The sequence below is a fragment of the Brevibacillus fortis genome, assembly GCF_046196545.1.
In the GTDB taxonomy this organism is placed as follows: domain Bacteria; phylum Bacillota; class Bacilli; order Brevibacillales; family Brevibacillaceae; genus Brevibacillus; species Brevibacillus fortis_A.
Genome location: NZ_CP176370.1, coordinates 4327347 through 4382794, shown reverse-complemented (window position 1 = coordinate 4382794; position 55448 = coordinate 4327347). Strand labels below are relative to the sequence as shown.

At 40.9% G+C, this 55448-nt stretch carries 70 protein-coding genes and 2 pseudogenes (1 of these 72 only partly in view); 64 read left to right on the top strand and 8 right to left on the bottom strand.

What is annotated here, in order from left to right; genetic code table 11:
• Positions 1–1082: 1082 nt before the first annotated feature.
• The 10 genes from ACKKE8_RS21595 to ACKKE8_RS21550 all read left to right on the top strand — a co-directional run bounded on the left by ACKKE8_RS21595 (position 1083) and on the right by ACKKE8_RS21550 (position 9172).
• Positions 1083–1442 carry a hypothetical protein gene (locus ACKKE8_RS21595; protein ID WP_409174842.1) on the top strand — a complete coding sequence of 120 codons (360 nt, stop codon included), beginning with the start codon at positions 1083–1085 and terminating at the stop codon, positions 1440–1442.
• An 11-nt stretch (positions 1443–1453) separates the two neighbouring features.
• Complete coding sequence (locus ACKKE8_RS21590; protein WP_409174841.1) at positions 1454–2785, top strand: GLUG motif-containing protein; 1332 nt, start codon at positions 1454–1456, stop codon at positions 2783–2785.
• Positions 2785–3063 carry a hypothetical protein gene (locus ACKKE8_RS21585; protein WP_409174840.1) on the top strand — a complete coding sequence of 93 codons (279 nt, stop codon included), beginning with the start codon at positions 2785–2787 and terminating at the stop codon, positions 3061–3063. Before ACKKE8_RS21590 ends, ACKKE8_RS21585 begins: the two co-directional genes overlap by 1 nt.
• Before the next feature lie 13 nt (positions 3064–3076).
• On the top strand, positions 3077–3523 hold the full coding sequence (locus ACKKE8_RS21580) for a hypothetical protein (protein ID WP_409174839.1): 447 nt from the start codon (positions 3077–3079) through the stop codon (positions 3521–3523).
• Between the two features lie 22 nt (positions 3524–3545).
• Positions 3546–4436: a DUF5309 domain-containing protein gene (locus ACKKE8_RS21575; protein WP_409174838.1), complete on the top strand. Its 891-nt coding sequence runs from the start codon at positions 3546–3548 to the stop codon at positions 4434–4436.
• An 89-nt stretch (positions 4437–4525) separates the two neighbouring features.
• Positions 4526–4714 (top strand): helix-turn-helix domain-containing protein, encoded by a 189-nt coding sequence (locus ACKKE8_RS21570; RefSeq protein ID WP_409174837.1) that lies wholly within the window; start codon positions 4526–4528, stop codon positions 4712–4714.
• A 218-nt stretch (positions 4715–4932) separates the two neighbouring features.
• Positions 4933–5661, top strand: coding sequence for a hypothetical protein (locus tag ACKKE8_RS21565; protein WP_409174836.1), 729 nt, complete (start codon positions 4933–4935; stop codon positions 5659–5661).
• 359 nt (positions 5662–6020) lie between these two features.
• On the top strand, positions 6021–6971 hold the full coding sequence (locus ACKKE8_RS21560; RefSeq protein ID WP_409174835.1) for a hypothetical protein: 951 nt from the start codon (positions 6021–6023) through the stop codon (positions 6969–6971).
• Positions 6972–7176: 205 nt separating this feature from the next.
• Positions 7177–7575 carry a hypothetical protein gene (locus tag ACKKE8_RS21555; RefSeq protein WP_409174834.1) on the top strand — a complete coding sequence of 133 codons (399 nt, stop codon included), beginning with the start codon at positions 7177–7179 and terminating at the stop codon, positions 7573–7575.
• 28 nt (positions 7576–7603) lie between these two features.
• Positions 7604–9172, top strand: a complete 1569-nt coding sequence (locus ACKKE8_RS21550) for a terminase large subunit domain-containing protein (RefSeq protein WP_409174833.1) — start codon at positions 7604–7606, stop codon at positions 9170–9172.
• A 34-nt stretch (positions 9173–9206) separates the two neighbouring features.
• Here ACKKE8_RS21550 and ACKKE8_RS21545 read toward each other — a convergent pair whose 3' ends face one another.
• Entirely contained in the window at positions 9207–10112 is a 906-nt protein-coding gene (locus ACKKE8_RS21545; protein WP_409174832.1) for a hypothetical protein, read from the bottom strand.
• Positions 10113–10182: 70 nt separating this feature from the next.
• Here ACKKE8_RS21545 and ACKKE8_RS21540 point away from each other — a divergent pair, with 70 nt between their 5' ends.
• From ACKKE8_RS21540 to ACKKE8_RS21515, 6 genes are all read left to right on the top strand, one after another.
• Positions 10183–11508 (top strand): phage portal protein, encoded by a 1326-nt coding sequence (locus ACKKE8_RS21540; protein WP_409174831.1) that lies wholly within the window; start codon positions 10183–10185, stop codon positions 11506–11508.
• Between the two features lie 515 nt (positions 11509–12023).
• A complete protein-coding gene (locus ACKKE8_RS21535) occupies positions 12024–12695 on the top strand; it encodes a hypothetical protein (RefSeq protein ID WP_409174830.1) in 672 nt (223 codons plus the stop codon).
• Between the two features lie 16 nt (positions 12696–12711).
• Complete coding sequence (locus ACKKE8_RS21530) at positions 12712–13329, top strand: hypothetical protein (protein WP_409174829.1); 618 nt, start codon at positions 12712–12714, stop codon at positions 13327–13329.
• Positions 13330–13481: 152 nt separating this feature from the next.
• The gene (locus ACKKE8_RS21525) at positions 13482–14300 is read left to right on the top strand and encodes a hypothetical protein (protein ID WP_409174828.1); all 819 of its coding nucleotides are present in this window, start codon (positions 13482–13484) and stop codon (positions 14298–14300) included.
• A 67-nt stretch (positions 14301–14367) separates the two neighbouring features.
• Positions 14368–14706, top strand: a complete 339-nt coding sequence (locus ACKKE8_RS21520) for a hypothetical protein (protein ID WP_409174827.1) — start codon at positions 14368–14370, stop codon at positions 14704–14706.
• Positions 14707–14727: 21 nt separating this feature from the next.
• Positions 14728–15459, top strand: a complete 732-nt coding sequence (locus ACKKE8_RS21515; RefSeq protein ID WP_409174826.1) for a hypothetical protein — start codon at positions 14728–14730, stop codon at positions 15457–15459.
• A gap of 345 nt (positions 15460–15804) precedes the next feature.
• Here ACKKE8_RS21515 and ACKKE8_RS21510 read toward each other — a convergent pair whose 3' ends face one another.
• Entirely contained in the window at positions 15805–16929 is a 1125-nt protein-coding gene (locus tag ACKKE8_RS21510) for a tyrosine-type recombinase/integrase (RefSeq protein WP_409174825.1), read from the bottom strand.
• On the bottom strand, positions 16916–17137 hold the full coding sequence (locus tag ACKKE8_RS21505; RefSeq protein ID WP_409174824.1) for a helix-turn-helix domain-containing protein: 222 nt from the start codon (positions 17135–17137) through the stop codon (positions 16916–16918). Before ACKKE8_RS21505 ends, ACKKE8_RS21510 begins: the two co-directional genes overlap by 14 nt.
• A gap of 654 nt (positions 17138–17791) precedes the next feature.
• On the opposite strand from ACKKE8_RS21505, the gene ACKKE8_RS21500 reads away from it, so the two are divergent.
• The 38 genes from ACKKE8_RS21500 (at position 17792) to ACKKE8_RS21315 (ending at position 43659) form a co-directional block, all read left to right on the top strand.
• Entirely contained in the window at positions 17792–18559 is a 768-nt protein-coding gene (locus ACKKE8_RS21500) for a hypothetical protein (RefSeq protein WP_409174823.1), read from the top strand.
• A gap of 294 nt (positions 18560–18853) precedes the next feature.
• A complete protein-coding gene (locus ACKKE8_RS21495; RefSeq protein ID WP_409174822.1) occupies positions 18854–19144 on the top strand; it encodes a hypothetical protein in 291 nt (96 codons plus the stop codon).
• A 264-nt stretch (positions 19145–19408) separates the two neighbouring features.
• Positions 19409–19747 carry a hypothetical protein gene (locus ACKKE8_RS21490; protein WP_409174821.1) on the top strand — a complete coding sequence of 113 codons (339 nt, stop codon included), beginning with the start codon at positions 19409–19411 and terminating at the stop codon, positions 19745–19747.
• A complete protein-coding gene (locus tag ACKKE8_RS21485) occupies positions 19741–19908 on the top strand; it encodes a hypothetical protein (RefSeq protein WP_409174820.1) in 168 nt (55 codons plus the stop codon). Before ACKKE8_RS21490 ends, ACKKE8_RS21485 begins: the two co-directional genes overlap by 7 nt.
• Positions 19905–21803, top strand: coding sequence for a phage terminase large subunit family protein (locus ACKKE8_RS21480; protein WP_409174819.1), 1899 nt, complete (start codon positions 19905–19907; stop codon positions 21801–21803). The genes ACKKE8_RS21485 and ACKKE8_RS21480 overlap by 4 nt, the downstream gene beginning before the upstream one ends.
• Positions 21804–21819: 16 nt before the next feature.
• Positions 21820–22059, top strand: a complete 240-nt coding sequence (locus ACKKE8_RS21475) for a DUF6148 family protein (protein WP_409174818.1) — start codon at positions 21820–21822, stop codon at positions 22057–22059.
• A 2-nt stretch (positions 22060–22061) separates the two neighbouring features.
• On the top strand, positions 22062–23654 hold the full coding sequence (locus ACKKE8_RS21470) for a phage portal protein (RefSeq protein ID WP_409174817.1): 1593 nt from the start codon (positions 22062–22064) through the stop codon (positions 23652–23654).
• Entirely contained in the window at positions 23632–24804 is a 1173-nt protein-coding gene (locus tag ACKKE8_RS21465; protein ID WP_409174816.1) for a head maturation protease, ClpP-related, read from the top strand. Before ACKKE8_RS21470 ends, ACKKE8_RS21465 begins: the two co-directional genes overlap by 23 nt.
• Position 24805: 1 nt before the next feature.
• Entirely contained in the window at positions 24806–25198 is a 393-nt protein-coding gene (locus tag ACKKE8_RS21460) for a head decoration protein (RefSeq protein WP_409174815.1), read from the top strand.
• 14 nt (positions 25199–25212) lie between these two features.
• A complete protein-coding gene (locus ACKKE8_RS21455; RefSeq protein WP_409174814.1) occupies positions 25213–26247 on the top strand; it encodes a major capsid protein in 1035 nt (344 codons plus the stop codon).
• Between the two features lie 14 nt (positions 26248–26261).
• On the top strand, positions 26262–26438 hold the full coding sequence (locus ACKKE8_RS21450) for a hypothetical protein (RefSeq protein WP_409174813.1): 177 nt from the start codon (positions 26262–26264) through the stop codon (positions 26436–26438).
• A gap of 9 nt (positions 26439–26447) precedes the next feature.
• On the top strand, positions 26448–26780 hold the full coding sequence (locus ACKKE8_RS21445) for a hypothetical protein (protein WP_409174812.1): 333 nt from the start codon (positions 26448–26450) through the stop codon (positions 26778–26780).
• Positions 26777–27334, top strand: coding sequence for a phage tail protein (locus ACKKE8_RS21440; protein WP_409174811.1), 558 nt, complete (start codon positions 26777–26779; stop codon positions 27332–27334). The genes ACKKE8_RS21445 and ACKKE8_RS21440 overlap by 4 nt, the downstream gene beginning before the upstream one ends.
• Entirely contained in the window at positions 27331–27807 is a 477-nt protein-coding gene (locus tag ACKKE8_RS21435; RefSeq protein ID WP_409174810.1) for a hypothetical protein, read from the top strand. The genes ACKKE8_RS21440 and ACKKE8_RS21435 overlap by 4 nt, the downstream gene beginning before the upstream one ends.
• A 1-nt stretch (position 27808) precedes the next feature.
• A complete protein-coding gene (locus ACKKE8_RS21430) occupies positions 27809–28102 on the top strand; it encodes a hypothetical protein (protein WP_409174809.1) in 294 nt (97 codons plus the stop codon).
• The gene (locus ACKKE8_RS21425; protein ID WP_409174808.1) at positions 28102–29562 is read left to right on the top strand and encodes a phage tail sheath family protein; all 1461 of its coding nucleotides are present in this window, start codon (positions 28102–28104) and stop codon (positions 29560–29562) included. The genes ACKKE8_RS21430 and ACKKE8_RS21425 overlap by 1 nt, the downstream gene beginning before the upstream one ends.
• Positions 29563–29580: 18 nt before the next feature.
• Complete coding sequence (locus ACKKE8_RS21420) at positions 29581–30111, top strand: phage major tail tube protein (protein WP_409174807.1); 531 nt, start codon at positions 29581–29583, stop codon at positions 30109–30111.
• A 15-nt stretch (positions 30112–30126) separates the two neighbouring features.
• Entirely contained in the window at positions 30127–30453 is a 327-nt protein-coding gene (locus ACKKE8_RS21415; protein ID WP_409174806.1) for a phage tail assembly protein, read from the top strand.
• A gap of 116 nt (positions 30454–30569) precedes the next feature.
• A complete protein-coding gene (locus ACKKE8_RS21410; RefSeq protein ID WP_409174805.1) occupies positions 30570–32864 on the top strand; it encodes a phage tail tape measure protein in 2295 nt (764 codons plus the stop codon).
• Entirely contained in the window at positions 32854–33072 is a 219-nt protein-coding gene (locus tag ACKKE8_RS21405) for a tail protein X (protein ID WP_409174804.1), read from the top strand. The genes ACKKE8_RS21410 and ACKKE8_RS21405 overlap by 11 nt, the downstream gene beginning before the upstream one ends.
• Complete coding sequence (locus tag ACKKE8_RS21400; protein ID WP_409174803.1) at positions 33069–34085, top strand: phage late control D family protein; 1017 nt, start codon at positions 33069–33071, stop codon at positions 34083–34085. The genes ACKKE8_RS21405 and ACKKE8_RS21400 overlap by 4 nt, the downstream gene beginning before the upstream one ends.
• Positions 34085–34558: a phage baseplate assembly protein V gene (locus ACKKE8_RS21395; RefSeq protein ID WP_409174802.1), complete on the top strand. Its 474-nt coding sequence runs from the start codon at positions 34085–34087 to the stop codon at positions 34556–34558. Before ACKKE8_RS21400 ends, ACKKE8_RS21395 begins: the two co-directional genes overlap by 1 nt.
• Entirely contained in the window at positions 34528–34929 is a 402-nt protein-coding gene (locus ACKKE8_RS21390; protein ID WP_409174801.1) for a phage tail protein, read from the top strand. The genes ACKKE8_RS21395 and ACKKE8_RS21390 overlap by 31 nt, the downstream gene beginning before the upstream one ends.
• Positions 34930–34952: 23 nt before the next feature.
• Positions 34953–35249 carry a hypothetical protein gene (locus tag ACKKE8_RS21385; protein ID WP_409174800.1) on the top strand — a complete coding sequence of 99 codons (297 nt, stop codon included), beginning with the start codon at positions 34953–34955 and terminating at the stop codon, positions 35247–35249.
• Complete coding sequence (locus tag ACKKE8_RS21380; RefSeq protein WP_409174799.1) at positions 35236–36348, top strand: baseplate J/gp47 family protein; 1113 nt, start codon at positions 35236–35238, stop codon at positions 36346–36348. The genes ACKKE8_RS21385 and ACKKE8_RS21380 overlap by 14 nt, the downstream gene beginning before the upstream one ends.
• Positions 36341–36904, top strand: a complete 564-nt coding sequence (locus tag ACKKE8_RS21375; protein WP_409174798.1) for a phage tail protein I — start codon at positions 36341–36343, stop codon at positions 36902–36904. The genes ACKKE8_RS21380 and ACKKE8_RS21375 overlap by 8 nt, the downstream gene beginning before the upstream one ends.
• Positions 36905–37345: a hypothetical protein gene (locus tag ACKKE8_RS21370; protein ID WP_409174797.1), complete on the top strand. Its 441-nt coding sequence runs from the start codon at positions 36905–36907 to the stop codon at positions 37343–37345.
• Positions 37330–37908, top strand: coding sequence for a hypothetical protein (locus ACKKE8_RS21365; protein WP_409174796.1), 579 nt, complete (start codon positions 37330–37332; stop codon positions 37906–37908). Before ACKKE8_RS21370 ends, ACKKE8_RS21365 begins: the two co-directional genes overlap by 16 nt.
• The gene (locus ACKKE8_RS21360) at positions 37905–38972 is read left to right on the top strand and encodes a hypothetical protein (RefSeq protein ID WP_409174795.1); all 1068 of its coding nucleotides are present in this window, start codon (positions 37905–37907) and stop codon (positions 38970–38972) included. The genes ACKKE8_RS21365 and ACKKE8_RS21360 overlap by 4 nt, the downstream gene beginning before the upstream one ends.
• Positions 38973–38986: 14 nt before the next feature.
• Entirely contained in the window at positions 38987–39259 is a 273-nt protein-coding gene (locus tag ACKKE8_RS21355) for a hypothetical protein (RefSeq protein ID WP_409174794.1), read from the top strand.
• A 108-nt stretch (positions 39260–39367) separates the two neighbouring features.
• Positions 39368–39505, top strand: a complete 138-nt coding sequence (locus ACKKE8_RS21350; RefSeq protein WP_409174793.1) for a CD1375 family protein — start codon at positions 39368–39370, stop codon at positions 39503–39505.
• Positions 39506–39869: 364 nt separating this feature from the next.
• Positions 39870–40130, top strand: coding sequence for a hemolysin XhlA family protein (locus tag ACKKE8_RS21345; RefSeq protein WP_106836278.1), 261 nt, complete (start codon positions 39870–39872; stop codon positions 40128–40130).
• Positions 40127–40405 carry a hypothetical protein gene (locus ACKKE8_RS21340; protein ID WP_106836277.1) on the top strand — a complete coding sequence of 93 codons (279 nt, stop codon included), beginning with the start codon at positions 40127–40129 and terminating at the stop codon, positions 40403–40405. The genes ACKKE8_RS21345 and ACKKE8_RS21340 overlap by 4 nt, the downstream gene beginning before the upstream one ends.
• Positions 40392–41111: a M23 family metallopeptidase gene (locus ACKKE8_RS21335; protein WP_409174792.1), complete on the top strand. Its 720-nt coding sequence runs from the start codon at positions 40392–40394 to the stop codon at positions 41109–41111. The genes ACKKE8_RS21340 and ACKKE8_RS21335 overlap by 14 nt, the downstream gene beginning before the upstream one ends.
• The gene (locus ACKKE8_RS21330) at positions 41095–41334 is read left to right on the top strand and encodes a hypothetical protein (RefSeq protein ID WP_409174791.1); all 240 of its coding nucleotides are present in this window, start codon (positions 41095–41097) and stop codon (positions 41332–41334) included. The genes ACKKE8_RS21335 and ACKKE8_RS21330 overlap by 17 nt, the downstream gene beginning before the upstream one ends.
• Positions 41335–42025: 691 nt before the next feature.
• On the top strand, positions 42026–42769 hold the full coding sequence (locus tag ACKKE8_RS21325; protein WP_409174790.1) for a hypothetical protein: 744 nt from the start codon (positions 42026–42028) through the stop codon (positions 42767–42769).
• 156 nt (positions 42770–42925) lie between these two features.
• Complete coding sequence (locus tag ACKKE8_RS21320; RefSeq protein ID WP_409174789.1) at positions 42926–43483, top strand: hypothetical protein; 558 nt, start codon at positions 42926–42928, stop codon at positions 43481–43483.
• 38 nt (positions 43484–43521) lie between these two features.
• Positions 43522–43659, top strand: a complete 138-nt coding sequence (locus tag ACKKE8_RS21315) for a hypothetical protein (RefSeq protein ID WP_409174788.1) — start codon at positions 43522–43524, stop codon at positions 43657–43659.
• Between the two features lie 46 nt (positions 43660–43705).
• Here ACKKE8_RS21315 and ACKKE8_RS21310 read toward each other — a convergent pair whose 3' ends face one another.
• Together ACKKE8_RS21310 and ACKKE8_RS21305 are read right to left on the bottom strand one after the other, a co-directional pair.
• Positions 43706–44119, bottom strand: a complete 414-nt coding sequence (locus tag ACKKE8_RS21310) for a type II toxin-antitoxin system HicB family antitoxin (protein WP_409174787.1) — start codon at positions 44117–44119, stop codon at positions 43706–43708.
• A 117-nt stretch (positions 44120–44236) separates the two neighbouring features.
• Positions 44237–44431 (bottom strand): type II toxin-antitoxin system HicA family toxin, encoded by a 195-nt coding sequence (locus ACKKE8_RS21305; RefSeq protein ID WP_142497591.1) that lies wholly within the window; start codon positions 44429–44431, stop codon positions 44237–44239.
• A gap of 142 nt (positions 44432–44573) precedes the next feature.
• Between ACKKE8_RS21305 and ACKKE8_RS21300 the strand changes: the two genes are divergently transcribed.
• The gene (locus tag ACKKE8_RS21300) at positions 44574–44822 is read left to right on the top strand and encodes a hypothetical protein (protein WP_409174786.1); all 249 of its coding nucleotides are present in this window, start codon (positions 44574–44576) and stop codon (positions 44820–44822) included.
• 24 nt (positions 44823–44846) lie between these two features.
• On the opposite strand, the gene ACKKE8_RS21295 is transcribed toward ACKKE8_RS21300, so the two are convergent.
• Positions 44847–45815 (bottom strand): protoglobin domain-containing protein, encoded by a 969-nt coding sequence (locus tag ACKKE8_RS21295; RefSeq protein WP_409174785.1) that lies wholly within the window; start codon positions 45813–45815, stop codon positions 44847–44849.
• A 173-nt stretch (positions 45816–45988) separates the two neighbouring features.
• Between ACKKE8_RS21295 and ACKKE8_RS21290 the strand changes: the two genes are divergently transcribed.
• From ACKKE8_RS21290 to ACKKE8_RS21260, 7 genes and pseudogenes are all read left to right on the top strand, one after another.
• Entirely contained in the window at positions 45989–46288 is a 300-nt protein-coding gene (locus ACKKE8_RS21290; protein WP_409174784.1) for a YolD-like family protein, read from the top strand.
• Between the two features lie 508 nt (positions 46289–46796).
• Complete coding sequence (locus tag ACKKE8_RS21285; RefSeq protein WP_409174783.1) at positions 46797–47708, top strand: hypothetical protein; 912 nt, start codon at positions 46797–46799, stop codon at positions 47706–47708.
• A 54-nt stretch (positions 47709–47762) separates the two neighbouring features.
• Entirely contained in the window at positions 47763–48275 is a 513-nt protein-coding gene (locus ACKKE8_RS21280; RefSeq protein WP_409174782.1) for a hypothetical protein, read from the top strand.
• A 256-nt stretch (positions 48276–48531) separates the two neighbouring features.
• Positions 48532–48800, top strand: a pseudogene (locus tag ACKKE8_RS21275) (group-specific protein).
• A gap of 304 nt (positions 48801–49104) precedes the next feature.
• Positions 49105–50276 (top strand): IS3 family transposase gene (locus tag ACKKE8_RS21270; protein ID WP_409174781.1). Its coding sequence is split into 2 segments (ribosomal slippage): positions 49105–49378 and positions 49378–50276, totalling 1173 coding nucleotides; the frame shifts between segments, so codons are not numbered across the junction.
• Positions 50277–50492: 216 nt separating this feature from the next.
• Complete coding sequence (locus tag ACKKE8_RS21265) at positions 50493–51047, top strand: hypothetical protein (RefSeq protein WP_409174780.1); 555 nt, start codon at positions 50493–50495, stop codon at positions 51045–51047.
• Between the two features lie 785 nt (positions 51048–51832).
• Positions 51833–52888 carry a hypothetical protein gene (locus ACKKE8_RS21260; RefSeq protein WP_409174779.1) on the top strand — a complete coding sequence of 352 codons (1056 nt, stop codon included), beginning with the start codon at positions 51833–51835 and terminating at the stop codon, positions 52886–52888.
• Between the two features lie 154 nt (positions 52889–53042).
• On the opposite strand, the pseudogene ACKKE8_RS21255 reads toward ACKKE8_RS21260, so the two are convergent.
• Positions 53043–53244: pseudogene (locus ACKKE8_RS21255) on the bottom strand (hypothetical protein).
• Between the two features lie 279 nt (positions 53245–53523).
• On the opposite strand from ACKKE8_RS21255, the gene ACKKE8_RS21250 reads away from it, so the two are divergent.
• Entirely contained in the window at positions 53524–53793 is a 270-nt protein-coding gene (locus ACKKE8_RS21250; RefSeq protein ID WP_409174778.1) for a hypothetical protein, read from the top strand.
• A 39-nt stretch (positions 53794–53832) separates the two neighbouring features.
• On the top strand, positions 53833–54045 hold the full coding sequence (locus tag ACKKE8_RS21245) for a hypothetical protein (protein WP_409174777.1): 213 nt from the start codon (positions 53833–53835) through the stop codon (positions 54043–54045).
• Between the two features lie 1043 nt (positions 54046–55088).
• Here the strand turns inward: ACKKE8_RS21245 and ACKKE8_RS21240 are convergent.
• Positions 55089–55448: the end of a putative protein N(5)-glutamine methyltransferase gene (locus ACKKE8_RS21240; RefSeq protein ID WP_409174776.1), read on the bottom strand. Its footprint extends 438 nt past the window's final position; 360 of the gene's 798 nt are visible here — the last part of the coding sequence; its start codon lies beyond the right edge, outside the window — the gene reads right to left on this strand; it ends in the stop codon at positions 55089–55091.

The following is a 55448-nucleotide window of genomic DNA, read 5'->3' as shown; positions in this document are numbered from 1 at the left end:
AGTTCTGAAACGCTTGTGAAATTGTAACGCTTGCAAAATCAATCCAAAATTAAAAATGTATGGTATTTGGGGTACATATAATATGAGTGATTAACTATTACAAAGTTGAGTAGACATGTATACATACATATTATATGTACCTCGGATAGCGTATCTTATAGATTTTGGATTGAGATTGGGATAGAAAAACATTGTGTCAGAAAACTGATACAAAATACCCTCCACAGGGGCTATACAGTGAGGGCATTTTATTATTCATTCTTGAAAAGTCAAGAATTAATCATTACAGGAAAAAACTGATACAAAATGCTCTCCACAGGGGCTATATAGTGAGGAGTGTTTTAAAAAATATTCCACAAAAAACTACATGGAAAGACGGTACATCACTACTTAATAAGTGAGAGGTTTGGTAAACGCAACTCTGAGATTCTGAGCAAAATCATTACAGGAAAAAACTGCACAAGAAGACCATACATCATCACTTAATAAGTGAGCGGGTTATCCATGATGCCATCAATTTCAGCGTGACAGGAATTGGTTGTGAATAACCGCTCCATAGGGACTCTTAGTTGAGGAACCAAAAATGATAATTACTTTTCGTAAGTGAATCCAGTTTGAATATTAACATCAATTAAAAATAACGGGGACAAAAAAGGCACACTTTTTCTTCCACAGGGACTTAAACTTAATAGATGAGGGGAGTTAATCCGATCTGGAAAGTTCTAGGGACAAAAACTCTTATAAAAAGTCTCTCACAGGGACTTACTAGGTAGGGGTTACTTTGACTAGATAAGTTATGGGACAAGATCGGTTGACAAACCCCTTCTCACAGGAACATATACAGTGAGAGGGTCGAAATTTTATTCGACAAAAAACTGAATCAAATGCACCTCCACAGGGACTTACTAGGTAAGAGGACTGAACAATCCAACAGAAATAATTCCCATGTGCCAATTATTTCGTATTTACAGGTGTCTAAATCCTATTCTTACCAGTAGACACCTACTCCTTTTTTACTGTCTCTGATTAAATTTTTTGAATAAGCATTTGAATATGCTATCGCATTATAAGGAAGTGATACAATGGCTGAAATTACAGCAAATGGTTATCAAAGTTTAAGGGGCTTTATTCAATCAACATGGAAATACATTGAACTACGTGATGGCTCAGGTACTCCAATCATTCGTTTAAGCCCATCAGACCAAAGAGTTACTTGGACACACCAAGCAGGAAACCAAACCTTGGAACTAACAATTGTGGTGAAGGGTTCTGATGCTGATCTGGCAAGCGCTCTGCCAAAGACGTTTGCTCAGAGTGCCATTTTTGATGTTGCAAGCGGTGGAAGCCCATACAGTGTTGAAACCTACACAGCATTTACAATGGAAACAAGCATGGATGAGTTAACAGTTAAACATCAAATTCAAGTCCCACAGGTCGTATAGGGTGATTGTCGATGCTAGGTAGCGGAACACAAGCAAATCCTTATATCATTCAAACACCACAAGATTTACATGATGTACGAAATAATCTAACTGCCAACTATGAATTGGGCAACGACATTGACATGTCTGCTTGGGGTTTGTGGAATCCAATTTCTTATTATGACAACGTCACTTGGGTGAATGGATTCTCTGGTAACTTTGATGGTAAGGGTTATAAGATCAAGAATCTCACTATCTCAAAAAATGAGGGTGGGATTTATTTAGGTTTGTTTGGTCAATTCATTAATGGAACACTGCAAAATGTTGCCTTAGAGAATGTTCAAATCAACACTGGTGGAAGTGGAAACAATCGTTTAGTAGGTGCGCTAATTGGCTATGCCTACAATGCAACGATAATCAATTGCTATGCTACTGAGGGCAGCGTAAAAGCGCAAGAAGAATCAGGTGGACTGATTGGGAAAGTGTGGCAATGTAATATCAGTGATTGCTATACCAACAACAATGTCACCTTGGCAACTTCTTATTATGGCGGCGGCTTTGTTGGGTCAGTGGATAGCAATACTACCATAACGAATTGCTATTCAAGTGGTAAGGTAACATATAGTCAAACTTCACTTTGGAATGGTGTTAGTGGCTTTGCTGGATTTGTTCGCAACAAAACAGACATCATCTTTTCCAATTGTATTTGGGATAAAGATTCATCAGGTCAAGTCAATCCGCCTAAGATTGGAAGTCCACCTTCTACTGTCGTTAGCGGTGTAATAGGTAAAACAACATCAGAGATGAAGCAGCAGTCAACGTATCTAAATTGGGATTTCGTTACTGTTTGGAACATATTGCCGAATGAATATCCAAAGTTGAAAAGTTTCTTGTCTGCAATTGATAAGAAAGTAATAATCACACTGACATCTAAAGTTGCCAATCTCACTGATCTTAGCGTTAAGGGTAGCAAAAAGCACGTAAAATCTACCGCTTCAATGGATGATATAACTTCCAACATAATGCCTGCTAGAAAGAAAAGCGTTCAGCCACATTCATACGTTGGAGCGATTGCATCAACAGCCACACGATTTGCAAGAATTGTAAGGGCAGTGACTAATGTGGTTACTTCACACCTGAAACCAATCTCATCTGCTACGACAACTACTGGTAAGGTCATGAGAAAGCCATTATCACGCTTGAAGCGTATCATTACAGTTGCACAGGGTTTAATAAATCCATCATTATTACAGGTTGATGCATACGCCTATCATATTGAGAATCCATCCAATCATTCTCATGTAGAAAGCATGACTTCAAGTAGCGTTATGGAGAATCCTTCCTTTGTGGAGGTGATAGAATAATGGCATTTACAGGCGATACAGTAAGATTAATCGTCAAGTTTAGAAACTTTGATGGAAAAGCGATTGACCCTACAGATGTGAAGTTGAAGATTTTCTCTGAATCAGAGCAGACAATTGAAGAGTTTCAACTTAACGACACCAATCGATTAGAGATTGGCGTTTTTTATTTTGATTACATTGTTCCAGTTGGTGAGGGTAACTTGATTTATGAATTCTCAGGAATGGTTAATGGCAAGCCCATCATTACAAGGGGAACGATAGAGCGTAGATTTATTTAAGGGGGTGTATTCAATGGATACAGATAATCAACAAACTGATATGAAGACATATACAGAAGACGAAGTGAATGGACTCATTCAATCTGCAAAAGATGAATGGACAAATACAGAGTTGGAGCCACTTCAACAGCAGATCAAAGAGTTAGAGCAGTTCAAGCCAGTTCAAAAAACTGATGCTGAAATCGCCTTAGAACAGAAATCAAAGGAACTGTTTGAAAAGGAAAAAACATTGACGCTGAAAGAAGCAGGACTTCAAGAATTTGCAGAGTTCTTTGAAGTTGGCAATATTGATGATTTGCAGTCGAAGATTGAGCAATTCAATAAGATTTTGGCTAGCAAATCGCTTGATAACACATACAAGCCAGAGAGTCATAAGACATCTGATAAGTATTCCATTGCTGAGAAAAAAGGGGATACTGTCAGCATGATTGGTTCCAAAATGTCAAAGATTTTCAATTAATAAATAGGAGAGATTACGCTTTATGATTAAATCTACAGATTTCACAAATTTAGAGAACGTGGACTTATCCAAGGAAATTTCCTTGGTTTCGCCAATTGATACACCATTTTACACGTTGATGCTTGCTAATAATCGCGTGGAAAACGCAACCTCTAAGATCATCACTTGGAGAGAAAAAACGCTTGATAATACCTCTGACATTACGGTTGCAGAAGGTTCGGAAACAACTGTGTTTCAGGCATCAAGTCGCGCTGAACTGAACAACGTACAGGAAATTTTCAAGAAGGCAGTAAGTGTATCTGGTTCTGCACAAGCGTCTGACGTTATAGGAATTTCAAACTTGTTCGCTTCTGAGGTAAATGATCGCTTGATTGAGATGAAAGTCCAAGTTGAAAAGAAACTGTTGAATGGAGTAAAAGACCTGGGTTCTGTTGATGGCATTCGGAACATGGGCGGTTTGCTGAGTTTCGTTCCTTCAACAAACAAAGTAACTGGTGCTACCATTAACGCAATCACAGAAGATGAGGTAAAGGCAACAGTTCGTAAACTGTGGGAAGCAGGAGTTGCAACAAGTGAATTCTTTGCGCTGGTCAATGCAGATGTAAAGGAAATGATTGATGACTTGTACAAGGATAAATACTCCTACATTGCACAACAAAGCAAATTTGGCTTGATCGTTGACACAATCCGCACTAACTATGGTAATGTCAATTTCATTCTTGATCGTCATATGCCAACAGATAAAATCGTAATGTTCGACATCAACAACGTAGCAGTTTCCTATCTCCGTAAGCCATTCTTTGAGTTGCTTGGAAAAACTGGTGATAACGTCAAAGGACAAGTCATTACAGAAGCATCCTTGAAGGTACTTGCTCCTAAAGGTTTGGCTGAGTACACGCTGAAAACTTCATAATTCAATACTGGACAATTAGAGTAGGGCATATTTCTGCCCTGCTCTTTTTTCTTTTCCAATAACTAAACTTTTTGAAAGGGGTGAAAATCATGAATGAACGTGAAGCATATACGCTCAAGCGAAGGCAAAAGAAAATTCGCTTACATCATATAGCCAGAAACATTGGCTGTTCAACATCTCTTCTCTCCAGATTTGAAACGGGAGATTGTGAAATGTCTCAGGAGAAGAAGCGTAAGTACAAAGAATTTATAGATCAATTTGTAAAATATGAAAGGTAGGTGAATGCAGTGCAAGATTTTAAAACCTAATCTCCTTTGTCCACAGGGATAAAAGGAGATTAAAAGAGCGTTTTATTGTGATGTATTAGGGTTTAGGTAATTTTATGTGGTCAAGGCAGATGAAGGTATAATCTTCACTGTCTTAAATGCAAGAGGAAATTAAAACTCGTTTTCCCAAATGGGTAAATGATAATGCACATGGTAAGTATGTAATATGTATGAGTGATGATCTGGATTCTCTTTTGGGAGCAAAATTACTTGAACTAGTGAAGGGGTATGTAGTCAATTATTTCTACAACTTCAGAAAATTATATGTTGCTGATAAAGGAAACAAGAAGAAAGCAATAGGCGTTGATATTGCACTAATGGAAGGGAAGACGTGGGACAACCATATAACGTTAATGCAGCCAAGCAGAGATAGCATTAACGAGCAATCAGCGAACCTAAATTCGATATTTCAAATTGATAGTGAAAATTATACAGCGAAATATGCTGGTTCAACGTGTCTGCAAATCTGGTCTTATTACGATATTCCTCTTCCACCAACAGATGTTGGGAAAATGATACTTCTAGCAATAGACAGTACCTATTTGGGGCATTATATTCCAAGATTTCAACATACTCAAAACGAATATTTAGAAATGATGAGTATGACAGAACTGATTGATCTACTGAACAAGTATGATAAAAGGGATTTTGAAAAGATTAAAAAACAGTTCTGTACAAACCACAAAATATTTGTCAGGAACAATGGTTTTTTAAGAACTTCGATCAAACTAGATGAAATAGGGGATATATTGAACCTTGACTTGTCGCTCCCTGACAAGTCTTTTGTTTTGTTTAGGAACTTTAAAGATGATCAGTTCACCTTATCATCAGAATTAAAAGGGCAAGTATTCTCATTAGCATTAACAAATGCTAATGGTGGCAAGTACACGTATTTCTGAACCTCTTTTGTTTCATTAGGTTAGAAATCAATACGGAAGGAGAGATACAGAATGTTCAATGAGAAAGAATACTTCTTTTGCTACTCACCAACGTTATTTACGTTTTTAAAGATCAAGAAGAAGATAAATTACATTTGCAGTGCTTTGCACGAAAAGACATTTCAAAAGTTCTGGCTTTTTAATCGGTCAGATGAACTGCGTGAAGCCCTTACTGAATACAAGGAATTGTTTAAAGAAGAATAGTTTGTAGTGTTGACTTTTGTTTGGCTTAAATAATCGGTAATTCTCGCACCTGACATGTGATAGTGTCAGGTGTTTTTTGTTAATTCATGGATAATTTATAAGGAGCGTTGATTGTAATGTACTTTGAAGAATTGAAAAAGATTTTAGGCAGTAACGATAAGGACAAGGTGTTTATGCCAAATGAGATTTTTGTGGATTTAAAAATGCATCTGAAAGATTCTAGTCATATTGCCTTTGCTTACTCTTATTATTTCGTTATCACATATTTGTATCGTAATGCTAGATATCGAAATGTGATTGATAAAAGTGGAAAAGAAATTGAGATTAATCAATCTGAATTGAAGCAAATACTAGGGTATTCTAAAGACAATAAGACAACAAATTTTATTATTAAACAGAATGGAATATTAGACCAGATGGGCTATACTCAGACGGTATCTGATTTTCCAACATATATTGAAAGAAAGATTCTTTGCTTAGGTAAAGAAAAACTATCTGATGAATTGTATATTGAGATGTATTCGGATATGGATTTAGAGACAAAAAAATACTTAAAAGAAAATAGAAGGAATCATAAAATCAAATATCCTGTAAAAGCATTTTATCGAACTCCAGAAGATCAGAAAGATAGCCACCAAAACGGAACATTCTTTTTTGTTGATAGTACACATGGAATACCAGTGGATGTGTTCATTTATTGCATGACCAATAAGGAAATAGGTTGTGTTGGATTTTATCTCTATTCCTATCTTAAACGTATGAATGACATGTTCGAGAAGGGCTATGACGTACCACTAGAAAGGTTGAGCGAGAATACAGGTATCAAGCCAACTACATTAGATAAGTATCTAGATAAACTCAAGGCATATAATCTGATCAGTTGTATTGTTCGACCATTTGTAGTTGGAAAGCCAACAGACGTTAAATTAAAGGCAAACACTTACAGGACACATGAATTTGATCAATTTTTGTATACTCGACAATGGTATGAAAAACGTAAAGTCATGAGTTATGAGAATTATACAATAGATGGAGATTTATCAGATGAAACAAATCCCTTCGAATAAAACAAAAATCTAAAAAGGTATGCTTTCTGGAGTACATATAATATGTAAATATATTATTATCTTATTTTTTTATCTATTAAATCAAAGAGAGTTAATAACCCATATTATATATACCTCGAATACCATACCTTTTTAAATATGGATTGATTTTGTAACGAGCAACGGCAGTTGCTCTTTTTTATTTCAAAATGGATGGTGAGAATAGATGGTTACATTACATGAAGCGTTAAAACAAATCTCTTGGGATAAGGCAGAATACTTCAAGTGGAAATATCCAGATGCACGTTTTGATCAGCGTTTGCCTATTAAAACGGAAGAAGAATTCCTGAGAGTCGTTAATAAGAAGACAATTAACACCTATCTGCGGTGGGAGAAAACACAGGAATATAAGGCGTTGGTTGCTCTGTACTTGCAATCGCGTACAGCAAATGACTTGCAAGAGATTTACAGTGTGGTAAGTGAGAAAGCAAAAAAGGGAGACGAAAAGGCAGTTAAGTTGTTCCTAACCTTGAACAAAGAGATTCAGGAACACGCTAAAACTGCTAATCAGACATTTTCCAACGAAGATAATGAAACAGAAGATGAAGATGACTTGATCGTGTAATCTTGTACAGTGTAAGGTGGTAAGTTTTATGGCTAAGATGACAAAAAAGCAGAAGTTAGAGAAAATTAGCAATGACCCTAAGTTATGGATACTGAATTTTGTAAAGATCGTAGATAATGAAGGGCGATTGATTCCGTTTAAGGTAAATGATCAGCAGGAAATGTTTATTGATAGCATGACCAAATTCAATATTATTTCTAAGGCAAGGCAGATTGGGTTTTCGACCCTATCCCTTGCCTTATGTCTTTATTATGCATGTACGAAGCCCAATACGAATTACTTGATTGTCTCGTACAAGCAGGATTCCTCTTCTTCCTTATTCGAGCGGTTGAAGAGTATGTATGACACTCTTCCACATGATAAATACGAATTCCCCTCTATTAAGCGTTCAAACAGAGGGGAATTTTTGTTAGATAACAATTCTAGGATTCAGTGTGTCGTGGCAGGTAATAAGGACGTTGGGCGTGGCTCAACGTATGAATATATTCTCCTGTCTGAGTTTTCCTTTTTTCAGAATCAAGAGAAGGTATTGTTGTCAGCAGAGCAAGCGTTAAGCAAGAACCAGAATAGCAGGATTGTGATTGAGACAACATCTAATGGATTCAACTACTATCAGCGAGTTTTCATGAATGCCTACAAGGGTGAATCCAAATACAAGGCGTTTTTCTTTCCGTTTTATTCGAGTGCGTATGAGAAGCAGTTTAAGCATGAACATGATCAGGCGGAGCAATGGTACAAGGAACAATATGGTGTTCGTTTGAGTGCCAAAGAACTTGAATCAGATGAAAAGATTCTCCATGAAAAAGGTGCGTCACTGAAAATGCTGATGTGGCGTAGATGGAAACTGATGGACATCGACATTCAACAGTTCTATCAAGAGTTTCCTAGTAATCCTATGGAATCGTTTATTTCGACTGGTCATAGCGTGTTTGATCAAACGAAGGTTCTTGAAAGGTTGAACTACGTCATTCCTGCTTTGCCTTATAAAGATATTGATGTTGAACTTCCAGATATGTTGATGCCATACATTAACAAGAGTTTGTTTCTGTATTTCACTCCGAAAAAGGACAGGAAGTATTATGCAGGAGTTGATACTGCTAGTGGAAGCGGTGGAGATAATAGCGCGGTTGCTTTCTACGATGATGATGGTCAACATGTGGCAAGTTTCTACAACAATAAGGTTCCAGTATATAAGTTCGCTGAAATAGTGAATGCGATAGGAAGGTATTATGGCTATGCGTTTCTGGTTGTTGAAAGGAATACCTATGGCTTGCCACTGTTGGAAAGGTTAAGGCGTGATCATAATTACATGAATCTGTACAAACACAAGATATTCGATCAAAAAGGAAGAAAGAAGATGCAGTTAGGTTGGCAAACCAGCCAGGTATCTAAATCGATAATGATCAGCGACTTTAAAGAACAGTTTGAACTTGATTTGATCAATATTAACTGCAAAGAAACGCTTGAGCAGATGCAGATTTTCCTAGAGAACGATGGGAAGACAGGCAATAAGAAAGGCGAAGGCAATTACGATGATATGGTTATTGCCAATGCACTTGCGGTACAAGGAATGAAAGTAGGTAAATGGTATGTATAATGAAAAATCCCTCCAAAGAGGAGGGAAGATGTTGTTATTTTTTTTTGCCTAGAACTGTTACGACAGTAATAACTGTGGAAATAACAGTTAGAATTCCAGATACATTCGAGTTGAAAAAAGAATTAGTTATCATAAATGGAATAAGGCATAAGCCGATTAATATTGTGAGATTCTTCCCAAAAGTAGGATTCGTTAATAGTGTTAAGAATAAAGATGAGTCATCCATTCGATTAAGTTTTGAAGATTCTTCTAATCTTTTTGAAAACTGAAGGACTTCCTCTAGTTTATCTTCATAAGTAGTTCTAGGCTCAGATACAGTAGATTTTTGTTGCATAGAAAGGGAATTTAAATCTAAAAGGGATTTAAGAAAAGAAATTATGCATTCTTTTTCCCCATTATTGATTGAAATTAAAATATCATTAGCAGTTAATTCGAGAACTTTGTCTAATACTTCGACTTGATTAGAACTATTGTGGAGAATGAATAAGTTACTAGAATTTTCCTTTACTTTTTGTAAATTCGATCTGAATTCTCCATTATATAACACTCTAAAGTACACTTTTTGGAACCAAGTATACTTTAATTTATCTTTATTGGTGATCTGATTTATTATGGTATTTAGTACTATAAAAAGTTTACCGTTCAGACTGTAATTTTTAATTGGATTAAAGAAATTCGAAGCGAACAAAAATAGCATTAGAGAGAATAGTCCCGTGAGGATAGCAAATAGGTAATACTGACTGCTAGGGTTTACTGGTAATGATGAACCTCCCAACAAAATAGATGCAGATTTAATCAGTTCCCAAGCAAGTCCAATTAATAATAGTGAATAAAACAGTATTAACCCTATCAAGATATAGAAATCACGTTTGACTTTATTCACTATTTTTTTCTCGATGGTTTTATCGGTTAATGATTGATAATAAACTTCTAAATTCACCAATAACTAACTCCTTACATAGGAAGAATTTACTATATACAAGATAATCATTTTTTAGAAGGTGGTCAATATGACAATTCAAGAATATATAACGGAATTTCATGACGGAAATCCTACATGGTTTTTAGATGAAGTGGGACAGGTCTATCATCAGCAACGTATTATGAATATTCTGGATACGAAAGAGTATCTGAGCGGCACGCATAAGATTTTAAAGCGTCCCAATGAAACCTATAATGGAAAAACATATGAACCAAGGAAAATCGTTCTTCAATACTGCAAAACGATCTTGAACTTCCAAACGAGTTATCTGTTGCAGAATCCAGTCACTCTTACAGGTGATAAGGGCATTATTGAGGAATACAAGCGAATTTATAAGAAAGGCAAGTATGATCGAATTGATTTTGATATTCTTGATAAAGTTGTGAAGTATGGTAGTGCCTATGAATACGTGTATGTTGATGCTGGCGTAATTAAAAGTAAGTTGATCAATCCAGAAGATGGCTACCCAGTTTACAACCATGCAAATGAAATGATTGCCTTTATCGAGTCCTATACAGTGGATTCAATCAGTTATTATACTGTCTATTATGAGGACAGGGTAGAGAACTGGACTGATAGAGGAGGAGAGTTAAAACAGGTTGGCGTTTACGGGAATGCAAGCGGCTTGCCTGTTGTCTATAAGAACAGAAATGAACTTGACCCGAATTATGGTAGAAGTGATTTAGAGGATATAATTAATATTCTTGATAACATGGAAGATTTACTGTCCAAGTTTACGGATAGTTTCTATAAGTTTCATAATCCTATTCCTGTTGCGATTGGTCAGCAGTTGAAAGGTGAGGGATTACCTACTCATATCGTTGGTGGTGGTATTGTATTAGACGATGGGGCTGACTTTAAATTAGTTGGGAATCAGTTGGATTTTAGGAGTTTTGAAACGATCTACAACATGTTGAAGCAAGCGTTGTTGGATATCAGCAATACACCAGCGGTCAGTTTGAATAGTCAGGATGTGAGCAACTTGTCGGAAGTATCGATTAAGTTGCTTTTTTCTTTGGCAGATATCAAAGCAGGTTTGAATGAAAAGTATATGCGTGAAGGTATGGAACAAAGATTTGAGAAGATAAGAAGGATATTGGAGTTGCAAGGCAAAAAGATAGATGATGAAGCGTTTGACAGTTTGGGTATTGTCTTCCAATACAGCAGACCACAGAACGAAAAGGATATCATCGATAACTTGAAAGTAATGAAAGAAATTGGCGGTATTTCGTTAGAATCGATTTTAGAGAAGTCGCCATTTACAAGTGATGTTGGTCAGGAGTTACAGAGGTTGAGGGCTGATAATGGTCAAGGAAATGAGCAAATAGAGGATAAAGTTACTGAGATTGAATAGGTAGGTTGGATGATGGAAGGTCAGGTTTTAACAGGGAATTGATTTAGGTAAAACGTTGGATTGGTGAGTGGTTTTAGTGTGGGAGGTATGCACCAAAAAATTGCATATGTTACATCAAAAATGCCGAAGCAAGATAGGCGGGCATTAAAAAAAGTAGTGCTTCATATATCACAAAAGAGCATTTAGAAGATTTTTTTTGTGGGATTTTTTGAAATTTCTCTAATTATTCACTTCATACTTTTTCTGCTAAAATTTGACCACTATCTCTACGAGTTAGTGGTCAATTGCTATACTAGAATATGGAAGTATACTTCCAAACGTCCATTTGGTGATACTTTGGGAGGACGGGAAGGGCTTTAGAAAGGCGTTCTGAGGTAGATTTGAGCAAGGTTATTTGAAGGGCTGATACCCCATTTTGAGGGAAAGGGGATTTAGCACACTCAAAAACACACGTGCAAATGATTGGGAACTACTGTAACATATTACCAAAGCACTAAGTTCAGGAGATGATAATGATGTCCCAAAGACGTATGAATATTTATCAACTCGTTATCAATCTTGGTTTAAACGAGTTAGAAGAGTATGTTACAGAAATTGAAGATTTTTTAGAACAACGTTTGAAGTCTTTTGATGAGTGGTTTGAAGAAAAAACTAAAGACTTTTCAGAAGAAGACAAAGATACTTATGGAGAACACCTGTCAGATGAATACCATAAATTAGCGGACGCTTTCCCAACAACTTTCCGTTCTTCGATGCTCTTAAATATATATTCTTTTATTGAAAAGGAGTTAAATCAACTTTGTTTCCACTACGGAAACAGAAAAGATATTAGAATAGAGTTAAATGATTTGAGGGACTCTGGAGTGATACGCGCAAGTAAATATATTGATAAAGTTGTTGGAATTAACTTCCCGCATGAATTAACTGAATGGAAATTAATTTCTGGTGTTTATAGAGAATTGAGAAATTCTTTTGCCCATAATGGGGGAATTATTAGAGAACAAGGGATTCAAAAGATGAAAGAAAAGATAAGTGACTTACCAGTTAGCCTTAATGAACGTCATGGTGAATTAAAATTAGAAAAGGAGTTCTGCTATAAATTCATTAAGGATGCACGAATCTTCTTTAACGAGTTCTTTTTAGATGTTGATCAAAGTAACCAAAAGTTAGACGGAAATGAGATCTGAATTGGAGTGACTTAATTTGATACAACTCATTGATTGGCTAGACAAGCATCAAGGGTCAATAATGGCAATCCTGACGTTGGTTTACGTGGGAGCAACAATCCTTATTATGAGAGCAAACAGGCGTTCAGTCATTGAAATGGAAAAGACAAGGGAAGAAGAACATCGCCCATATGTAGTGGTATTTTTCGATAATAAACAAATTAATCAGGTTAACTTTGTGATACAAAACATTGGGAAAACTTTAGCCAAAGAAGTTGTAATTACTAGCACTCCTGCTTTCAATATTCCTAAAGACAGACCATTATCTGAAAGCAATTTGTTAAATAGACCAATACCAAACATGCCTCCTAATTACAAATTTACAACCTTTGTTGATATGCTTTGGGATTTAAAAGATGATGAAGGGAATTTTCCTAAATTTGATATTGTTGTCAGTTATAAAGGACAAAATAATAAAAAATATCAAGAGGAGTACCATTTAGATTTAAATGTAGAGAAAGGTATTTCAAGATTATCGGAAAAAACTATTCATGATCTGGTCAAAGAGTTTGCAAAGTTTAAAGATGAACACAACAGGTCAATGAGACAGTTGAATAATAGCATGGAAAAACTTATTCCAAAAGATAACGATTAAACAGCCTATAAAGAGAAAGAAGATCAAGTATCAAGCACCTACTAAGAAGTAGGTGTTTTCATTTGTGACCACTAACTAGGATTATTAGCATAAACGCAACGAAGAGTGCATCTATTATGGTAAAATTATCCTATGTTTGATGGGGGGATGTTATGAGGAAAGTAATCTTGATACTAACAATTGTTGGAGTAATAAGTGGATGTAACAGTACTGTAGAGGTAATTAAAGAAAGTGATGTTGAAATAGAGAAGCAAGCAGAAGTTAATTTGAAGGACGAAACAGAAAGGGAATTAGCGGTGGGTGTTGACCTGATCAAGAGTGGGAAACTTGAAGAAGCGATTAATCATTTGAAAAAATCATCACATTATGAAGAAATAATGGACTATAAAATGTTGAGTTACTATTCTAATGCGTTACTACATAGAAAAGATAAGAATTATAAATATGAGGTTTTTTATCTAAAAGGCATCCCACAAGATTACAATGGCGTTATGCATGAAGAAATTCAACAACAGAAAGATAACCTTAATCAGGTATTTGCTGATATGATAAAACGAAAAGAGTATGAAGCCATCAAAGAAATTCTTTTTGATTCACGAGAAGATAGTCAATTTAGTCCTATGTATAACTATAGTGTATTTTTGAAGAATGAGAAGGATTATCTATCTAATGCAAGATATTATCTTAGTAATATTCCTGAAACCTATGATGGCGTATTAGCCGAAGAAATAAAAAAAGCACAGAGAAAATATGGTACTGGGATCATAGTTAGAGATAGAGAACAACAATCAAAAATAATAGATAAACCTCAGATTGGTATGACAGCCGAAGAAGTTTTAAAAACCCGTTGGGGTACACCAGAAGATATTAATACTACAACGACTGTATATGGGACTAACGAGCAGTGGGTTTACAGTTCTGATAGGTATGTTTATATAGAGAATGGAGTTGTAACAACAATACAAGAATGAATATCAAACTATTTCAAAAACTGCTCTAACTGGCAGTTTTTTTATTTTATAATGGAGGTTTTTACAAATGACAAATCTACAACGTCTTGAAATGGAAATTGAGGGAATCTCCCTCACACAAGAACACTTGAGGGTATATTTAGCAGAGAATGGGTTGATATCCACAAATGAATATCTGTCTACATCAAACACTAACAAACGGAGCATCTATAAATCAGCATTGTCTATTCTTGAATCAATCGCAAATAATCCGATGTTGATGAAGAATTACAAACTGGATGATATGACAGTCAGTGCGTTTGCTGAGAACTTACAGAGTCGTATTGATCAATTGGAAAGAAAAATTCGCCAGATGCAAAATGATGATGGAAATGGTGAAAGCAGTTACTTTATGTTGTTTCAGTAATCAAGGAAGGGAGGTATTCGAATGTTTGTAAATCTGTTCGCTAGGAGCGAAGATGATTTTAAGTACCTATTAGCCAACTTTGGGGAATCGATCAGGGTAAATAACGTAGAGGTTAAAGCGGTCATTACCAATGCGCCAATTAAGGAGTTTGATGATAAATACGTTTCCGCTCTGACTCATTTTAAGCGCGGAGATCATGTCTTGTATAAGGGATTGGATTATTACGTCATCAATGAAGTGGAAGCCAAACGCTACGACAATTACAAGGCAATCATTAGGCGTTGTCCTTATAAGATCAATTTCAACGTGTCAAAGTACACAAATACAACAAGTGGCCCTTATGTTTCCTATGACGTGAAGAGAGTCCCTACCATAGTGTCAACAGCGAAGGACATTGGCATGAACTACAATCAGATGATTGGTGCGTATCTGCCGGATGGACAGTTAGCAATTTATGTACAAGATAACAGCGACACAAGGAAAATCTTCGCTGGTGTTGCTGACCCAGAGCAAAAGACATTACATAACATCATCTTTAGTGGGAAAGCGTGGAAGATTATTGGTGCAGATTTGACCAAAAAGGGTATGATTACGTTCAATGTTCAAGCAACTACGTTTGGTAGTAATGACGACAGGGTGAATGAAATTGCATGGGTGGCTACTCATACAAATTGGAATGGCGTTATTGATGATACATTCTACAATGGGGACACAAGTCAAAACGCAGGAAGTGGTGGCGGAGGTTGGCTATAATTGTTTTGTCTATAAAAGATATTATCCCTATCTGTTTAGATTTTTTCAGACCACTTGACTATATCTAGTGACTACTATATATTTACAGTAATAGATACTGGAAGTAAGTGGTTTGATATATCAAATACAATCCCAGTCAGTGATATGACAACATTTCGTTTAAGTATTCTTGACAGGGTGGGGGTCGCTGGTTCGAACCCAGTCCGGATCACCATAATATAAAAGCTCAAACCCCTTGGGAGACAAGGGGTTTTTCTTATTTTGCTTTTAAACAGACTTGTCCCATATTGATACGAAAACAGATTTTGATACGAATTTGATACGAATGGTGTTTTGATACGAATATCAGTTGGACTGCGTTTTGTAGAAGAGTTTGCCGAATTCGTCTGCCGTATCTTTTTGGAGATTCGGCAAGAGATGACTATATGTGTCCAATGTGATGCGTACGTTTGCGTGTCCTAGCCGTTCTGAAACAATTTTAGGGTTTACTCCTTGCTTCAAAAGCAAACTGGCGTGAGTATGCCTCATATCATGAAAGCGGATCTTCCTAATGCCCGCCTTCTGAATAATTGAGTCGAATGACCTGTTTAAATTCCGTGGCGAAAGTGGTGTTCCTACGGATGTGCAGATAACCAAACCCAAATCGTTATACAACGGTCGATTAGCTACTGTCTCAACTTTAGTACGGTGTTTTAGTTTCAAGATTTTACCCAGTGTGTTTTCATCAATCGATATTTGACGGTTGCCGGAATCTGTTTTTGCTCCTGCTGATAACTCTTTTCCGTCGTGAGAAAGTGTTTGGACAATTGAGATAGTGCGGTTATCCTCATCTATGTCCTTCCAACGTAATCCGAGAATCTCCCCTTGACGCATACCGGTTGTTAGCGCTAAAAGGAAAGCACAATAATACCGTGAATCCTTAGCAGCTGACAAAAACTTTTGAATTTCTTCCTCTGTCCAAACCTCAATTTCCTTTTTAGATACTTTTGGCGGATCAACGAGAGCAGCTGGATTTTTTGCGATCATCTCCCAACGAAAAGCCTTATTAAGGGAATCATTGATGATGGTGTGGACCTTACGGATATTTTCATCTGAGAGATTGCCGCCCTCTTTTAGCTTGTTATACAACGATTGAATGTCGCGTGGAGATATTTTTGCCAACTCAATTTCCCCGATATTAGGAAGGATGTAGCGATTGACCAAGAATGTATAAAATTCCAATGTACGTCCCTTGACGGTAGTTTTTTTATCCTCTAGCCAGCTACACATAAATACGGAGTAACTGGTCTTGGACGGCTCAAGAAACGTGCCTTTATTAAGTGCATTCTGAGCTTCCACCATTGCGGCCTCTGCTTCTTTCTTCGTTTTAAATCCTCTTCGTAGCATCTTTTTGTATTTCCCATTTTCTTTGTAGTTGATTGCAAAATACCAAGGATTCTTTTTCGCGTTGTCGTCCTTATACACTGGCATCTTTACTATCTTCCTTCCATTCCATAATTTTGTCTGGTTGCACACTAAAGTGGGTGCATAGCTTGTCAATTACCTCCATCGAAACATACTGATCCTTGCCTAGCTTTGCCAAAGTAGATGTTGATAAGCCTGGTTCATTCAGTAGATCTGTTCTCTTCATGTCTTTTTCTAAAAGTAGGTGCCACAAAGGTTTGTAAGAAAATGACATAAAACGTTCTCCTTTTGCATACGTAATATATACAATTTAGCAAATTATATTTGTGAATACAAATGTTAAGTTCGAGAGTTTTTATTTCGTGAGGATGTTCTGAGGATTCTTTTTGAAGAAATTGAGGCTTGTTTGTGAGATGAGACGCTTTTCCCGGTGTATAGTAATAGCATAGAAAGATATGCACCAGCCGCCTACGGGCGGTTTTTTCATTAAGCCAGAGGGGAAAGAAAAAACCGCCACACGGGCGGAGGTCTCAATAAGACTGTACTAGCTTTTTACTGAATAACAAGTAAATCCCAAACAATATAAGAGCCATTAATGCGGTTTTGTAAGTGCCAGTCCAAAAGCCATGGCCTCATTGAGAGCTACCTTTTGGCATATGCCTCACCTCCATAAATTGGATGGATAAGGTTATCATATCATAAAGACAGAACGTTTGTTCTTAAGGATACAATTATCGTTTTTTTAAAACTGGGGATAAAAGAGGATGAGATGAATTTGTCAGATTACTCCATCGTTATCCACAACCCCTGATTCATGCGCTTATGTTTAGATTCAGTTCAATTATTGTTGACATGTACATGTTACCCTCCCATTTAACAGGATAATTAGTAAGTTTGACGAATTTTGGATTTTAGGGAGGGAATGTATTTGAAAAGATCATATAGAGGAATATCGATTTGGGTTGGAATTTTTATATTAATCTTTGGTTCACCTATGCTAATTAATCTTTTAGTCTCATTCCGAACTCAATGGACTGTAGAAGAAGGCTCAGATTGGATTTCTTTCTTCGGAAATTATTCAGGTGGTTTGATTGGTGGCGTTGTCGCCTATTTAATTACTCGTTATCAGTTTACAATGCAAAAGAGGAATGATGCAGAAAAGGAACTAAGGTCTCAGTTGCCTGTTCTCTATAAACTAAAGAGTGTTCTAAGAATATTAGGTATGCAGTTTTCCTATATGGCTAATATTGATGAAACATTAAATAAATCACTTAATCCTTATCCTAAAATTAAAGTATCTCTTAAAGATATCGATAAAGATTTATGGAAAGACATTTGGATATTAAAAAACACATGGCTACAGGAGAAATTCTTACAACATGTTGAGTTTTATGAGGATGCTCGTTCGATCTTAAGTGCTGACATTGTACAAATGGAGATCAAATTGGAACAGTTAAAAAGAAGCCTCAGTACGAAGATACTTACTGCACGTACAGATGAAGATAAAATAGAGATAATGGAGTTGAAGGAACAAATTGCGATTCTAGAATTAGAATGCAAGGAACAAGAATGGGAAAGAAAGGACGTATGGCAGACTTTCCTGATGAATAACTACACTATAGGGAACAAAACCCTACTTGAATTGGTGAATAAAGAAATTACTGAGATAGAAGGGCGCGATAAAAATGAGACATGACCGTCCTCTAATTAGAGTACAGTCATAGCCAAAAACCCATATGTATCAAGGCTCCATAGCTCACTGTCCTCTATTTAGCTGACACTCGCGACTGTCCTCTAATCCGCTGACAGTTCTGTACTCTACGTAGAGGACGGTACTGTCCTCTAATCCGAGGACAGTCAAACTTTTTCCTTCATTAGAGCGCGAAGCCTAAAGAAAATCTTTAAAGAAAATATTAAAGAAATATACTCGCGACATGTCACTCGTATTTAGAGTGGCATTTTTTATTACAGAGAAAGGAGTGATAGCAAAATGGTAGCAAAGATGAAGCACATGCTGATGATATGTAGCATCGTATTACTAATCTATGGATGCGGTACAAGTAGAGAGTTTCTGGTAGTGAAGTATAACGACCAAGGACAGGTAATCACAAGCTACCATGTAAAAGGCTTTCAGCCGACAAAGGATGAGGATGGAGTCTCTTTCTTCATGATGGAAGATGGACAGCAGCTATTCATACAGGTCAGTGGCAATGTTGATGTGATTGAAGTAACTGGCAATGTACAAGCCACACTGGAGAGATTGGGAATCAAAGATGGGTAACTCCCTTGGCTGATAGTGAAAACGTCGTGAGCAGGCTGTGAACGCCTGTAGACCAAGTGCAAATACTTCACGGGTCCTTCTGGAGAGACAGAATCATGCGGGTCGAGCGAGCCCCGAAATCCCGCTAGATCTTAATTTTAAAATTCACTTGCGCTTTCGCTTGGGTCCAGCCTAAATGAGAGCTTTTTTAATTTTGGCTTCATCTTATGCGTCAAAAATAAACAATGGTGATTTTTAGCTAAAAACGAAAGTGAGGTGATGAAATTGGCGAAACCAAAAGTGAAAACCGATCGACTGCAGGATAGAGAGGTGTCTACCTCAGAATTGGCTTTGATAGTCGGTAAATCACCGCAATGGATACGCCAATTAACGAGGGACAACATTCTTGTGCAGGTTGGACGGGGGAAGTATTCGCTCGGTGAATCCATTCAAGCGTACATCAAGCACGTAGAAGGTGAATCTAGTGATGGGAAAATCAGCTATCGGGACGAGAAAGCTGCGCACGAACAGATAAAAAAGAAATTGCTCTGCTCGAACTGGAGGAAAAGCGCAATAATTTGCACTCAACGGCGGACGTACAAGATGCATGGGGGGCATTGCTAGTCAACTTTCGGGAGCGACTGACTGGACTGCCTCCGAAAATGGCAAACAAGCTCAAGTATATGACGGATGAGAAAGATATCAGGCGGTTACTTGAGGATCGGATAAATGAGGCTCTTTATCTCCTGTCGAAGTATGACCCGTTGGCAGGCGATGAAAAATGAAGGCGCAGCGCAGGAAAACATTCCATCTCCTAAAGCAGACTGTACCCTTAGTTGCGCCTCCTGAGCCAATCAGTGTTGCAGAATGGGCGGACAGGCATCGGGTTCTATCTCCAGAAGCGTCAGCAGAGCCGGGGCCGTGGAAGACAGAGCGAGCGCCTTATCAAAAAGTACCTATGGAGGCCTTATCAGACAAAAATGTGGAATCTGTTGTGCTTATGTGGGCGTCTCAGCTTGGAAAAACGGACTTACAACTCAACACAATCGGCTACTTTACCGGGCATGATCCTGCTCCGATCATGGTTATTCAGCCGGATTTAATGGTTGCTCGGGACTTTTCCAATGACCGCTTGGCTCCGATGTACCGAGATTCGCCGCAATTGTCACCTCTGGTGGTCAAGGATAAGAGTCGAGACAGCCGGAATACGATCTTGTACAAGACATTTCCCGGCGGCAGGATAAACATTGCTGGGGCTAATTCCCCTGCTTCTCTGGCTTCCAAGCCGATCCGAGTCGTCATTGGAGACGAGATTGATCGCTTCCCAGTGTCGGCAGGCAAAGAGGGCGATCCAGTTTCCTTGGTTGTCGCTCGTACTAAGACTTTCTACAACAAGAAAATCGTTTGGGTATCGTCACCAACAATTAAAGGCGCATCCAGGATTGAGACTCTTTACGAGGACAGCACTCAGGAGACATTGCACTTCCCTTGTCCGTCCTGTGAAGAGTTGCAGCAACTAACCTGGAAACAAATCAAGTTTGAATACGATGAGGATACCAGGTCATGCACTGAGGTTTACCACGCCTGTATACATTGCGGTACGCTTCACCAAGAACATGAGTGGAAGAAGGACTATGCTGAGAGAGTGGTTTGGGTAGCGGCCAAAGAGCATTCGAAGACTCGTGGATTCAAGTTAAGTAGTTTGGCGGCGACCATTAACTACACCTGGAAAGATGCCGTCAACGACTTCAAGGCAGCCAAGCGAGGCGGGCCGGAGCTACTTAAAACCTTCTTCAATACCGTTATGGCAGAGTCTTGGGAAGAAGAAGGCGAGAAGCTGGACGAAGAAATTTTGCTCAACCGGCGAGAAATCTACCACGCGGATGTGCCGGAAGGTGTGAAAATCCTGACTGCTGCCGTTGACACGCAGGATAACCGATTTGAGGTCGAAGTGCAGGGGTGGGGAGAAGGACATGAGAATTGGCGTATTCAGTATCATGTCATATACGGCGATCTGAAGCAACCGCAGGTCTGGGCTGATCTGGATGAGTTCCTGAAAAGAACATGGACTGATGCAGAAGGTCGGAATTTCCCGATTGCTATTACATGCATGGATTCTGGTGGTCACTTCACCAATGAAGTCTACAAGTTTTGTAAGGAACGAGCAGCTCGTCGGGTGTTTGCTATTAAGGGAGAGAGCTCTGGAGATGGTACTTACTTACCACTCTTCATTGGAACTTCTACAAACAACCGATATAAAGCCACCGTTTTGCGTCTTGGTGTAGATGAGGGTAAATCGAAAGTCATGAGCGCAGTCTCACTGCTTCCTGTAGACGAGAATGGAAATAAAACCAGAGGGTATTGCCATTTTCCGTTAACAACACCGGAGAAAAATCGGGGGTATGAACGGCAATATTTCGAAGGATTAACAGCTGAGGCACTGCAAACACGGTACAAGATGGGCATCCCATATCAGGTTTGGGTTAAAGTTCGTGCACGAAATGAGCCGTTAGACTTGGCGGTGTACAATCGAGCCGCTATTGAGGTTTTGCAACCTGACCTTGAAGGCATGCAACCATACGCATCATCAAGCTTGATTACAAAAGAAACGACTACAACATCCACATCTGTCGCTTCAAACCAACAGAGGAGACGTAGGGGCACATCAAGCAGTATTTGAAGGGAGGTGAAAGGGAATGTCACTGTACACATACGAGGTTGCAAAAAAGCATCTTGATGCATGGCTTGCTTGTGATTTAGCTCTTGCGACAAGCCAATCTTACAGCATAAGTGGAAGAACACTTACTCGTGCCAATTTAAAAGACGTCAAGGAACAGATTCGTTACTGGCAAAAGCAAGTGGATGATATTCAGCGTGAGCAAGCGGGAGCAGGTCCACGTCGAAGAGTACGGCGGTACATACCTATTGACTCATGAGCATGTGGAATCGAGCCGTAGAATTCATTGCTCCAGGAGTGGCGGCAAAAAGAGAGCGGGCTAAGACAGCAATTGTCCGGCAGCGTGCAATCCAACAAGTATTCAATCAAGGATACGGGGACCATGGGGGAAGTCGTAAAAAGAAGTCGATGGTCTCTTGGAATCCTGCAGCTGGAGATGCTGATGATGATATTCATGAGAATCTTGAACAACTGCGCCCGAGGGCTCGGGACTTGTACATGGGTGGTGCTCTGGCGAATGGATCAATCAAAACGTTACGAACCAATGTAATCGGCACGGGGTTACGGCTGAAGCCTAACTTTGATGCCGATTTTTTAGGACTGTCAGATGAAAAAGCTGGTGAGTTACGCAAACAAATTGAGCGTGAGTTCTCATTGTGGGCTGATTCAAAAGATTGTGATGCTGCTGGTCTACACAATTTCTATGAGCTACAGCAGCTTGCTTTTCTGAGTTGGATGATGAGCGGGGATACTTTTGTTCTACTTCCACTGTTACCACGTCATCACACCGTCTACGACCTCCGTGTGAGACTTTTGGAGGCAGATAGGTGTTGCAACCCTACCACTCAGGAAAGAGGGATTTATGGAAAGATCAGCAGTGGTGTAGAGGTTGACGATGATGGGATGGTGGTCGCTTACTGGTTCGCCAACAAACATCCTGGATCACCGCTAGGACTTCCAACGAAGTGGCACAGGGTACAAGTTGTGGGAGATTTGAGCGGTCGCCGTAACGTCCTTCATCTGATGGAGGCTGAACGACCAGAACAACGGCGCGGTGTACCCATTCTTGCTCCAGTCATCGAAGCACTGAAACAGTTGGAGCGTTACACAGAAGCTGAGTTGATGGCAGCTGTAATCAGCGGCATGTTCACAGTCTTTATCGAAAGTCCTGATTTGGATCAAGATCAGTTTGGGCTTGGATCTCCACTCGATAATCCAACTGGTGAGCCATTGCCTGGAGGAAACGATGACTTGAAGCTTGGAAATGGAGCTGTGCAATTTTTGAACCCCGGAGAGAAAGCGACAATAGCAAATCCCGGGAGACCAAATTCAGGATTTGATCCGTTTGTCACATCGATTCTAAGGCAGGTTGGTGCTTCACTGGAAATCCCGTATGAGTTGCTATTAAAACACTTTACTGCCTCCTATTCTGCCTCACGGGCCGCTCTTCTTGAAGCATGGAAGATGTTCCGCATGCGCCGCGCGTGGATGTCAGCAGACTTCTGCCAGCCGGTTTATGAGGAATGGTTCGTAGAAGGGGTATTAAAGGGGCGAATCGATGCCCCTGGAATCTTTGATGATCCGTTGCTATTTAAAGCTTACACAAAAGCGGAATGGCATGGTCCGTCACAAGGACAACTAGACCCAGTGAAGGAAGCGAACGCTGCGGTTATCCGCGTCGAGAATGGATTTAGTACTCGTCAACGGGAGGCCGCTGAATTAACTGGATCGGAGTACGAAAGCAATGTAAGACAGCTGTCCTACGAAAAACGGATCCGTGAACAGCATGGATTAACAACGGATAAAAGCGTAAAGAAAGGGGGTGAAGAAGATGCCGAAGAAGATCAAACTTAATGGCCCTGTAATTGGAGATGGAAGCACTTGGTTGTATGACTGGTTCAATATGCCTTACATCAGTGCATCAAAGGTATCGAAAGGGTTGGATGAAGCACGGGGAGATGATGTCGAGCTTTATATCAATTCGGTTGGAGGTGCCGTGTTCGCAGGGTCCGAGGTTTACACCATCCTGAAGGAATACCCAGGGAAAGTCACTGCTAAAATCACAGGCGTAGCAGCGAGCGCTGCCTCATTTCTGGCGATGGCTGCGGACGAAATAAAGATGTCTCCAACTTCACAAATGATGATTCATAATGCCGCAACGTGGACGGCTGGGGACAAGAATACTCATTCTAGCAACACGAACATGCTGCACGGAACAGATGTTGCAATTACCAATGCATATCGTCTGAAGACTGGAAGAAGTATGGATGAATTGTTGGACCTCATGAACAAAACAACATGGATGAACGCGCAGCAGGCGGTTGAGTTTGGATTTGCTGATGGAATCCTGTTCGATGAGGGTAATTCACTCCTTGCTGTATCTAACAGCATGTCGGGCGGAGAAATACCGCCAGATGTCGAGGCCAAACTCCGAGACATTGTGATTGCAACCATAATCAAAGGCGGGGGCGATGCTCAGATCTTCAGTAACGAAAGCAAAAACCTGTTCGAGGGATTAGATATGTCTGCTATTTTTCCGCATGTGGAAGGATTAACACAAGTAACGAACAACATGGAAGACCATGCGAATCAGCAACAAAAACACGAACCACAAATGAAGGAGGAACCGAAGACGATGGATATGAACGAATTAAAAGCAAAATACCCAGAGCTCTACAATGAGATCATCAATCGTGGCGTTACACAGGAACGAAACCGCATTACTGAATTGAACGCTTTATCTGGGGCACCTGGTGCAGCGGAGATCGTCGCTAAGGCAATAGAAGAGGGTAAAACAGCTGGAGAAGCAGCAATGGATATTGTGAAAGCTTCACAAGAACGATTGACAGTTGAAGCGAAAAATCGTGCAGCTGATTCGAAAGCAAGTGGAGTTGAAAATGTTCCAGCAGATGAAGCACCGCTCAATCAAAATCCAGAAGCAGAAGCCCAGGCTGAAGCTGACGCACTTGCTGCTGAAATCAAAGCCATGATGGGAGTGAAGTAGGATGCCAACATATGAAATCAATGGAGGCGACAACCTGATTGCAGGTATGGTTGCTCCAGTTACCACAGCTTCTGTAATTGTGAAATCAGGACCAACCGTACATCTATCTCGCGGAACTGTGCTCGGTGTTGTTGAAAAAGTTACTACAGGCCAGTTCGCAGGAACATACATTGTTGCCCCTGTAGACTCCACTAAGACGGACGGTTCGCAAACTCCATTTGGAATCCTTGCAGATGAGGAAGTTGACGCGACTACAGCAGATCAGCGGGCGACGGCATATGTCTCTGGTGAATTTAACCGTGATGCATTGAAGTTCGGCGGCACGGATACTATTGCTAAACATGAAGTTGCATTGCGAAACATCGGAATCATCACCAAACGAGTTGTGAAATAAGGAGGACACAATATATGGCTATTAAAGACCTTTATGCTTTACCTACACTTATTAGGGTAGTCGGACAACTGCCTCCACCAAGCACATATATTCTGGACACATTCTTTCAGGATGGCGAACCTTTTGACACGGAATATGTAGAAATTCAGACGATCAAGGGCAATAAACCAATTGCTCCGTACGTATCAGAGTTGCAACCGGGAAAAGTCGTCCTGCGAACCGGATTCACAGCAAAACAGTACAAGCCCGCACTAATCAAGCCAGCCAGACCAATTACGTCAATCGATTTGAAAACGCGAACTGCAGGGGAAAGTCTTTTTAATCCCGATCAGCCAGAAGTTCGCGCTCGTAAACTACTTGCCAAAGATATCATTGATTTGCAGGATACAATTACTCGTCGTAGAGTGCAGCAAGCATCTGAACTTATGTTTACTGGGAAAGTCACGCAAATCGGTGAAGGTGTAAATCAAGTGATTGATTATGACTTTACTAACTATGTTGTTCTCTCAGGCACAGACCTTTGGAATAATGATGCTTCAGATCCAATCAAATTCTTGGCACAACAGCGAAAGAAAATCATGGATGCAAATGCGCCAACACCGAACATTGTCCTAGCAGATTACGATGCAGCTGTCGCTTTGATGCGTCACCCGAAAATTTTGGAACTTGCAAATAATCGTGGGGTGGATGTAGGGACAATCGACACTACACTTCTGCCTGATGGTGTGACATACCATGGTCGCCTCCGTGATGTTGGTTTGGATGTTTATAGCTACACTGGTACCTATACTGACGATAATGGTGCAGAGCAACCATTCATCCCAGCCGGTACGATTTCGATTATGTCCACACGTGATAAATTTACTTTCCACTATGGGGCTAACGTCGTTATGGACCCCAAATCAGAGCAGTTCGTTCAAGTAAAAGGTATGATTACTCCCCAATCTTGGGTGACTGTGGAACCTGCGCAACGTTGGCTTCAAATGCTCTCTCGTCCTTTACCTGTTCCTGCTAATGTTGCAGGCTGGGTAGTAGCAAAAGTTCTGTAAAGGAGGAATTTTGAATGGCTCATATTGCAAAAGTAAAAGTACAGCACAACGGGAAACTGTTTGAAATCGGAGACGAGATTCCAGGTCTTAAAGAAGAGGAAGTGCAGCGGTTACTAGACTTAGATGCTATCGAAGTAGAAAAAAAGTCTTCCAAAGCTAACCAGAAGCAGGATGATACCTCTACCAAGTAGGTGACTGATATGAATTTTAAGGATCAGATTGCTACTGACCTGACTGTCTTCATTAATCCAAACGAATTTGGCGATTTTCATAACGTTGACGGTAGGCGACTTTTGATCGTGATCAGTAAAGACGCCACAACAGGTAGACAGCGTAAAAATTCTTCAGACCACTACAGCATGTCTGAAGGCATTCACACAGGTACGATAAAAGTGTATGCCAATGCTTCTGATTTCCCTGACATTCCAGCAGCAGATTCTTTCATGGAGATCGATGGAGAATTGTATCGAGTGGTCGATTGCGATAATCAAATGGGTGTCTTGGTGATTGACCTGGAGGGCAATCAGACATGATTGAGTTCACAGCTGAACAGATTGAAAAAGCGGAGCGTCTTTTGCAGCACATCCCTGGTGGAGCTCAAAAGGCGCTTTCTCGCGCTATGAACAGGGCAGTTGATTCCGCCAAAACGGAAGCGTCACGAAAGGCAAGGGAAACTTACCATATCAGGCATAAAGACGTGCTCGATACAATCAAAGTGTCAAAGGCGAGTCCGTCAAATCTGAATGCTGTTATAGTTTCCCGAGGGTATGTTTTCGCTCTTACCAAGTTTCAGGTTAATCCGAAAAAGCCCCAGCCAAAGCGGAAGAAAGAAATTGTTGTTCGCGTCAAACGCGGCGAGGGTGGCCCTATCAAAAAAGCCTTTGTAACACAGTTGAAGAGTGGCCATCTCGGTGTGTTCAAGCGGGCAGGCAAGGCTCGATTCCCCATTGAGCAGTTGTATGGTCCCTCTGTTCCGCAAATGCTTGGCAACGTAAAAGTTACCGACGCTGTGGAACAGAGAGCAGCTGCTGTCATGGATGAGCGCCTGGAGCATGAAATAAACCGTCTCTTGGAGGGCCAGACATGAATGTAATTGCATTGACACCCAATGACATGATTGACATCTTGGCAACGCGAATTAAAGAGATAGTCAAGGACGTACGCTTAGAAACAAAGGTAGATGGTCTGAGAAAGGCACCGGACGTTTATACCGGATATCTTGGCAAGCGATACACAGCAAATCCGAATGCTGGTCCCGAAGTTCCTTGGGTCATCGTGCGCTACTTGGATGCAGATGATGAGGATGCTGGATGCTTAGCTAATGTCCGAATTATTGTCTGCACTTATAGCAATGACGATGAAAACGGATGGCGCGACCCCATGAATGTTTTAACGACGATCAAACGACAACTACTGGCCCATCCACAAATCGGAGGGCCTTTTGAAGTTCGAAGGCCATTTCAAGATGAGCTGCCAGAGGAACAACCTTTTCCTGAATGGATAGCGGGTATGACTCTGAAAGTAACTATGCCACAAGTACACGAAGAATGGAGTGAATGAGATGGCAAAAAATCAGAAGCAAGAGGGAGAACAAAAAAATCCAGTAGATTTGACTAACACCCTCATCTATTGCGGCCCAAACCTACCAAAAATGGGGTTAATGCATGCCACCAGTTACATTGGTGGGTTACCAAAACAGTTTGAGCCACACATTGAAAAGTGCCCTGCAATTCAATTGCTTTCTGTCCCTACGGAAAGCTTAGCAAATACTCTGTCGGCTATTCGAATCCAAGGGACAGCTCAACACACATGGAACGAAGAAATCAAGTCTTACGCGAAAGGAGGCGGTGAATAATGGCTTATAAACATGGGGTCACCATATCCGAAAATCCCACTTCTATTATCTCTCCGGTTCGTGTGTCAGCGGGGCTCCCCGTGGTTTTTGGTACAGCACCAGTCAACTTGGCTGAGTCACAAGAGTTTGTGAACAAGCCGTTCCTTGCTTACACGTATCAAGAAGCAGTAAAGGGACTCGGTTACTCCTCTGACTGGAAAAATTACTCCTTATGCGAGTTCATGAAAAGTCACTTTCAGCTGTTTAATGTGGCTCCAGTAGTCTTTGTAAATGTTTTAGACCCTACGAAGCACAAAAAAGAGGTATCAGACAGCACGGTTACGTTGATCAAAGGCGCAGCTAAGATTGAACAGGATGGGATTATGCTTGGAAGTCTTATTGTCAAGTTAACAGCTGCAGGAGAGCCCTTGAAAAAGAATGTGGACTACACAGCAGCATTTGACAGCGCGGGAAAGGTTGTTTTAACTGCTATCCCAGGCGGTGCCATTCCAGAAGGACATCCAAGCCTTGCTGTATCCTTTACGCATCTTGATCCATCAGCAGTGGCCAAGACAGACCTCATCGGGGGCGTTGATGTGGCCACCGGAAAATACACTGGACTTGAGTTGATCAACCAGGTGTTCCCGATGTTCCGCCTTGTCCCTGGTCAAATCCTTGCTCCTGGTTGGAGCCACGACCCAGTGGTTGCTGCGATTATGAAAGCGAAATCCGGGAATATCAACGGTTTGTTTAAAGCTATTTCCGTGACAGACGTTGACTCTTCTGCAACGGGAGCGGATCGCTACACGGAGGTACCTGCATGGAAAAATGACAACAACTACACCGATCCGTTACAAATCGTTTGCTGGCCAAAGGTAAAACTGGGTGATGAGATTTATCACTTGTCTACACAGACTGCCGGACTGATTTGCAAGGTAGATGCAAAGAATGATGACCTTCCATACGAGTCACCATCCAATAAATCCTTGCAAGCAATTGGCCTTGTAAATGATGCAGGAGAGGAAATAGAGATTGGACCAGAACAAGCGAATTTCCTCAACGGACAGGGTATCGTGACAGCTCTAAATTGGATTGGCGGGTGGATGCTATGGGGCAACCGCACTGCGGCTTACCCTGGTATCACGGATGTGAAAGATTCTTTCATCCCTGTCCGTAGAACATTCAACTGGGTAGCCAACACGATCATCTTGACGTACTGGCAGAAGGTCGATAATCCTGCGAATCGCCGTCTGATCGACACTGTGATTGATTCAATGAACATCTGGCTAAATGGATTAGCTGCACGAGGAGCGCTGCTTGGGGGGCGCATTGAGTTTCGAGAAGAAGACAATCCAACGACGGACTTGCTTGACGGTATCATTCGTTTCCGTGTTTTCTTAGCTTCCCCAACACCAGGCGAGGTTCTGGAGTTCCAATTGGAATACGACGTAAGCTACATGAGCACGCTGTTTGCGGCTTAAAACAGGAGGTGAACCACATTGGCAGGAGTAAATACGATTCCAGAAAGACTACGGAACTTTAAGGTGTATTTGGACGGTTCCAATGATTTGAAAGGGGTGGCTGACATTCAGCTTCCCTCTTTTGAGTTGATGACGGATACAGTCAAAGGGGCAGGTATCGCAGGAGAGTATGACTCTCCGACGTTAGGGCACTTTCAGAGCATGAAGCTTTCGCTCAGTTTCCGAACTGTTACGAGAGAGATGTTTGGACTACTACGTCAGAAATCGCAACGACTAGATTGCCGTGGTGCGCTTCAACTCTACGATGCGGGTGAAGGAGCATCTAAGACAGTCGCAGTGAAGGTTGTAGTCCAAGGACCAACAACTAAAGTTGATCCAGGAAAATTCGAGACCGGAAGTGCAATGGACGGTTCGGCAGAAGTTGAAGCACTGTATCTGAAGATCGATTACGACGGCAAGACAATCGTGGAAATAGACAAGCTAAACTTCATTTGCGTAATCGACGGCGTAGACCAACTCGCTGATACACGAAAAGCCTTGGGGCTATAAGGGGGATACATTTACATGATCATCACATTTAAAAAACCAACCAAAATTGATGGGAAAGAAATCAAATCCATCACATTAGATTTCGATTCGATGAATGGCCGAAAATTAATTGCGGCTGAAAAAGAAGCTCGATTAAGAGGCAATACCCTCCTAAACCCATTACATGCCTCATTGGAGGGACAAGCAATTGTCGCAGCTCAGGCTTCAGGATGGAAAGTGGATGACATCGAAGATTTGGATGGTCCCGACTTTATGGAAGTAACCGGGCAGGTGTCACTTTTTTTGAACGGTTTGACCTTACCGGAGATCACGCCATCCGAGACCTCCGAAAAACAATCCTAAAGCTTTCGAATGTTACCGCCACATCACTCGATTACCTAATGAATCTGGAACTGTGGGACTTGGAGGAATGGATATTAGCAGCATCCGAGGTATGGCCGAAAGGAGAGGAATAGCAAATGGCTCGGAAAATCCATGAGATGAGTTTCCTGCTTGGAGGGCGGATCGCTGGGTCTTTCAAAGGGGCATTTGCTTCTGCCTCTTCCCAGATCCGTTCGCTCGGTAATGATGCAAAAAACCTAAGAGGAGCTTTGCGTACGCTCGAAGAGCGGTATAAAAACGGAGAAATTTCAGCAGAGGCATACCGTAAAGCCCACCAGCAATTGACATCACAAATCGATAAGACCGCCCAAGCTCATCAGCGTCTATCTCGCGTTACACAAAGACAAAATGAACTTCAACAGCAAGCATCTCGTCTCCATAGTCAGGCATTCGATACTGCAGTAATGGCCACTCCATTAGCAGCATCAGCTCAAGCAGCTATGAAGTTTGAAGACGCCATGCTCGGAGTTGCACGTCAGGTGCAGGGGGCACGGGACGAAAACGGTAAGCTGACCCAAGTCTACTATGGCATGGGCAAACAGATTCAACAATTAGGCCGTGAAATCCCGATTGCGACAAATGAAATCGCCGACATGGTAACTGCTGGAGCTCGTATGGGTGTTGCAAAAGATGAATTGATCGGGTTTACCAAAACATCCTCAATGATGGCAACAGCCTTCGAGATGCCTGCAGGTGAATTGGCTGAACAAATGGGTAAAATCGCTGGACTCTACAAAATACCCATCCCAGCAATTGATGAGTTGGCTGACTCTATTAACTATCTGGATGATAACGCTATCTCAAAGGGTGGAGATATCATCGACTTTATGCAGAGGACTGGCGGGGTATCTTCCTCTGTAAAAGTAACTGGTAAAGAAATGGCGGCATTAGGTTCTACCCTATTAACTCTAGGCGAACGTACCGAAACTGCCGGAACTGCCGTGAATGCGATTTTTTCCAAACTGGCAGCAGCAGACAAAGGAACAAAGAAATTTAGACAAGCAATGGCTGAAATAGGGCTAAGTACATCTGAAGTGCAGAAGGGCATGCAAAAAGATGCCATAGGCACGTTAGCAAAAGTGATGGAAGCTGTTGGGAAAATGCCACAAGACAAGCAGCTAGGCATCATGGTAGAGCTCGTTGGCCTTGAACATTCTGACACGATGGCGAAACTAGCAAATAATACGAAAGAGTTAAATCGCCAACTTGAACTAGCAAATGGTGAAGCTGCAAAAGGTTCGATGGGTAGGGAATTTGCAGCCAGGCTTCAAACCTCTTCAGCACAAATGCAACTGATGAAAAATAGCGCAACCGAAACAGCTGTAGCCTTTGGTCAGATACTATTACCACCGTTAAACCAAGCGTTTACTGTGATATCTCAAGGAGCACAGGGTGCGGCTGCACTTGCAGAGAAGTACCCAACAGTAACAAAAGCGGTCGTGCTTGGGACTACAGCTGTAATAGGGGCTAGAGTCGCCTGGATTGGTTTGAAATTCGCGTGGACACAGGCAGCACTCATGGGTAATGGCCTACAGTCGCTATTTATTAGACAGGCTGCAGCGCAGACAACAGCCACAACCGCAACTGCTGTAGCTGCAGCTACTACAGGCAAACTAACCATTGCCCAACGTTTGCTAAACCTCACCATGATGATGAACCCAATTGGATTAGTTATAACAGCAATTGGGGGATTGGTTGCTGCAGGGATCTACCTCTATAACAACTGGGATACCGCGAAAGCAAAAGCTATCGAGCTATGGCAGACGATAGACAACAATCCGTTATTGTCTGTAGCTTTAGGGCCAATCAAGGGTCTGATTGAAGCCGGAATCTCGCTGTATAACAACTGGGACCATCTGAAACAAGGTGCTATGGATATGGGAATCAGCATCTCTAACCACTTCAAAAGTATGGCAAACGGGATTATTCAATCCGTCAACAAAATTTCGTCTGGAATAAACAGCCTGACGGGTACCTCTCTTCCACAGTTACAGGAGTTCCAGCTAGACTATTCTGTCCAAGCAAGAAAAATGGATGAACGTCGATCAGCTCGGAATATGGGCATGGAGATTCCAGCGTATGCAAATGGGGGCATTTTGACCCGTCCCCACATCGGAATGGTTGCCGAAGCAGGACCTGAAGCTGTCATCCCATTGAATGGATCGCGCCGTGCTGCTTCCCTCTGGCAACAAGCTGGTGATGCACTTGGCATGTCGCGAGGTGGAACAGTTATTCATCTGACGTATTCTCCAGTATTCAATGGAGGTTCCAAAGAAGAATTGGAACCGATGCTCCAGCAAGATAAGCGAAATCTGGAACAGCAATTGAGGGGCGTCTACCATCAGGAAAGGAGGGTGTCTTATGCAGGGTAAGACCTACATAACAATTCAAGGTGATATGTGGGACACGATTGCCTATCGTGCATTTGAGAACGAATACCTGATGACAGAGCTGATTGACGCGAATCCATCCCACCGTCACATCGTGGTATTCCCTGCTGGTGTCATCTTAGCCATCCCAGAGATTTCAGAACCAGTACCCGATAACCTTCCGCCATGGAAACGAGGAGATAGCTCATGAAGGCAAGGCGTGCCAAATTGCAGGTTTTCTATGACAACCACGACATAACGGCTGACTTGCAACCGTACCTGACGAGCTGGACTCACACCGATAACCTCAGCGGACAAGCTGATGACCTGCAGATCACTGTCGCAGATAAAGAGCGGAATTGGAGTGGGCCGTGGATGCCTGAAGAAGGAGCCGTTCTCAAAGCAAGAGTGATCCGCGAAAATTGGGAACAGGAGAGCAAAACCGACTACCTTCCCCTTGGTCAGTTTGAGATTGATGAAATTGAAATCAGTTTTCCACCATCTGCTGTATCAATAAAAGCGATATCCGTACCGGAGTCCTCTTCATTACGAGGGGAACCCAAGAACAGAGCCTGGGAAAAAACCAGGCTCTCTGTGATTGCTGGAGACAAAGCCGGAAAGGCTGGACTCAAGCTTTTCTTTGACGCTGAAGATGTGGAATATGATCGGATCGAGCAAACAGAAGAGACGGACCTTGTGTTCCTAATGCGCCTATGTAACGATGCGGGGCTGTGCCTAAAGATCACGGACAAGCAGCTGGTCATTTTCGACGAAGAAAAGTACGAGGCACGCCCTGCCATCGACACCATTAAGAGGGACGCCCCATCGATTAAGAGTTTTCGGACACGATTAACTACACAAGGCGCGTATCGGGCCTGCCGTGTAGAATATCAAAGCCCAAAGAAAAAGAAAAAATTATCGTACACATACACGCCGCCTAACGCGCCTAAAACAGGTCGGACTTTGTATGTAAATCAGCGTGTATCATCCATAGGCGAGGCGCAACGCCTTGCTCGAAAAAAACTACGTGAAGCCAATAAAGACACGTCCGTAGCATCTATGGTAATGATTGCTAATAGCGTTTATGTCGCTGGGCATACAGTGTATCTGCAAGAGTTTGGACGGAGAATCGATGGGAAGTACATCATCACTCAGATAACTCGCAGCCAGCAAAGCGGGTATGAGATGTCCATGGAGCTACGTAAATGTTTGGGGGGATACTGATGCAGACGATGATTCAATCTATTCTCAATAATTTAATCCGGGTTGGTATTGTCTCATCCGTTGACTATCAAGAAGGGACGGCCAAAGTAGCTTTTGATGAACGAGATAAAGTTGTCTCCTATGACCTTGATGTTCTTGTCAAAAACTCCTTCACCAACAAGGACTACTGGCTTCCCGATCCAGAAGAACAAGTCTTGTGTTTGTTCCTACCAAACGGAAACGCACAAGGCTTTATCCTTGGCTCTTTGTACAACGAAGAGGATAAGCTGCCAATCAAAAACAAAAACAAGCGGCATATCCGTTTTGGGGACGGCACCTTCATCGACTACGATAGGGAAACACACACACTCACCATTGACTTTTTACATCCAGAAGGTGGCCATATCGTGATTAACAATGCAACAGTGACGTATAACCAAACGACACAACGAGGTGAACCAGAATGGCGCTCATCGGAAGTTTTGGAGACATAGTCTTTGAAGTCTCACTCAACCGCGTGCGAACCTTTGACGACTTCACTCGTTCAGCTTCAAGCAGATGGGCGAAGCATGACCGACAGCAGCAAAAAGCGATTAGCGAATTCCTCGGCCCTGAACTGGATGAGATATCTTTCACCATGCGTTTTGATGTTTCACACGGGGTTAACCCGAAAGGTGAGATGGACAGGGTTTTGGAGATGTGCCGATCTGGTCAAGCTGAAACCTTAATTGTGGGGGATACGCCTCTCGGGATGGACCAGTGGATCGTCAAATCATGCAAGCAAGGCTGGCAACGTTTTGACGGCTTAGGTAGGCTGCTCGTGGGTGACCTGAATGTCACCCTGGAAGAGTACATGAGGAGGTGAGCCCACTGGAATACGAGGTAACGATGGACTTACAAAAGATTGATTTCGGCGCAACAGGCATTAAGGCTATCCTACAGAACATCAGTTTTATCTTGAGTACCGTAGAATTTTCTTGCCCGTTAGACCGTGCATTCGCCTGGAGACCAGATATAGATGCCCCTTTGCCAATTGTACAAGCTCGAACACGCGCAAAAATCATGGAAGCCATCCGCACATACGAGCCGAGGGCTGAAGTGACGCGGATCACCTTTCAGGGAAACGAACTGGAAGGACAACTAAAACCAATCGTGAAAGTGAGGATACGCGATGGCACGCCTTAATCTACCTGACATTCAATTTGCTCAAAAGTCGGCCGAACAGATCGAAGCGGAAGTCGTTGCGAGATTCGAAGAAAAGGCAGACGTAACGCTTACGAAAGCTGATCCGAGACGTAAACTGATCCAGTCATTTGTCTATTTGGTAGCCTTACAACGGTCAAACATAGATTACAGCGCAAAGCAAAACTTACTTGCTTATGCTCAAAATAATAAGCTGGATCATCTTGGGGCATTTGTGGATACACCAAGATTGGAACCTGCTTTTTCCAAAACAACTGAGCGTTTCCATTTATCTGTAACACAAACTCAAACCATCGCAGCCGGAACCCGTGTAAGCGCAGGAGACGGTATTTTTTTTGCTGTTGAAAAGGACGTACCTGTTCCAATAGGTAAGACCTATGTGGATGTTGAAGTGAAATGCACGCAAGCAGGGAGCGTTGGAAATGGTTATCTACCCGGGCAAATTAATCAACTGGTAGATCCGATTCAATGGATTCAATCAGTAGAAAACATCACCGAGAGTGATGGAGGTTCAGATGTAGAAGAAGATGATCCGTATGCAGAACGAATTCAGCAGGCTCCTGAAAAGTTCTCTGTTGCAGGTCCCGATGGTGCATACAAATACTGGGCAAGATCAGCCAGTCCCTTGATCGTGGATGTTTCAGTTCAGAGCCCTGCCCCAGTCGAAGTTGAGATACGACCTCTTTTAAAGGGCGGAGAAATACCGGGACAGGAGATACTCGACTTGGTAAACCAGGTGTGTAATGACAGGAGCATTCGGCCACTCACGGATTATGTTAAGGTGCTAGCTCCTGAAGCGATAACCTACGACATATCCCTAACTTATTGGATTCGTACATCAGATAGCAGTGTAGCTGCGTCAATCAGGCAAAAGGTGGAGCAAGCGATTCAAGATTATAAGGTTTGGCAGAAGTCTAAGCTTGGGCGTGATATCGACCCAACGGAATTAATCACTCGAATAAAAAACGCAGGGGCAAAGCGAGTGGCGGTCGTAACGCCAGTTTACAAAGCTGTCGCCACTCATCAAGTGGCAGTTGACCTTAACACGACAGTGAATTATGGAGGGTTGGAAGATGATTGATATTTTCAATGTTTCCCTATTGGACATCCTCCCTGAAAGCTTGAAGCGAGATCCTGATTCTGTATTCATAGCTGAGGCCCTTTCACCTGAGTTTCAGGAGATTTCCAAAGCTATAAAAGTAACCGAGATTATGTCCCGGATCGATGAACATCCCGAGGAAGTGATTGACCTTTTAGCTTGGCAATTCCACGTAGATTTTTACGACCCAGAATTGCCTTTGGAAACGCGCCGTGAATTGGTAAAGAACAGCTTAACGTGGCATAGAAGGAAAGGGACTCCTGCTGCTGTGGAAGAGTTGATATCCACGGTGTTTGGTGATGGACGAGTAGAAGAGTGGTTTGAATATGGCGGGCAACCTGGCTATTTCAAGGTGATCACGAATAACCGGGACGTAACGACGGAACAAGCGCTCATGTTTACGCGGGCGCTCAATTCGGTAAAGAACACTCGCTCATGGCTTGAAAAAATAGAAATCTCCCAGGTGGAGGATCTCAACCTGTATTTTGCAGGAATCATTCACACGGGCGATAAGATTACACTGTGGCAGGTGAATTAGATGGTGGCTTTTGGTGGCATCACCTTAACGAACAAAGGGCGAAATTTACAAGCGAAGGCTCAAACAGGTGTGGAATTAAAATTCACCCGTTTCGGCATTGGGGATGGGGAATTAGGCGGCCAAAGCATAATCGATCTTAATGCTTTGATTAGCCAAAAGCAGTCTCTTGGTATCGCAAAACTGAAGACCATGCCAGGCGGGAAAGCAGTAGCCGGAACAGTTATCAGTAACAAAGATTTAACCACAGGGTTTTATTTCCGCGAAATTGGATTGTTTGCTCAGGATCCAACTGAAGGGGAAATCTTGTATGGTTACGCAAATTGCGGCACTACTGCTGAGTACATTCCAGCTAATGGTGGAAGTGACCTCATCGAGAAAACATTCGATGTTGTCATGATTATTGGCAATGCTCCGTTAGTGCCGTTTTGGACAGTTCGCTGATTTGGGAAACTCCTGAAGGAGCTCAGGACAAAGTAAACGCCCACGCGAACAGAGAAGACAATCCGCACAAGGTAACGGCAGAACAAGTAGGGGCAGCACCTAAGAGTCATACTCACCCTAACGCCACTTCATCTGTGGCTGGATTTATGAGCGCCCCCGATTATACAAAATTGGCAGGAGTACAAGACAAAGCAATTAATAAAGCAACTACTGATACTCTGTATGCACCTCTGTCTCATGTGGGAGCAGGCGGGTCAGCACATGCCCTTGCTACGTTGTCAGCAGCGGGCTTTATGTCACCGGAGGATAAAGATGGGCAGCAGTCTCTTCGGAAATATCGCAGCAGCTTTGATACTTCTGCACAGGTGTACACAATTGTAGAGTACAAACGAAAAGACGGAACTTTATTTATGAAGTCTGTTCTATCTAGCAAAGTAGGAGACAACTACACGGTCGATACACGAACCTTTTATGGGACTAATGGAACGACTGTCAGACGAACAGAAGTGTGGGACATCACCTACGATGCCCAACGAAACCCTGTAAACGAGGTGCTTCGATGAATAATTTTGGTGATGTACTACGTGATCATGGCATAGGCTTGGGCAAGTACAAGATTGGCGGAAATATTGGGGTTTCGAATCTGAACGTGCCGCATGTTCTATTTACTTTTGGGGAAGAGGCATCATGGGTGAGAGCGGTAGACTCGTTGGGGAATCTTTATATTAATGACGGGTCTTCCAGCGGCAATAACCTTATTAAATACGACTCTCAACTCAATCAAATTTGGAAGGCGAGAATATACCCAACAGGGGCGCTAAATCACCCTGGTATTATGAAAGTGGTAATGGGCAAAGACGATACTCCATGGGTTCAGTTAGCGTTTCAAAAGACAGATTTCAACTATTATGTTGGGTTTTTCAAAATCAATAAATCAACTGGTACTATTGAAACTGGAATAGATTTTCAAATCGGTCAAACAGAGAGCGATTACTGGAATTTTGCCGTTGATCAGTCAGTGGCAGATGTCCTGTATATTGCAGAGTGTAAACGGTCGGCGTCAACAGCAGAAGTTAGGAAAACGATCTTACCGAGTAAAACTGTCGAATGGACATACCAACTAGGGTATTCTTTCTTTGTTCCTTCGCTGATTGCCCATGCAAACGGCTCATTGTATGTTGCTGCCCAAACAGGATACATTCACCGCATAAACACGTCAAATGCAACGGATTACTACAAAAGATTAGCTCCGCTTGGAAAGGGGTTGGCTGTCGATGCGGAAGGCAATGTGTATTCCAGTGGCTACGATTCGAGCGACCAAATCGTTTCGCTTAACCTAAGTGGTGGTTACCGCTGGACTTACTCATCTAGTGTGAAAACAACATCTATTGCTGTGTCTAGGGATGGGAAATTCTTATACTCGGCATCCGACGAAAATGGATATGTTGGAGACGACAGATTAGAAAAGCTTAATGCTGTAACTGGTACACTTTTGAAAGTAATCAGACCAGCAGGTAGGAAATTCGATCTTATGACTTCTCCCAACGGTGACGTATATATGACCCACAAAGACTCCACCGTTCCAACGCCTGTTTGTTTGCGTGAAACGTTTAAAATTCTGAGCTAACGGAGGGTGGTTACATGAAATACGTGGAGTTTATAAGTGAATCCAGTTTGCGTGCTAAAGTGGTGTTTATCCATTCAGTCCCTTTTGATCCGATCAACGGATTACAAAAAAGCGAGAAAGAATTGCTTGAAACGGGGACGCTCGTGGAAGAAATACCTGCTGCAAGTTCTCAGCCCGGCAAGGATGCGTTGTTGTACATCGATCCGACTACAAAGAAGTTGTGGTACGAATACGTCGATATACCAGTCAAGCCAACTACTGATGATGAACTAAAGAACCGTTGTTGAACAACAAAAAGCAGCACTAACAGATGCACACGATGCGATTGCTTATCAGGGCGAGGAAATTCTGCTACTTAAACAAGAAGTCGAAGCCCTAAAAGGAGGACAAGCCTAATGGTAAAGGATTACATGGTTAAGGTGTATGCCTTTCTGGTTGAAACAAAACGCCGTGAAATTAAGTCACTCCCAGAAGAGTACAAGGTTCCTGTTGCAGAGTATCTTGTTCAGCAAATCGAAAAGCCTACAGTTTAAACGCCCTTCTCCAAAAGCGAAGTGGCGTTTTTTCATGGGGAGCTGTATCTACTTCGAGACTTTACCAATACCTGAATCGTATTACTTTCAAGATAGATTCAGGGGGGATAATGCATGTATGAATTTGGTGCTGTACGATTGGAGTGGGACTGGATAGGTTTACTATCGTCCATCCTATTCGTTGGGCTACCTGTTGGTGTAATCACTTATTTGGCCATACGATCTGGATTCAAGAAAAAGATACATGAATTAGAAAAACGGATAGAAAAACTCGAACAACAAGACTCAACAAAATGAGGATATCGGGGAGCTGCTCACGCGGCTCCTTTTACTTTTGCCCCCAGGGGGTGAGGAGGATAAGCTCATGTCAAACAATGAGATGCAGGTACTATCTGATATCCGCGAGCGAATTGTCCGAGTAGAGACAAAACTGGACTCTATGACTGATGTTCGTGCTACTGCGGAAGAGGCGAAAGAGAAAGCGAATGAAGCACTTCAATACGGCAAGTCTGCACACCACCGTTTGAATGAGGTGGCTGACAACCAAAGATGGCTCTGGCGTACGGTTATTGGTGCGCTAATTCTTGGAGCAATATCATTGCTGTGGAAGGGGATGGCGGTATGAAGACGTTTCTTAATGACAGAGATGGCGTCAGTGAGAAGGACTATCTGCTTCTGATCGCAAGCACTGTCTTTTTTCTTTTCGTAGCGATTGGGCTTATTCTGTCGTTGCTAGGTAAGCCTGTAAGTTCGGGCTACCTTGCTCTATTGGATATGATGGCTCCAGTCCTAATGACGGTTGCAGGCGGCGTGTTCGGTGTACGAGCAGTGCAAGAATTACGCAAACCACGATCCAGTGAGCAGGACATGGAAGGAGAGGACTACGATGCACGTGTCTAAAGTGGACGAGATGCTCAAAGGATACCGTGTGACCAGCCCATATGGACCGCGTGCAGATCCGTTTACAACCAAGCAGGTATTCCACACCGGGATTGATCTGGTTAAAAAACATCGATCACCAATCCACGCCTTTGTTACTGGTGTCGTCACGCACGCAAAAGAAGGTGTAAAAGGATCAGGATATGGGGGCTTTGGAGTTGTAGTTGCTGTTAAAGACCGGAACGGCTGCACACGCGTATATGCCCATCTACATAGTGTAGCCGTCAAGGTTGGCGATCAGGTCAAGTGTGGCGACGTCGTAGGACTACAAGGCAGTACCGGGCGCAGCACTGGGTCACACTTGCACTATGAGGTTAGGCGTAAAGGATTCGGTATACATATCGATCCTGTAGCGTATTTGCGAGAATATTACCAATCTGTTGATAAACCTGTGGATAGAGGAGATGAAGACACAGTGAAAGCACTGGAACCGTGGAAGCTCCAACTCGCAGACAAGGCGTTGGACAGCCTTGCCAGCAAGAAGGATACAGAAGGCAAAGCCTTGATAAACAACGCAGAAGAGTGGAAAAAACGATTACGAACAGAGCCACAGGCAGTCTTGGAAGACATGTCTTGGCTCATTTTTGTGCTGACAGACCGCGCAACAAACACACCGGATTTTCTTGTCCAACAAGAGGAGGATGTAGATCATGAACGAAGAGTTTAAACGAAAGCTGTCGTCACGAAAACTGTGGATGGCAGTGGCTGCCTTTATCACGAGCGTGCTGGTACTGTTCGGAATGGACGGTGACACGATTACGAAGGTAACCGCCATGATTATGGCTCTCGGCTCTGTTGTCGCGTACATGGTGGCTGAAGGATTCGTGGATACAGAGCGTATCAAGAATGATGCAGGAGATTCGGTCGGTACGTCAGAAAAAAGCCAATAACATCAACAGCCCTCCTTTGGAGTATTAATCCGGGGAGGGCTGTTGATGTTTTGTACCATCTAAAGAATTGCTTATAATGCCTTCGTTTTTAGTGATTTTAATTCTTTTTTTATCCACTTTAAGATAAATTCTCGACAATCCTCCAAGTTAGTGAAACTTTGTTTAAGTAACTCAGAAGTTATTACCTCACCAGTAGGTTTGCGGATTTTAAAGATATATAGTTTGAAATCCGGGTGATCTTTTTTGTACGGCTTTTCAATTCGAGCATAATAAAATTGATGTCTGCCTTGCCAAATATCATAGTCGATTCGCTTGTCCCTTGTTAAGAGCTGGAAGTGCATTTTTTATCACCAATTTCAACTTTTTTGTATGAATTACAACTTATACAACAAAGATAATACTCCATTTCAGGATAAAAGTGGTGAAATATATATGACTATTTTCCTAGTAAGAATCAAAACTTTGCCTGAGTCGAGGAAGATATTTTATTATGCAAATTGAGCATAAACACCAATCGTTTCAAGAAGTTTAGGAAGTAGGAAACGCAGGCAAGATTGCCAGATGGTAGGGGGATATAAAAAAAAGTTATATCTATATATTGCCAGTATTGGTTTTATTTTATATAATTGCAAAAGCATGCATGTGATTGGTGTTCACCTAAATTTAACTTAATTATACTAGAGGTGAAATTGTGAGCTTTATTAAAAAGATAAATAGCATAGTACTAGGTTTATCCTTAGCCACTGTAGCGATTCTTTCGCCTACTGCTGCCGCTTATGCAGAAGAGCAAGTAGAAGTTTCTGAATTGACAAAGAAAAGTCAACAAGTCAAGTTAACAGAAGAAGTTGTAACTGAAGAAGAGGTAATGCAAGAAGAGGTAATGCAAGAAGAGGTAAAGCTAGAAGCACGAGCTAGTCGATTCATTCCATATATTATTACAGCCGCAGGTCTTCTCATCGTTGGTAATAGGAATTTTGAAAAGATGAGTGAAGCAAAGATAAAAGCGAAAGTAAAGCGTGAGTATAATCTGGAAGAGAATTGTTGGTATGGCGTATGCGAAGAAGAGGAAATAAGAAGCTATAGGCTGGGTTCATCTGACCATTTTATGTATCTTACGTTCGGAGACCCTGATAAATTTGGCTTGACTCACATACTAGGTAAACATACTTCACAATATTGGACAGGATTATTCGATTGGGGAGAAAGACATTCCTTTATCCCGGAGGAACGTGCTAATCCAGAAGAAATTGAGAAAATTATTAAGGATGTAAGTCACTACAGTAGAGGCAATATTAATGACATTATTGAATTTGGTTTGGACGGTAAGCATAGAGTAACTGGCTACAGTGATGATGTCATGTATACGTTGGTGGTTAAAGACGGTAATGTAACAACACTGTATCCAACAAAAATCAACCGAGCAACGTACGAGTAAAGATAGATTTGATAGCCCTCTTTTTAAGAAAAGAGGGCTATACCTTATGGAACTGGGTGTAAATGTTGCGAGTAACAAGGAAAATATATTACGATTATATATGTATCTTTGATTACGATCTAAACTTATGATTGGTATATAGAAAGGGAACGCCATATGTTTGCACAAGAAACATATATTTTAAAACCAAGACAGTTCATAAACCAAGAAGAAATGTGTAAAGAAAACAAAACCTTCATTGACTACTTTGATTTAGTTTTTGTCCCATTGGTCGATAGTGAAAAAATGAATAAATACTTCTGGTGTAAAAGAGATCGCCGGTATGTTGATACAGCAATCCACCTTACCTTCAATGAGGATACATTGTTGCATAAACATGTCTACGAGACCGATCTTTGGGGCGATCTTTTATCCCTCGTGAGTCGATTTATCAAATTTAATTTTGCTAATGTTCAATTCACTAGTACAGAGAGTTATTTCTCATTGGTAGATCTTCCGAATAATACAATTCAATATTCAGTTAAAGTGACTGACTCGATTTTTGATTTTGAGATAGAAACTATTCTGCCTAAAAAGGAATTTGTCGAATTCATCCTATTAGAAACCATAAAATTCAGTGAATTAATGATAAAGTCCGGTTTTAACAAAAAATATTATGAAGACAGGATAAAACGGGCTACTCAGTGGTTGTATTGTGTTGATTTTTTGAACTAGAAATGATTAGAGTCATTGAATCGAGGCTCCCTATTTCTATGAAAATGAAATCTGTGTATGAGCAGATGACCGGATGCCTGGAAGCAGCGTTTGACCGACGATCCGGCAGGCGTGCTACACGAATTGCCCTGACTCATGTTTACAATGCTAGACCGGGTGACAGAATGACCATGTAATAACCAAAGCCCTCCTTCCGGCAAAACGGGGGAGGGCTTTTTTGCGTTATGCGTTCTTATTAGAGATACCCAAGTGTTTTTTCAGAGCGTCCTGTAGAACGTGAGAGAAATTCACCTTGTTCTGTTGTGCAAGATCATCGAGCCATTTGGGAATGGTCAATGTCTTCTTAACGGCTCTATTCTCCATTTCATCGCGAAACGGCGGCATCCAAACCTCAATTAACGTAACGACTTCGGCTTGTTCCGCTTTTAGTGTGGTTGGTGCTGACGGTTGCGGGATGTCTTCGTTGTCTTGCTCCATGCCATAGAGGTGTAACGCCATTGCTTCCCGCGCCATACGGAAGGCCTCTTCTGGGTCATCGCCGCAAGTAATGCAGCCGGGTAGATCAGGAAACGATACTGAAATACCGTCAGTTGCGTAGTGGAATAGTGCTGGATAAATATAACGGTCTTTTTTCATTCTAAGATCACCGCCTTTCGCTGTAGAAAAAAATAATTTCCTACAAGGGTTAATTATACATAACTACATTTATATATAATTATCTCGGCCCAAGAAGTTGAGAAGTCCGGGAGGGGACTAAAGCTTAATCCCCGCCTGCTTCTCGATCTTCTTTACTGTTCCGAGCGGAATGTCTTTTCTAGGGTGTGGAACCGTCACTCGTCCGGGTTTAGTTTTGTGTTTGAACTGCCAGTGGCTTCCGGTTGTTTGTACCGAATACCAACCATCTTGTTCGAGTGCTCGTATTATTTCTCGTGATGAGTGACTTGCCATAACTTCCCTCCTTCTTGATTAAATCATAACACGTATTAAAATACGTGTAAATAATATTCTTGGAAAAATTTATGGTTGTATGTTTGTATTTTGTTCTCATATAACACAAGAACAAACGTTCTTTTTCTGAGGAGGGATAGGTGTGTTATCTGATATCGAGCGGAAGGTATTGCGAGTGATTGGCAACTATTCGGCAGGACGAAAAAGGACGCCAACTGTAGACGAACTATGTATCAAGACAGGCCGAACTCGCGGCGGCATCATGACGGTGTTGGAGGTTCTGGCGAAAGAGGAATACAATGAGTGGAAGAGGTCGGAGCCAGATACCATGACGGTCCTGGAAGGGTGGGAAAGGAAGGAGCTACATAATAGAACACGGCCAAAGAAATAAGCTCCTTTGGCCGTTCAGTAGTAGTTAGTGATTATGAAGACGATTAGAAATTTCATCTAGTTTATGGATGATAGAAAATAATTGCTCGGAAGTAGTATCTAATTGCTCAGCGGAAACAGTTGATAATGAGACCTGTTGATCAATTTTAAGTAATTGATTGTTAATGTTCTGTAGAGATTGATAAATGTCTTTAGATGAGGCATTTGATTTATCGGCTAATTTACGTACTTCATTAGCAACAACGGTAAAGCCACGTCCGTGCTCTCCAGCTCTAGCAGCTTCAATCGCAGCATTAAGGCCTAGAAGATTTGTTTGTGTAGAAACATCTGCCACGAAGCCGCTGAGTTTCTCAATCTCCTCATTCTGCTCCTTTAAGACATTCATGGAATGAGCGATCTCACCATTGTATTCATATAGTTTGGTTGCAGAATCGGTGAAGACGGAAGAGATTCTAAGCGCTTCCTGGGTTGTAGCTGTCAATTCGGCTGCCATTTGCTCCATATTGTGGCGGTAGCTTACATTTTCACGCATCGTGTCGCCGATATACTGTTCAAGAATAATTGCCGAATCAAAAAAAACTCTTTTGATAAGAGCCTGATAAAATGCAGTTGAGTTTTTTAACGATTGAATTCTATCAGAAAAAAGGCGTAAATACAGTGAGTATCCACCTAAAAACCAAGAAGCTGACAATCCAATTCTAGCATGGGTTGTACCGATTCGTTTTCGGCTGTTTACATATTCTTCATCAATAACATTAGAAGAAAGCGTTTCGATATACCAAATCTGCATGTTCTTTAATTGGTCCATAGTTACATTTGTACGAATCATTTGATTCAAGTTAGGATGTTTTTCCAATTCTTTATAAAAACAATCTACGATTTCTTTTGAGTGAGTGTTGAAGAATTCTTTGTGTAAATACAAGAGGTCTAAATCTTTTTCTGTTAGACCGTAGAACACCCTAAGTGAATTCCAATTACTATCCAATGCAATCATGATACCAACCCCTATTTTCTTTATATGTAATGTAAAACTCTTTCAGATTCTAACAAAATAAAATGTTAAATAAAAATGAAATGTTTATGAAATATATACTAATATGCTAAATATGACATATTGAAGAAACACGCATCCCTGCAATAAGGAATATGGAAGAAGGTACTAGAAGTATGCGAGAGAAAGGAACAAAGCAGATGGCCAGTAAGATAGAAAATCCATTTTCTATGAGATTTGTATTACCGGAACAACGAGAGCTATACTTACAAGCGAAGCAAGTCGAAAAGCTTGTCTCTATGCCGATCCTTGAACAAGATGAGTTTGAATCGTTCCAGTACATCAAAAGGGATGCGGCACGGGAGGATTACGCGGTCACAGTTTCTTGGTGGAACCAAATAAAAGGCAACCTTGGGAACCACATGTACGATGTGGGGAGTGGTCAAGTGGATCGATCAGAATACAAAGCGTATTAAACTTGTGTAGATGAAGATAGCCAGTGGATTGATTTGGATAGGATCATTGATGTAAGAAGTTAAGGGGACAATAACAAGGACAACTATTCTGAAATGACCAGCTCGCTGCAAATATGGTCTGGAAATAATAAGATAATCAGCTTGTGGAAGCAAAGGAAGATGGGGACGAGAGAGGTATTGTTGCGGCTTGGAATGAGACTGAGTAGGTTCGCGGACTGATTAAGGTTCTTGATTCGCGAACCTACTGGTCCATGTCAAAAAAGTCGGGGAAAAGTAGAAGATACCTTTTCTGGATTAATGAAGGTTAGTTTTATGAAAAAGAGATAAGGCTAGGGAAAGCTTTGAGAGTTAATGTGAATAGTAGACATATAAGCTGATAATGTAAATATTGTAACGATTTATAAAAATAAAATATTTACAATGATGTGACATTAAAAATATTGAAAAAATAACATCATTATGAAATAATTGTAAATGTTAAAAAATTCAAAAAAAGGATGTGTTCAAATTGAAAAAAGCTGTAATGTTACTACTGGCTACTAGTCTTCTAATTCCATTTAGTTTTTCCCCTGTTGAAGTATATGCAAAAGATACTAGTAAAAATAAGATGCAGTCCTTAGATAAGAAACAAAAAAAGAAATTAGAAAAACGTGTTAAACAAGTTAAAAAGTACTTTTCTGAATATCATGATTTGAAAGACCAATACAAAGACTTAATTCAAGAAAAACAAGAAACTACTAAAACTATTGTCAACGATGTAGAATTAGAACAAAAGGTTAAAGATCTTCAAACTAAAATTACAGATAAAAAGAAAGGAATTGAAGAAGAGCTTGGACTAACACTTAAGAAGGAAAAAAAGGAAATACAAAAATTTTCCACAGCTGCAGACGTGACATTTGATGTTGACATGTATTTTGACGATGAATCAGATTTGTATGTTTTGAGTGGGGACTTTGAATGGGATAATGATGACTGGACCGAAGACTGGGATGGAACAAGTGGTTCCATAGGTGGAAACGATGGTATAGGACTCTCCATTGAAGAGGATATTGATATTTATGACTCGGAATTTATTACATATTATAGTAGTAATTCTTCTACAAATAAAATAGATTGGATTGCTACAGATGAGGCAGAGCTTAATTATGATACAAATGGATTAGGATTTCAATTCCAAGATGCCTACAAAGGTGGATATGCATATGGTTATAATGCAGAATCAGGATATGCTTTAGTTTTCTTTGACTTTGAGGGGGCAGTTCCATCGGACAATGATATAAGTATCAATATGGGAATGTCACACACTTGGGATAATTCTGAAGTTAATTCAATTAGCATAGGCCCTTGGTCGATAGGGTTTGGATATAACAGAACTACTGACAAATGGGATGATGAAGATAATGATATAGTTTCTTTATAAATAGTACAGCGAGGATCTGATTGATCCTCGCTTCTTTATACAATGAGGTGGGTCATGAGAAAAAATATAATCATACTATTTCTAGTGATTATTCCCGTAGTTATTTTACTGTTTTCAAGTCAAACTAAAAACTCTCAAAGTTCATGTCTTGTTGATTTGAATGATTACGTTAGTTATAGAGCCATAATGTACTTAAATGATCTAGGGCAAGATAAGGTGTTTATAGAAGACCAGGATGGGGATATACATTTAAAAGTATGCGATGATACAAATAAAGAATTAATATCTGTAATCCAATACGATAACAACAAAAATAAAAAATCCATAAACTGGAAGTATACAAAGGACCTAAAAGGTTCTTCAGTAATTTGGGGGTTAATCAATGATAATGAAATTAACGAAGTACACATTAATTTAGGAAATGAATTTGTAAATGGAAAAATTACAAGTATAAACGGGAAGAGGATTTTTTATTACCCATTTTCAAATAAAGATGTTCAGTTACCTATAAAGATTATAGGGAAATCAGATTCCAAAACAATAAATGAATCAAATTCACCTGGTTGAACAAAAATATTTGGTTATTGATTAAGTAGAGCGCATAGAAGGAATGTAAAATTGTAAAGACATCCTTGTTTTAGAGGCGAGTTTTCAATTAGTTTAAAGGTTAACCTTGCAGAGACAAAAACTGATAAAGACAAGTGGAGTAGTGAACAAGTTTTTCACCAAGGAAGAACGCGCAAAATACATTGAAAAATTTGTAAAGGCGGAGTAGATGAACGGAACCTGACTGTTGGTGGAAGGAGATAGGAGGCAATACAAATTGATCGAAATAAAAATCAATGAAGCCGAGGTCAAACAGCTTTGCCGAGAAAAGATTTCGGAGCTTATCAAGGAGGTCGATACAGAACATGTATTTTGGGATGCTAAAGAACTGCGTCGGAGAACGTGCATGAGCTGGAACTTTATTCAGGAACAGTTTTTCTTTATAAACGTTTTCCTAGACACAAAGTAGGAAATAAGTGGTACTTTCCTGCTAGGAAAACAAGAGCATTTTTGGAACAGTGGTTAAAAGAACAACCCAGACAATGAACTTCTTTGACAACGTTGACAACCAATTTGACAACGCAGTTAAGTAAAACAGGTAAATTCAAGTTAACATGATTCATTAAAAACCGCAGTATAATGCAGTTTATGCACTCAGATTAACCCATGATATTTGGTCAGATCAAATTGACAGGGTGGGGGTCGCTGGTTCGAACCCAGTCCGGATCACCATATATCGAATGTTGAAACCCTTGGTAATGGTAATGGTAATATCCCCTCATGGTTGACTGTGTTTAAAACCCCACTGTTACAATTGGGTAAGACACAATTGATCAGAGGGGATTTTTTTATGGCTAAAAAAGGACAAACATTTAGAGTTTATACGGAAGAGGAAAAAATGGAAGCCGTACGTCTTTACGAGTCCGGAGTATCTTCTAGAGAAGTCGCCAGAAGATTAGGCATTCCAGAAAAAAGACAGGTGTTGGACTGGGTTAATAAGGTTCGTAATGGGGAGGCACTAACAGCTTCTCGATCAAATCAGGCATGGCGAAAAGGGCGTCCAAAAACCAAATTCACAAGCGTTGAGGAAGAGTTAGCATACATAAAAGCGGAGAATGAATATCTAAAAAAGCGATATCCAAATCTAAACGGGGAGTGACTTCGAAGAAAGCAAGGTTCTCAATTATTGAACAAATGCAAACCAAATATCGATTATCATGGCTGCTCAGTTTTGCAAAAGTATCCCGTGCGGGATATTACAAATGGAGAAAGTCCAGAGAGGCATCTGTTCGACGTAGCGAAAAGGAAGCCAACCTAAAAGAACATATCCTAAGTATCCATCGCTTGCATCCTTATTATGGTTACTTACGAGTGACAGTTGCCCTTCGCAAAGAAGGTTTACAAATCAATCACAAACGTGTCTATCGAATGATGAAGGAATTAGGCATCCGCTCAGTAATTCGTAAAAAAAGACGATTCTTCGGCAGACAGGCATCAGTTGTAAACCCGGATCGTCTGGAAAGACAGTTTAAAGCAGAAGCACCTCTAAAGAAGCTGGTAACCGACATCACCTATCTACGAGTCGGAGAACGATTTTTTTATCTATCTGCTGTGCAGGATCTGTTTAATAACGAAATCGTTGCTTGGCATGTCTCTTCCCAAAACGATTTGTCACTCGTGATGAGCACCGTAGATAGTCTTTGTAAGGGAAGAGAGATGAACGGTTCCGTCCTACATTCGGACCAAGGTTTTCAATACACTTCCAGACACTACAATAAACGTTTGGATGAGTACGGAGTACTAGGAAGTCATTCGAGACGGGGAAATTGCCTGGATAATGCCTGTATCGAGTCATTCTTTTCTCATCTGAAGACAGAAATGATGTATCGATGCTCGGCAAAATCATTTGAGGAATTAAATCAATCTGTTGAAACATACATTGCATTTTATAATCAGAGTCGTTTTCAGAAAAAACTAGGCGACCGTTCCCCGATTGAGTATCGGAAAGCGATCGCCGCGTAACTATGGGTTTTTAGGCAGTCTACTTGACAGGGTTATGACCATAATCAAGGGTTTTTCTTATTTCTTTCGTATGTTTCATTTGCGTCAATAACTGTGTTTTCGAACTTGTTGACGGGATTGTTGACCATTTTTTTCGATATATCAAGGAGTAGAGGGCTAATATGTTTCATGATTACGAGCTAAACTTATGATTGGTATATAGAAAGGGAACACCATATGTTCGCACAAGAAACATATATTTTAAAACCAAGTCAGTTCATAAACCAAGAAGAAATGTGTAAAGAAAGCAAAACCTTAATTAATTGCTTTGATTTAGTTTTTATCCTATTGGGCGATAGTGAAGAAATGAATAAATACTTCTCGTGTAAAAGAAGTCGCAGGTATGTTGATACAGCAATTCATCTTACCTTCAACGAGGATACATTGTTGCATAAGAATGTCTTCGATACCGATCTTTGGGGCGATCTTTTACCCCTTGTGAGTCGATTTATCAAATTTAATTTTGCTAATGTTCAATTCACTAGCACACAGAGTTATTTCTCACTAGTAGATCTTCCGAATAATACAATTCAATATTCATTTAAAGCGGCTGACTCGATTTTTGATTTTGAGATAGAAACTATTCTGCCTAAAAAGGAATTTGTCGAATTCATCCTAGTAGAAACTATAAAATTCAGTGAATTAATGATAAAGTCCGGTTTTAACAAAAAATATTATGAAGACAGGATAAAACGGGCTACTCAGTGGTTGTATTGTGTTGATTTTTTGTAACTAGAAATGATTAGAGTCATTGAATTGAGGCTCACTATTCCACGAAAATGAAATCTGTGTATGAGCAGAGCAGATGACCGGATGCCTGTAATACTGCGGCAGCAGGATGAAGCATTTGGCTTGATCGGAAGAACTTTCACGCCAATCTTTTGCAGTCACTGCTCGTGCCATATGACCATGATCAGATGAGAGCCTGTCCTGTACCAGTAATGGTCGGGAGCACTAAAAACGATGTCCCTGATTGCATTCAAGTACAAACTACTCCCTGTTAAGGAGACGGGTTGTTAATTAAAAACGGTTTAAATAATCCAGAATCACGGAAGTATGCTCTCTGATGTCAGTTCATCCTGTGTGACAGCATCTTGATACCGATATCTCTATTCGATAGAATTGTTTTTGTAACGTGTAAATATGTGTCTATGGTGACTGATCATGATTTTGTGATTAGTAACACGGGCACGTATTTTTGCTTGTGGCTGCATGCTGAAAAGCACAATATGATACTGACAGAAGATGAAGAATGTCGAAGCCCTCCTTCGGAATAATCCGGGGGAGGGCTGTTTTAATTATTTATCAGATAGCTTAAGTAAAATAAATATTAAAACCCAGAATATACCACCTAGTATTATGTTGCTATCTCCTCCAAAGAATAATCCAGTAAAAAATCCCAAAACTATAATCATAAATATTTCTAATAATTTGAACATTTTTATCTATCTTCCTTTTTGTGGATTTGACATATATAATAACACAGAAAAACAAAATTGGTAAAAGATGGTATTTATATGAAGAAGTTGGCATCTTTTTTTTGTGTCTGCTTAGCTACGACATTAGTGTTAACTCCTGGAATTAGTGACAACCTATTAGCAAAAGAACGACTAAAAAAAATGGATATAGTTGAAATCTCATTAGATGAGTCTCGTTCCTCAAAATCGTTAAAAACATTGATTAATAATGATGGCGAAGAAACTTATTACTTCATCCATAATGAAGGTGAAGAAATAGATCCCAAAGATATAAAGGATTATATTAAGACTGAACTCAAAATAAATCGTTCGTCTGAAGATGAAGGAGTTCCACCAAAACTGATGGGGGTAGGTGTCTATAAACAAGGTGGTACTAGACACGTTGATTATATCTTTGATCAACTAGATGAAGTCCCTTTAGAAGAAATTCGTGAAGAAATTCAAGAAAAAGTTGAACTTGCTGAAAATAAAGGCGCAAGGAATATTAATTCATTAAAAGCTTCAGCGAGTTCTACTGATGATACTTATTCCGATTCTTACACATACAGAGTGAGAGATAATAACCGAAACACACTAGCGGGTGTTTATACTAGCAACGTAGATTATACAAGAAGAGGTACATCAACATTAAGTGGCAAGAAAGTATCTGTTTGGGATGTTAAGTTTTTCAATCAAACAGAGCCTATGAATGATTATCAAACTCGTGAATTAGCAATGAGATACAGACATCTTGGTGATGCTATTGACGAACAAACAATACGCTCATATGGACCATATACAACTGACACAGACACTTCGGTTACTGTTGGTTTGTCAGGGCTAGTTCCCTCGGTGAGTTGGACTTTCAATAGGAAATCAGCAAATATTACTGATGAATCAAGCCTTTCATCTCACTATACTAAGTGGGTTGTTGATTTTGCTTTAGGTACTAAAACTGCAAAAAGTAACTATGTTTATGAACCAGGTGTTCGTGTGACCAATAACGATGCAGGAATAGTTTTTAGACATAACCATTATATTAATTATTATAGAAATCTTGATTCTCAAGCGAAACTAAACAGCGGGACCATTGAATTAATTTTGACAGATTTATAAGAAAATCTGCTGGAAGGATATCATCAGTGCTACATTTTATTTGATGACGATTTGACTTAGTTATAACGGAATCCCTACTAAATAGTGGGGATTTTTTTGTAGTTGTCTTACCTAGCCAAAACTAAAAATAGTAACCACTGGCTTAGGGCTTTTTCTATCTAAACAGCTTTTTTAACCAAGCGAACACATCAAATGTGGTACGCTTGTAAACTTTGTTGTAGGTATACTTCTTTGGGTTCCTCAACCCCCCAGCCACGAGGCATTTTTAATCCCACGCGATGGACGAGCTGGCGTTTCAAGCTGGTCTTGGCTGCTATCCTTCTTTTTAGACTGGGTTTGCGCAGACCTAGTTTTATATTGTCCACCGCCTTTTCCACATTGTACCATTGGTCCGGCATTTACAGAATAAGTACTTGCACGTTCGCATGTTGCTCGCGTAAAACGGGAACGAACGTTCATAAAAAGGTGATTCCTATGCAGACAATCAAAGCAGTGATTAATGGTCCAAGTTGTTCCGGTTTTAACTCCAAAGCATCTCAAAGCTATAAGCAAGAACCACACAGGTGGTAGCCCAGGATGCGCTCCTGACATTCTCCGTGATTTGATAGAGGCTGGGTTGGTGGAGGAGACTGCAAATGAGCTTGCTTTATGAGCATCACTTTGAGCCTGTAGTTGCTCAGTTACCTCCGGTTGATTCAGACGCCTTGGCTGAAATGAATGTCATTATTTATGATTCGGTGCGAAAAGACTATGCGATCAATATTAGTTGGCACGAGGACAGTATCCGTAGGGAATGGGGCGTGGTCAAAGACATCGACCGAATTGAGAACAAGATCAAGCTTGTTCGGGTTGATGGTGTGTGGTGGGTGCCCATAAAAATGCTGCAGGTTGAGCGAGTGTATTAGACAATGATTCAACCTGGCCAATGGCGAGGGATGTATGGCATGCTTTTTAAGGCAATCGCACTTGATGCAGAAAGCCTTAATCAGGATCAGCTCAAAATGTCATACCGTCCAATGCTCGATACCGTATCGATGTGGGCTGAGCGAAAACACCACGAATATCGGAGCCAGTTTGGGAGGGTGGGTGGGGAAATTCACGTTCAGAAGTCGGTCGATGGCTTTCTATATTCGGTCACCCAAATTGATTATCAGTAGCTCGATCAAAATGTTGTACAGCGATGCTTCCACCTTCATTGGAGTCTGCTGGAGCAAGAGTAACAGCAGTAATAGCGTTCCATTGATCGGCAGCACTCCAAAGGACGTCGGAATATTTTTCTTCAAGGTTTACATCTTCATACGTAATTTCATAAGGCCATTCCCATTCACCTCCAAGATAATCAGCGAATGCGGTTGTGGCAAAGATGAAAACGAAGCAACAATAGTGAATAAACCAGCAGCAACTTTTGTCCTTTTACGTGACATAAAAATCCTCCTGATCAAAAATATTTAACAACATTTCCAGTATATAGGACATAATAAAAATGTAAATATTAGGAATATTGTGGAATCTTGATATAAAACTACTTTCATTAGAATTGGAGTGATTTACCTTCTTAAAGTTTGAATGGTATGAAGCGTTGCATTTATTTCTGCTAATCATAATAGCCCATGTCTGTGCAATACCCATACTTACTGCTCTTTAAGCGCCCTAAATGGTATGCACAAGTGTTGGATAAAGTGTTTGGTCAGAGATGAACAATAGTGAAATAAGGCGGCTTTCTGGTCAATCTCAATCCGTCTTAATTCTTCTTTGATGCGCTTTGCCTGTTAGTGTAGATTCTCATAATCTCGTAAGACTTGAACTATATCTTTTGGAAATTTGGACAAGGCCGAGCATATGAACTTTGTAATTCAGGCCAATTTCATGTAGTAAGAGCTGGAACAACAATTAAAGTACCAAAAAGTGTTTTTCTTAATTGGTTAGAAGGGAACTAAGGGAGTCAATATCTCCCCCTTAGTTGGTATCAAAAGTGGGTGGCAGGGTTTTTCTTATGTCCTCGTCCACCGTGGCAACATAATCCTCCTACTCTGTCGCTCGATAACATTTTGACAACCTTTATTTTTGAAGACTATGTCGTAATCGTTAATGAAGATGTAGAAAGAATGACGAAGAGCATGCCAAAAGAAGAAGGTTATGAGTAAGAATATTGGGCCAAGTGGGCTAGCCTATGTGGGCAGGTTTAGACTCCTAAACCGTTTTAGGGAATCGGCTTGGTTCCGATTACGACGGTAGCATCCAACTCGTCAGACCTTGTTACCCGTGTAATGAGCCCGCAACGAGTGAAGATATCGACCGTCTGAGGTGTCTGACGCTCGCTTGTCTCAACTAGTAAGTGTCCACCAGGAGCCAACCAGAGTGGAGCTGCAGCCACTACTCGTCTCTGAACGTCAAGCCCATCCGTTCCCCCGTCGAGTGCTATTCTCGCCTCATGCATGCGAGCTTCAGGTGGAAGAAATTCGATGGCTTCGGTGGGGACGTAGGGAGCATTGGAAACGATGACGTTAACGTGTCCCCTAAGTATTATGGGAAGAGGCTCAAATAAGTCTCCTTCGTAAAC

What these genes read in the sequence shown, in the direction of transcription:
- ACKKE8_RS21595 (WP_409174842.1), top strand. Translation starts at nt 1,083, where the DNA reads ATGGCTGAAATTACAGCAAATGGTTATCAAAGTTTAAGGGGCTTTATT.
- ACKKE8_RS21590 (WP_409174841.1), top strand. Translation starts at nt 1,454, where the DNA reads ATGCTAGGTAGCGGAACACAAGCAAATCCTTATATCATTCAAACACCA.
- ACKKE8_RS21585 (WP_409174840.1), top strand. Translation starts at nt 2,785, where the DNA reads ATGGCATTTACAGGCGATACAGTAAGATTAATCGTCAAGTTTAGAAAC.
- ACKKE8_RS21580 (WP_409174839.1), top strand. Translation starts at nt 3,077, where the DNA reads ATGGATACAGATAATCAACAAACTGATATGAAGACATATACAGAAGAC.
- ACKKE8_RS21575 (WP_409174838.1), top strand. Translation starts at nt 3,546, where the DNA reads ATGATTAAATCTACAGATTTCACAAATTTAGAGAACGTGGACTTATCC.
- ACKKE8_RS21570 (WP_409174837.1), top strand. Translation starts at nt 4,526, where the DNA reads ATGAATGAACGTGAAGCATATACGCTCAAGCGAAGGCAAAAGAAAATT.
- ACKKE8_RS21565 (WP_409174836.1), top strand. Translation starts at nt 4,933, where the DNA reads ATGAGTGATGATCTGGATTCTCTTTTGGGAGCAAAATTACTTGAACTA.
- ACKKE8_RS21560 (WP_409174835.1), top strand. Translation starts at nt 6,021, where the DNA reads ATGTACTTTGAAGAATTGAAAAAGATTTTAGGCAGTAACGATAAGGAC.
- ACKKE8_RS21555 (WP_409174834.1), top strand. Translation starts at nt 7,177, where the DNA reads ATGGTTACATTACATGAAGCGTTAAAACAAATCTCTTGGGATAAGGCA.
- ACKKE8_RS21550 (WP_409174833.1), top strand. Translation starts at nt 7,604, where the DNA reads ATGGCTAAGATGACAAAAAAGCAGAAGTTAGAGAAAATTAGCAATGAC.
- ACKKE8_RS21540 (WP_409174831.1), top strand. Translation starts at nt 10,183, where the DNA reads ATGACAATTCAAGAATATATAACGGAATTTCATGACGGAAATCCTACA.
- ACKKE8_RS21535 (WP_409174830.1), top strand. Translation starts at nt 12,024, where the DNA reads ATGTCCCAAAGACGTATGAATATTTATCAACTCGTTATCAATCTTGGT.
- ACKKE8_RS21525 (WP_409174828.1), top strand. Translation starts at nt 13,482, where the DNA reads ATGAGGAAAGTAATCTTGATACTAACAATTGTTGGAGTAATAAGTGGA.
- ACKKE8_RS21520 (WP_409174827.1), top strand. Translation starts at nt 14,368, where the DNA reads ATGACAAATCTACAACGTCTTGAAATGGAAATTGAGGGAATCTCCCTC.
- ACKKE8_RS21515 (WP_409174826.1), top strand. Translation starts at nt 14,728, where the DNA reads ATGTTTGTAAATCTGTTCGCTAGGAGCGAAGATGATTTTAAGTACCTA.
- ACKKE8_RS21510 (WP_409174825.1), bottom strand. Translation starts at nt 16,929, where the DNA reads ATGCCAGTGTATAAGGACGACAACGCGAAAAAGAATCCTTGGTATTTT.
- ACKKE8_RS21505 (WP_409174824.1), bottom strand. Translation starts at nt 17,137, where the DNA reads ATGTCATTTTCTTACAAACCTTTGTGGCACCTACTTTTAGAAAAAGAC.
- ACKKE8_RS21495 (WP_409174822.1), top strand. Translation starts at nt 18,854, where the DNA reads ATGGTAGCAAAGATGAAGCACATGCTGATGATATGTAGCATCGTATTA.
- ACKKE8_RS21480 (WP_409174819.1), top strand. Translation starts at nt 19,905, where the DNA reads ATGAAGGCGCAGCGCAGGAAAACATTCCATCTCCTAAAGCAGACTGTA.
- ACKKE8_RS21475 (WP_409174818.1), top strand. Translation starts at nt 21,820, where the DNA reads ATGTCACTGTACACATACGAGGTTGCAAAAAAGCATCTTGATGCATGG.
- ACKKE8_RS21470 (WP_409174817.1), top strand. Translation starts at nt 22,062, where the DNA reads ATGTGGAATCGAGCCGTAGAATTCATTGCTCCAGGAGTGGCGGCAAAA.
- ACKKE8_RS21465 (WP_409174816.1), top strand. Translation starts at nt 23,632, where the DNA reads ATGCCGAAGAAGATCAAACTTAATGGCCCTGTAATTGGAGATGGAAGC.
- ACKKE8_RS21460 (WP_409174815.1), top strand. Translation starts at nt 24,806, where the DNA reads ATGCCAACATATGAAATCAATGGAGGCGACAACCTGATTGCAGGTATG.
- ACKKE8_RS21455 (WP_409174814.1), top strand. Translation starts at nt 25,213, where the DNA reads ATGGCTATTAAAGACCTTTATGCTTTACCTACACTTATTAGGGTAGTC.
- ACKKE8_RS21450 (WP_409174813.1), top strand. Translation starts at nt 26,262, where the DNA reads ATGGCTCATATTGCAAAAGTAAAAGTACAGCACAACGGGAAACTGTTT.
- ACKKE8_RS21445 (WP_409174812.1), top strand. Translation starts at nt 26,448, where the DNA reads ATGAATTTTAAGGATCAGATTGCTACTGACCTGACTGTCTTCATTAAT.
- ACKKE8_RS21440 (WP_409174811.1), top strand. Translation starts at nt 26,777, where the DNA reads ATGATTGAGTTCACAGCTGAACAGATTGAAAAAGCGGAGCGTCTTTTG.
- ACKKE8_RS21435 (WP_409174810.1), top strand. Translation starts at nt 27,331, where the DNA reads ATGAATGTAATTGCATTGACACCCAATGACATGATTGACATCTTGGCA.
- ACKKE8_RS21430 (WP_409174809.1), top strand. Translation starts at nt 27,809, where the DNA reads ATGGCAAAAAATCAGAAGCAAGAGGGAGAACAAAAAAATCCAGTAGAT.
- ACKKE8_RS21425 (WP_409174808.1), top strand. Translation starts at nt 28,102, where the DNA reads ATGGCTTATAAACATGGGGTCACCATATCCGAAAATCCCACTTCTATT.
- ACKKE8_RS21415 (WP_409174806.1), top strand. Translation starts at nt 30,127, where the DNA reads ATGATCATCACATTTAAAAAACCAACCAAAATTGATGGGAAAGAAATC.
- ACKKE8_RS21410 (WP_409174805.1), top strand. Translation starts at nt 30,570, where the DNA reads ATGGCTCGGAAAATCCATGAGATGAGTTTCCTGCTTGGAGGGCGGATC.
- ACKKE8_RS21405 (WP_409174804.1), top strand. Translation starts at nt 32,854, where the DNA reads ATGCAGGGTAAGACCTACATAACAATTCAAGGTGATATGTGGGACACG.
- ACKKE8_RS21400 (WP_409174803.1), top strand. Translation starts at nt 33,069, where the DNA reads ATGAAGGCAAGGCGTGCCAAATTGCAGGTTTTCTATGACAACCACGAC.
- ACKKE8_RS21395 (WP_409174802.1), top strand. Translation starts at nt 34,085, where the DNA reads ATGCAGACGATGATTCAATCTATTCTCAATAATTTAATCCGGGTTGGT.
- ACKKE8_RS21390 (WP_409174801.1), top strand. Translation starts at nt 34,528, where the DNA reads ATGGCGCTCATCGGAAGTTTTGGAGACATAGTCTTTGAAGTCTCACTC.
- ACKKE8_RS21385 (WP_409174800.1), top strand. Translation starts at nt 34,953, where the DNA reads ATGGACTTACAAAAGATTGATTTCGGCGCAACAGGCATTAAGGCTATC.
- ACKKE8_RS21380 (WP_409174799.1), top strand. Translation starts at nt 35,236, where the DNA reads ATGGCACGCCTTAATCTACCTGACATTCAATTTGCTCAAAAGTCGGCC.
- ACKKE8_RS21375 (WP_409174798.1), top strand. Translation starts at nt 36,341, where the DNA reads ATGATTGATATTTTCAATGTTTCCCTATTGGACATCCTCCCTGAAAGC.
- ACKKE8_RS21370 (WP_409174797.1), top strand. Translation starts at nt 36,905, where the DNA reads ATGGTGGCTTTTGGTGGCATCACCTTAACGAACAAAGGGCGAAATTTA.
- ACKKE8_RS21360 (WP_409174795.1), top strand. Translation starts at nt 37,905, where the DNA reads ATGAATAATTTTGGTGATGTACTACGTGATCATGGCATAGGCTTGGGC.
- ACKKE8_RS21355 (WP_409174794.1), top strand. Translation starts at nt 38,987, where the DNA reads ATGAAATACGTGGAGTTTATAAGTGAATCCAGTTTGCGTGCTAAAGTG.
- ACKKE8_RS21350 (WP_409174793.1), top strand. Translation starts at nt 39,368, where the DNA reads ATGGTAAAGGATTACATGGTTAAGGTGTATGCCTTTCTGGTTGAAACA.
- ACKKE8_RS21345 (WP_106836278.1), top strand. Translation starts at nt 39,870, where the DNA reads ATGTCAAACAATGAGATGCAGGTACTATCTGATATCCGCGAGCGAATT.
- ACKKE8_RS21340 (WP_106836277.1), top strand. Translation starts at nt 40,127, where the DNA reads ATGAAGACGTTTCTTAATGACAGAGATGGCGTCAGTGAGAAGGACTAT.
- ACKKE8_RS21335 (WP_409174792.1), top strand. Translation starts at nt 40,392, where the DNA reads ATGCACGTGTCTAAAGTGGACGAGATGCTCAAAGGATACCGTGTGACC.
- ACKKE8_RS21330 (WP_409174791.1), top strand. Translation starts at nt 41,095, where the DNA reads ATGAACGAAGAGTTTAAACGAAAGCTGTCGTCACGAAAACTGTGGATG.
- ACKKE8_RS21320 (WP_409174789.1), top strand. Translation starts at nt 42,926, where the DNA reads ATGTTTGCACAAGAAACATATATTTTAAAACCAAGACAGTTCATAAAC.
- ACKKE8_RS21315 (WP_409174788.1), top strand. Translation starts at nt 43,522, where the DNA reads ATGAAAATGAAATCTGTGTATGAGCAGATGACCGGATGCCTGGAAGCA.
- ACKKE8_RS21310 (WP_409174787.1), bottom strand. Translation starts at nt 44,119, where the DNA reads ATGAAAAAAGACCGTTATATTTATCCAGCACTATTCCACTACGCAACT.
- ACKKE8_RS21305 (WP_142497591.1), bottom strand. Translation starts at nt 44,431, where the DNA reads ATGGCAAGTCACTCATCACGAGAAATAATACGAGCACTCGAACAAGAT.
- ACKKE8_RS21295 (WP_409174785.1), bottom strand. Translation starts at nt 45,815, where the DNA reads ATGATTGCATTGGATAGTAATTGGAATTCACTTAGGGTGTTCTACGGT.
- ACKKE8_RS21290 (WP_409174784.1), top strand. Translation starts at nt 45,989, where the DNA reads ATGCGAGAGAAAGGAACAAAGCAGATGGCCAGTAAGATAGAAAATCCA.
- ACKKE8_RS21280 (WP_409174782.1), top strand. Translation starts at nt 47,763, where the DNA reads ATGAGAAAAAATATAATCATACTATTTCTAGTGATTATTCCCGTAGTT.
- ACKKE8_RS21265 (WP_409174780.1), top strand. Translation starts at nt 50,493, where the DNA reads ATGTTCGCACAAGAAACATATATTTTAAAACCAAGTCAGTTCATAAAC.
- ACKKE8_RS21260 (WP_409174779.1), top strand. Translation starts at nt 51,833, where the DNA reads ATGAAGAAGTTGGCATCTTTTTTTTGTGTCTGCTTAGCTACGACATTA.
- ACKKE8_RS21250 (WP_409174778.1), top strand. Translation starts at nt 53,524, where the DNA reads ATGAGCTTGCTTTATGAGCATCACTTTGAGCCTGTAGTTGCTCAGTTA.
- ACKKE8_RS21245 (WP_409174777.1), top strand. Translation starts at nt 53,833, where the DNA reads ATGCTTTTTAAGGCAATCGCACTTGATGCAGAAAGCCTTAATCAGGAT.